The sequence below is a fragment of the Bradyrhizobium sp. C-145 genome, from assembly GCF_023375135.1.
Lineage (GTDB): Bacteria > Pseudomonadota > Alphaproteobacteria > Rhizobiales > Xanthobacteraceae > Bradyrhizobium > Bradyrhizobium zhanjiangense.
This window is the reverse complement of the sequence record NZ_CP088150.1, coordinates 1,741,502-1,798,404: the sequence shown is the minus strand read 5'-3', so window position 1 is coordinate 1,798,404 and position 56,903 is coordinate 1,741,502. Positions and strand designations below refer to the sequence as shown.

The 56,903-nt window shown below is 63.9% G+C and carries 50 protein-coding genes, 1 tRNA gene and 2 pseudogenes (2 of these 53 running past the window's edge); 27 read left to right on the top strand and 26 right to left on the bottom strand.

What is annotated here, in order from left to right; translation table 11 throughout:
• A protein-coding gene (locus LRP30_RS08420; RefSeq protein ID WP_249759996.1) for an aspartate aminotransferase family protein crosses the window boundary here: on the bottom strand, window positions 1–846 show its 5' portion. It extends 483 nt beyond the left edge of the window; only the first 846 of its 1,329 coding nucleotides appear in the window; its start codon is at window positions 844–846; the stop codon falls past the left edge of the window.
• A 148-nt stretch (window positions 847–994) separates the two neighbouring features.
• Between LRP30_RS08420 and LRP30_RS08415 the strand changes: the two genes are divergently transcribed.
• Complete coding sequence (locus tag LRP30_RS08415; RefSeq protein WP_038972074.1) at window positions 995–1,543, top strand: cupin domain-containing protein; 549 nt, start codon at window positions 995–997, stop codon at window positions 1,541–1,543.
• A gap of 211 nt (window positions 1,544–1,754) precedes the next feature.
• Here the strand turns inward: LRP30_RS08415 and LRP30_RS08410 are convergent, their stop codons facing one another.
• The 3 genes from LRP30_RS08410 to LRP30_RS08400 are packed head-to-tail and all read right to left on the bottom strand — an operon-like array spanning window position 1,755 to window position 5,558.
• Window positions 1,755–4,016, bottom strand: coding sequence for a xanthine dehydrogenase family protein molybdopterin-binding subunit (locus LRP30_RS08410; protein ID WP_249759995.1), 2,262 nt, complete (start codon window positions 4,014–4,016; stop codon window positions 1,755–1,757).
• On the bottom strand, window positions 4,009–5,064 hold the full coding sequence (locus LRP30_RS08405) for a xanthine dehydrogenase family protein subunit M (protein WP_249759994.1): 1,056 nt from the start codon (window positions 5,062–5,064) through the stop codon (window positions 4,009–4,011). Before LRP30_RS08405 ends, LRP30_RS08410 begins: the two co-directional genes overlap by 8 nt.
• Window positions 5,061–5,558, bottom strand: coding sequence for a 2Fe-2S iron-sulfur cluster-binding protein (locus LRP30_RS08400; protein ID WP_128935881.1), 498 nt, complete (start codon window positions 5,556–5,558; stop codon window positions 5,061–5,063). Before LRP30_RS08400 ends, LRP30_RS08405 begins: the two co-directional genes overlap by 4 nt.
• Window positions 5,559–5,810: 252 nt before the next feature.
• Between LRP30_RS08400 and LRP30_RS08395 the strand changes: the two genes are divergently transcribed.
• The gene (locus tag LRP30_RS08395) at window positions 5,811–6,452 is read left to right on the top strand and encodes a TetR/AcrR family transcriptional regulator (RefSeq protein ID WP_249759993.1); all 642 of its coding nucleotides are present in this window, start codon (window positions 5,811–5,813) and stop codon (window positions 6,450–6,452) included.
• 55 nt (window positions 6,453–6,507) lie between these two features.
• On the opposite strand, the gene LRP30_RS08390 is transcribed toward LRP30_RS08395, so the two are convergent.
• On the bottom strand, window positions 6,508–7,773 hold the full coding sequence (locus LRP30_RS08390) for an MFS transporter (RefSeq protein WP_249761728.1): 1,266 nt from the start codon (window positions 7,771–7,773) through the stop codon (window positions 6,508–6,510).
• Between the two features lie 150 nt (window positions 7,774–7,923).
• Here LRP30_RS08390 and LRP30_RS08385 point away from each other — a divergent pair, with 150 nt between their 5' ends.
• The 8 genes from LRP30_RS08385 to LRP30_RS08350 all read left to right on the top strand — a co-directional run bounded on the left by LRP30_RS08385 (window position 7,924) and on the right by LRP30_RS08350 (window position 15,337).
• Window positions 7,924–8,370: a hypothetical protein gene (locus LRP30_RS08385; protein ID WP_249759992.1), complete on the top strand. Its 447-nt coding sequence runs from the start codon at window positions 7,924–7,926 to the stop codon at window positions 8,368–8,370.
• A 79-nt stretch (window positions 8,371–8,449) separates the two neighbouring features.
• A complete protein-coding gene (locus LRP30_RS08380) occupies window positions 8,450–8,734 on the top strand; it encodes a hypothetical protein (RefSeq protein WP_128938323.1) in 285 nt (94 codons plus the stop codon).
• 9 nt (window positions 8,735–8,743) lie between these two features.
• Window positions 8,744–10,168, top strand: a complete 1,425-nt coding sequence (locus tag LRP30_RS08375) for a TolC family protein (RefSeq protein WP_249759991.1) — start codon at window positions 8,744–8,746, stop codon at window positions 10,166–10,168.
• 13 nt (window positions 10,169–10,181) lie between these two features.
• The gene (locus LRP30_RS08370) at window positions 10,182–11,519 is read left to right on the top strand and encodes a copper oxidase (protein ID WP_249759990.1); all 1,338 of its coding nucleotides are present in this window, start codon (window positions 10,182–10,184) and stop codon (window positions 11,517–11,519) included.
• Between the two features lie 35 nt (window positions 11,520–11,554).
• Entirely contained in the window at window positions 11,555–12,010 is a 456-nt protein-coding gene (locus LRP30_RS08365; protein ID WP_164934420.1) for a cupredoxin family protein, read from the top strand.
• A gap of 15 nt (window positions 12,011–12,025) precedes the next feature.
• Complete coding sequence (locus LRP30_RS08360; protein ID WP_249759989.1) at window positions 12,026–12,328, top strand: copper-binding protein; 303 nt, start codon at window positions 12,026–12,028, stop codon at window positions 12,326–12,328.
• Window positions 12,329–12,700: 372 nt separating this feature from the next.
• Entirely contained in the window at window positions 12,701–14,842 is a 2,142-nt protein-coding gene (gene flhA, locus LRP30_RS08355; protein ID WP_164934421.1) for a flagellar biosynthesis protein FlhA, read from the top strand.
• Between the two features lie 294 nt (window positions 14,843–15,136).
• Entirely contained in the window at window positions 15,137–15,337 is a 201-nt protein-coding gene (locus LRP30_RS08350) for a hypothetical protein (RefSeq protein ID WP_128935890.1), read from the top strand.
• A gap of 917 nt (window positions 15,338–16,254) precedes the next feature.
• On the opposite strand, the gene LRP30_RS08345 is transcribed toward LRP30_RS08350, so the two are convergent.
• Window positions 16,255–16,779 carry a sigma-70 family RNA polymerase sigma factor gene (locus LRP30_RS08345; protein ID WP_128956657.1) on the bottom strand — a complete coding sequence of 175 codons (525 nt, stop codon included), beginning with the start codon at window positions 16,777–16,779 and terminating at the stop codon, window positions 16,255–16,257.
• Window positions 16,776–16,922, bottom strand: a complete 147-nt coding sequence (locus tag LRP30_RS08340) for a YgaP-like transmembrane domain (protein WP_245266451.1) — start codon at window positions 16,920–16,922, stop codon at window positions 16,776–16,778. Before LRP30_RS08340 ends, LRP30_RS08345 begins: the two co-directional genes overlap by 4 nt.
• A 443-nt stretch (window positions 16,923–17,365) precedes the next feature.
• Between LRP30_RS08340 and LRP30_RS08335 the strand changes: the two genes are divergently transcribed.
• From LRP30_RS08335 to LRP30_RS08310, 6 genes and pseudogenes are all read left to right on the top strand, one after another.
• Complete coding sequence (locus LRP30_RS08335; RefSeq protein WP_249757956.1) at window positions 17,366–18,241, top strand: site-specific integrase; 876 nt, start codon at window positions 17,366–17,368, stop codon at window positions 18,239–18,241.
• Window positions 18,242–18,251: 10 nt separating this feature from the next.
• On the top strand, window positions 18,252–19,451 hold the full coding sequence (locus tag LRP30_RS08330; protein ID WP_249757957.1) for an IS91 family transposase: 1,200 nt from the start codon (window positions 18,252–18,254) through the stop codon (window positions 19,449–19,451).
• A 437-nt stretch (window positions 19,452–19,888) separates the two neighbouring features.
• Window positions 19,889–21,679 carry an adenylate/guanylate cyclase domain-containing protein gene (locus tag LRP30_RS08325; RefSeq protein WP_128956658.1) on the top strand — a complete coding sequence of 597 codons (1,791 nt, stop codon included), beginning with the start codon at window positions 19,889–19,891 and terminating at the stop codon, window positions 21,677–21,679.
• Window positions 21,680–22,252: 573 nt separating this feature from the next.
• A complete protein-coding gene (locus LRP30_RS08320; protein WP_128935893.1) occupies window positions 22,253–22,663 on the top strand; it encodes a phasin family protein in 411 nt (136 codons plus the stop codon).
• Between the two features lie 214 nt (window positions 22,664–22,877).
• Window positions 22,878–23,103: pseudogene (locus LRP30_RS08315) on the top strand (hypothetical protein).
• A gap of 338 nt (window positions 23,104–23,441) precedes the next feature.
• A pseudogene (locus LRP30_RS08310) lies at window positions 23,442–24,610 on the top strand (IS3 family transposase).
• 459 nt (window positions 24,611–25,069) lie between these two features.
• On the opposite strand, the gene LRP30_RS08305 reads toward LRP30_RS08310, so the two are convergent.
• The gene (locus LRP30_RS08305; protein WP_249759988.1) at window positions 25,070–26,212 is read right to left on the bottom strand and encodes an MBL fold metallo-hydrolase; all 1,143 of its coding nucleotides are present in this window, start codon (window positions 26,210–26,212) and stop codon (window positions 25,070–25,072) included.
• A gap of 233 nt (window positions 26,213–26,445) precedes the next feature.
• Between LRP30_RS08305 and LRP30_RS08300 the strand changes: the two genes are divergently transcribed.
• The gene (locus tag LRP30_RS08300; RefSeq protein ID WP_346016207.1) at window positions 26,446–27,123 is read left to right on the top strand and encodes a ParB/Srx family N-terminal domain-containing protein; all 678 of its coding nucleotides are present in this window, start codon (window positions 26,446–26,448) and stop codon (window positions 27,121–27,123) included.
• Between the two features lie 322 nt (window positions 27,124–27,445).
• Window positions 27,446–28,417 carry a cytochrome C-binding protein gene (locus tag LRP30_RS08295; protein WP_249759986.1) on the top strand — a complete coding sequence of 324 codons (972 nt, stop codon included), beginning with the start codon at window positions 27,446–27,448 and terminating at the stop codon, window positions 28,415–28,417.
• Window positions 28,418–28,784: 367 nt separating this feature from the next.
• Here LRP30_RS08295 and LRP30_RS08290 read toward each other — a convergent pair whose 3' ends face one another.
• The 7 genes from LRP30_RS08290 to fliI all read right to left on the bottom strand — a co-directional run bounded on the left by LRP30_RS08290 (window position 28,785) and on the right by fliI (window position 36,102).
• Entirely contained in the window at window positions 28,785–29,276 is a 492-nt protein-coding gene (locus LRP30_RS08290; RefSeq protein ID WP_128935896.1) for a hypothetical protein, read from the bottom strand.
• Window positions 29,277–29,659: 383 nt separating this feature from the next.
• Window positions 29,660–30,886 (bottom strand): NAD(P)/FAD-dependent oxidoreductase, encoded by a 1,227-nt coding sequence (locus tag LRP30_RS08285; RefSeq protein ID WP_249759985.1) that lies wholly within the window; start codon window positions 30,884–30,886, stop codon window positions 29,660–29,662.
• Between the two features lie 116 nt (window positions 30,887–31,002).
• A complete protein-coding gene (locus LRP30_RS08280; protein WP_249759984.1) occupies window positions 31,003–31,962 on the bottom strand; it encodes an AraC family transcriptional regulator in 960 nt (319 codons plus the stop codon).
• Window positions 31,963–32,196: 234 nt separating this feature from the next.
• Window positions 32,197–33,264 (bottom strand): anti-sigma factor, encoded by a 1,068-nt coding sequence (locus LRP30_RS08275; RefSeq protein ID WP_249759983.1) that lies wholly within the window; start codon window positions 33,262–33,264, stop codon window positions 32,197–32,199.
• 80 nt (window positions 33,265–33,344) lie between these two features.
• Entirely contained in the window at window positions 33,345–33,890 is a 546-nt protein-coding gene (locus tag LRP30_RS08270) for a sigma-70 family RNA polymerase sigma factor (protein WP_249759982.1), read from the bottom strand.
• A 345-nt stretch (window positions 33,891–34,235) separates the two neighbouring features.
• Window positions 34,236–34,655, bottom strand: a complete 420-nt coding sequence (gene fliJ / locus LRP30_RS08265) for a flagellar export protein FliJ (protein ID WP_011084990.1) — start codon at window positions 34,653–34,655, stop codon at window positions 34,236–34,238.
• Window positions 34,656–34,776: 121 nt separating this feature from the next.
• Complete coding sequence (gene fliI / locus LRP30_RS08260) at window positions 34,777–36,102, bottom strand: flagellar protein export ATPase FliI (RefSeq protein WP_249759981.1); 1,326 nt, start codon at window positions 36,100–36,102, stop codon at window positions 34,777–34,779.
• A gap of 415 nt (window positions 36,103–36,517) precedes the next feature.
• Here fliI and LRP30_RS08255 point away from each other — a divergent pair, with 415 nt between their 5' ends.
• The 4 genes from LRP30_RS08255 to LRP30_RS08240 all read left to right on the top strand — a co-directional run bounded on the left by LRP30_RS08255 (window position 36,518) and on the right by LRP30_RS08240 (window position 39,413).
• Window positions 36,518–37,219: a response regulator transcription factor gene (locus LRP30_RS08255; RefSeq protein ID WP_016848562.1), complete on the top strand. Its 702-nt coding sequence runs from the start codon at window positions 36,518–36,520 to the stop codon at window positions 37,217–37,219.
• A gap of 161 nt (window positions 37,220–37,380) precedes the next feature.
• The gene (locus tag LRP30_RS08250; RefSeq protein WP_128938336.1) at window positions 37,381–37,785 is read left to right on the top strand and encodes a DUF350 domain-containing protein; all 405 of its coding nucleotides are present in this window, start codon (window positions 37,381–37,383) and stop codon (window positions 37,783–37,785) included.
• A gap of 1 nt (window position 37,786) precedes the next feature.
• Window positions 37,787–38,194 carry a hypothetical protein gene (locus tag LRP30_RS08245; protein ID WP_249759980.1) on the top strand — a complete coding sequence of 136 codons (408 nt, stop codon included), beginning with the start codon at window positions 37,787–37,789 and terminating at the stop codon, window positions 38,192–38,194.
• Window positions 38,195–38,252: 58 nt separating this feature from the next.
• Entirely contained in the window at window positions 38,253–39,413 is a 1,161-nt protein-coding gene (locus LRP30_RS08240) for a glutathionylspermidine synthase family protein (protein ID WP_249759979.1), read from the top strand.
• Between the two features lie 168 nt (window positions 39,414–39,581).
• On the opposite strand, the gene LRP30_RS08235 is transcribed toward LRP30_RS08240, so the two are convergent.
• The 6 genes from LRP30_RS08235 to LRP30_RS08210 all read right to left on the bottom strand — a co-directional run bounded on the left by LRP30_RS08235 (window position 39,582) and on the right by LRP30_RS08210 (window position 46,277).
• On the bottom strand, window positions 39,582–40,454 hold the full coding sequence (locus LRP30_RS08235; protein WP_128938339.1) for a protein-glutamate O-methyltransferase CheR: 873 nt from the start codon (window positions 40,452–40,454) through the stop codon (window positions 39,582–39,584).
• Window positions 40,451–41,644, bottom strand: a complete 1,194-nt coding sequence (locus LRP30_RS08230; protein ID WP_249759978.1) for a chemotaxis response regulator protein-glutamate methylesterase — start codon at window positions 41,642–41,644, stop codon at window positions 40,451–40,453. Before LRP30_RS08230 ends, LRP30_RS08235 begins: the two co-directional genes overlap by 4 nt.
• A gap of 75 nt (window positions 41,645–41,719) precedes the next feature.
• On the bottom strand, window positions 41,720–42,085 hold the full coding sequence (locus LRP30_RS08225; RefSeq protein WP_007600538.1) for a response regulator: 366 nt from the start codon (window positions 42,083–42,085) through the stop codon (window positions 41,720–41,722).
• Window positions 42,086–42,156: 71 nt separating this feature from the next.
• Window positions 42,157–42,627, bottom strand: a complete 471-nt coding sequence (locus LRP30_RS08220) for a chemotaxis protein CheW (protein ID WP_128935906.1) — start codon at window positions 42,625–42,627, stop codon at window positions 42,157–42,159.
• Window positions 42,628–42,648: 21 nt separating this feature from the next.
• A complete protein-coding gene (locus LRP30_RS08215; protein WP_249759079.1) occupies window positions 42,649–45,426 on the bottom strand; it encodes a hybrid sensor histidine kinase/response regulator in 2,778 nt (925 codons plus the stop codon).
• 197 nt (window positions 45,427–45,623) lie between these two features.
• On the bottom strand, window positions 45,624–46,277 hold the full coding sequence (locus LRP30_RS08210) for a histidine phosphotransferase family protein (protein ID WP_164935214.1): 654 nt from the start codon (window positions 46,275–46,277) through the stop codon (window positions 45,624–45,626).
• 205 nt (window positions 46,278–46,482) lie between these two features.
• Between LRP30_RS08210 and cysQ the strand changes: the two genes are divergently transcribed.
• On the top strand, window positions 46,483–47,307 hold the full coding sequence (gene cysQ / locus LRP30_RS08205) for a 3'(2'),5'-bisphosphate nucleotidase CysQ (RefSeq protein WP_249759977.1): 825 nt from the start codon (window positions 46,483–46,485) through the stop codon (window positions 47,305–47,307).
• Here the strand turns inward: cysQ and LRP30_RS08200 are convergent.
• Complete coding sequence (locus LRP30_RS08200) at window positions 47,301–47,795, bottom strand: YHS domain-containing (seleno)protein (protein ID WP_249759976.1); 495 nt, start codon at window positions 47,793–47,795, stop codon at window positions 47,301–47,303. The two genes, cysQ and LRP30_RS08200, sit on opposite strands and share 7 nt — an antisense overlap.
• Before the next feature lie 139 nt (window positions 47,796–47,934).
• Here LRP30_RS08200 and LRP30_RS08195 point away from each other — a divergent pair, with 139 nt between their 5' ends.
• From LRP30_RS08195 to LRP30_RS08185, 3 genes are all read left to right on the top strand, one after another.
• On the top strand, window positions 47,935–48,540 hold the full coding sequence (locus LRP30_RS08195) for a DUF1134 domain-containing protein (RefSeq protein ID WP_128923791.1): 606 nt from the start codon (window positions 47,935–47,937) through the stop codon (window positions 48,538–48,540).
• Window positions 48,541–48,658: 118 nt separating this feature from the next.
• The gene (locus LRP30_RS08190) at window positions 48,659–49,957 is read left to right on the top strand and encodes a hypothetical protein (RefSeq protein ID WP_249759975.1); all 1,299 of its coding nucleotides are present in this window, start codon (window positions 48,659–48,661) and stop codon (window positions 49,955–49,957) included.
• 157 nt (window positions 49,958–50,114) lie between these two features.
• A tRNA-Val gene (locus LRP30_RS08185) sits at window positions 50,115–50,189 on the top strand.
• Window positions 50,190–50,409: 220 nt separating this feature from the next.
• On the opposite strand, the gene LRP30_RS08180 is transcribed toward LRP30_RS08185, so the two are convergent.
• The 4 genes from LRP30_RS08180 to LRP30_RS08165 all read right to left on the bottom strand — a co-directional run bounded on the left by LRP30_RS08180 (window position 50,410) and on the right by LRP30_RS08165 (window position 56,087).
• Window positions 50,410–51,249, bottom strand: coding sequence for a universal stress protein (locus tag LRP30_RS08180; RefSeq protein WP_249759974.1), 840 nt, complete (start codon window positions 51,247–51,249; stop codon window positions 50,410–50,412).
• 124 nt (window positions 51,250–51,373) lie between these two features.
• Window positions 51,374–51,763: a response regulator gene (locus LRP30_RS08175; protein ID WP_249759973.1), complete on the bottom strand. Its 390-nt coding sequence runs from the start codon at window positions 51,761–51,763 to the stop codon at window positions 51,374–51,376.
• A complete protein-coding gene (locus LRP30_RS08170) occupies window positions 51,760–54,801 on the bottom strand; it encodes a GAF domain-containing protein (RefSeq protein ID WP_249761727.1) in 3,042 nt (1,013 codons plus the stop codon). The genes LRP30_RS08175 and LRP30_RS08170 overlap by 4 nt, the downstream gene beginning before the upstream one ends.
• Window positions 54,802–55,187: 386 nt before the next feature.
• Window positions 55,188–56,087 carry a LysR family transcriptional regulator gene (locus LRP30_RS08165; protein WP_128944777.1) on the bottom strand — a complete coding sequence of 300 codons (900 nt, stop codon included), beginning with the start codon at window positions 56,085–56,087 and terminating at the stop codon, window positions 55,188–55,190.
• A gap of 199 nt (window positions 56,088–56,286) precedes the next feature.
• On the opposite strand from LRP30_RS08165, the gene LRP30_RS08160 reads away from it, so the two are divergent.
• Window positions 56,287–56,903, top strand: the 5' portion of a protein-coding gene (locus tag LRP30_RS08160) for an arabinose transporter (RefSeq protein ID WP_249759972.1). Its footprint extends 592 nt past the window's final position; 617 of the gene's 1,209 nt are visible here — the first part of the coding sequence; the start codon lies at window positions 56,287–56,289; its stop codon lies beyond the right edge, outside the window.

The following is a 56,903-nucleotide window of genomic DNA, read 5'->3' as shown; positions in this document are numbered from 1 at the left end:
CGTCGTCATCAGATCCGGCGTGACGCCGAAGAAGTTGGCGGCGAACGGCGTGCCGAGGCGGCCGAAACCGGTGATGACCTCGTCGAAGATGAGGAGGATGCCGTGCTTGTCGCAGATCTCGCGCAGGCGCTGCAGATAGCCCTTCGGCGGCGGCAGCACCGCGGTCGAGCCCGGCACCGGCTCGACGATGACGGCGGCGATGGTCTCGGCACCGTGCAGGGCCACCAGACGCTCGAGATCGTCGGCAAGCTCGACGCCGTGCTCAGGCTGGTCCTTGGCGAAGGCGTTGCGGGTGAGATCGTGGGTGTGGCGGATGTGGTCGACGCCCGGCAGCAGGGTCGCGAAGGCGCGGCGATTGGCGACCATGCCGCCGACCGAGGTGCCGCCGAAGCCGACGCCGTGATAGCCGCGCTCACGGCCGATCAGGCGGGTGCGGCTGGCCTGGCCGTTGGCGCGGTGATAGGCGAGCGCGATCTTCAGCGCGGTGTCGACCGATTCGGAGCCGGAGTTGGTGAAGAAGACGCGATCAAGGCCCTTCGGCGCGATCTCGGCGAGCCGCTCGGCGAAGTCGAACGCCAGCGGATGGCCCATCTGGAACGACGGTGCGAAGTCCAGCGTCATGAGCTGCCGCTCGACCGCAGCAGCAATCTGCTTGCGGCCGTGACCGGCATTGACGCACCACAGGCCCGCGGAGCCGTCGATCACCTTGCGGCCGTCGACGGTGGTGTAGTGCATCCCCTCGGCGGAGGAGAACAGGCGCGGCGCCTTCTTGAACTGCCGGTTGGCCGTGAACGGCATCCAGAACGAGTCGGTCTTGATAGTGTTCGGAATCTGATGAAGGGTCACGGCCGCGCTCCTTTGCTGACCTGCTACCAGAGCCACGGCTCATAAGGCGCAACAAGTCCTTTTCTGATCAGCTGCAAACCATTGATTTCACTAGGGCTGTCGGTCCATATTTGCGCGATCCGCAACACCTGCAACACGAGACCAAGGCATGAGCGTCGACATCGGTGGACGGCTGCGATTCATCCGGGCGCGCCACAAGCTGTCGCAGCGTGAGCTGGCAAAGCGAGCCGGCGTCACCAATTCGACGATCTCGCTGATCGAATCCAACCAGATGAACCCGTCTGTCGGCGCGCTCAAGCGCATTCTCGACGGCATCCCGATGGGGCTCGCCGAGTTCTTCGCGCTGGAGCCGGAGTCCAGGCGCAAGATCTTCTACCGCGCGGAGGAGCTGACCGAGGTCGGCAAGAAGCCGATCTCCTACCAACAAGTCGGCGACAATCTGTTCGGCCGCAGCCTGCAGATCCTGAAGGAGCGTTACGAGCCCGGCAGCGATACCGGGCGCGTCCACCTCGTCCATGACGGCGAGGAAGGCGGCATCGTGATTTCGGGCAAGCTCGAAGTGACAGTCGAGGACGAGCGGCGGATCCTCAATCCGGGCGATGCCTATTATTTCGAGAGCCGCCGCCCGCATCGCTTCCGCTGCGTCGGCGGCAAGCCGTGCGAAGTGATCTCGGCCTGCACGCCGCCGACGTTCTGAAGCGAGCCCGCGTCGGCCCGCCAGCCTTCTTGCACTAACTCAAGGAATTTGGTCCCGCTCGAATTCTCAGCGCGCTTGAGCCACCTCAATGTCCGCTGGCCGAACCTGGGCTAACTGTCATCACGTAGCCGAGCAGCCTCGCGCAAAAGGTGCTGAGGCTATGGCCCCGGACTCCTAGGCACTCCGGGGCCGCTTTGTTCCGGGACGGCAGCTAGAGCTGCGTCAACAACTCCTCGATCCTGATCGGAAAGCGGCGGACACGCACGCCGGTCGCATGCCAGACCGCGTTGGCGACCGCGCCGGCGCTGCCGGTGATGCCGATTTCGCCGACGCCTTTGATCCCGAGCGCATTGACGTGCGGATCGTGCTCCTCGACCGTGATCACGTCGAGCGGCGGCACGTCGGCATTCACGGGGATGTGGTACTCGCCGAGATTGGCGTTCATGATCCGGCCGCTGCGGCGGTCGGTGATGGCCTCCTCGTGCAGCGCGAAGGACAGACCCCAGATCATGCCGCCGAACAGCTGGCTCTGCACCATCCGCGGATTGACGATGCGTCCCGCCGCGAAGGCGCCGACCATGCGGGTGACCCGGACCTGGCCGAGCTCGGGATCGACCTTCACCTCCGCGAACACCGCGCCGTGGGCGTGCATCGCGTATTCCTCCATCGCCGCAGGGTTCGGCGCGCCGGTGCCGCGCGCCTCGACCTCGGAGACGCCAGCGCGTGCCAGGATCTCGACATAGCTCTCGCCGCGGCCCAGGTCGTCGCGCCGAAACAGCTTTCCGTCGCGCGCGACCACGCCGGCATTGCCGGCACCGTACAGCGGCGAGCGCTCGTCATTGGTTGCGAGATCGGCGAGCTTTGCGATCACGGCCGCGCCGGCGCTGTGGATCGCCGCGCCGGCGGTCGCGGTGTGCGCCGAGCCGCCGGCGATGCCGGCGTCGGGCAGGTCGGACGTGCCGGCCTTGAACGTGATGTGGTCCATATCGAGACCAACGGCATCGGCGGCAATCTGCGCCAATGCCGTCCAGGCGCCCTGCCCCATATCATGCGCGCCGATCTCCATCACGCCCGAGCCATCGCGACGGATCACCGCGCGGGCCTCGGCCTGGAACATCAGCGCCGGGAAGGTCGCGGTGCCCATGCCCCAGCCGACCAGCAGGCCGGCATCGTCGCGCATCTGCCGTGGCTGGAGCGAGCGCTTCGCCCAGCCGAAGCGCGCCGCGCCCTGCTCGTAGCAGGCGCGCAACGCTTTCGAGGAGAAGGGCTTGCCGGTGATCGGCTCCACCTCGGCGTAGTTCTTGAGGCGAAAGGCCAGCGGATCCATGCCGCAAGCCCAGGCCATCTCGTCGATCGCACTTTCGAGCGCGATCGATCCTGTCGCCTCGCCGGGCGCGCGCATGAACAACGGCGTGCCGGTGTTGACACGCACGGCGTCATGCGAGGTGCGGATTGCAGGGGCTGCATAGAGCGAGTGCGAGGCGCCGGCCGCGGGCTCGTAGAAATCATCGAACGTGCTCGATACGGTCCTGGCGTGATGATCGAGCGCCGTCAGACGCCCCTCACCGTCGGCGCCGATGCGCAGCCGCTGGCGCGTCGGCGCGCGATGGCCGACCGGGCCGTACATCTGCTCACGGCGCAACACGAGCTTGACCGGCCTGCCGACCAGCTTGGCCGCCATGATACCGAGCGTCGGTGGACCGGCCATCAGCCCCTTGGAGCCGAAGCCGCCGCCGAGGAAAGGGCTGCGGATGTGGATCTTGTCGTGCGCGATGCCGAACAATTCGGCGATACGCGCCAGCGACATTGTCAAACCCTGGGTCGGCATGTCGACCGACAGTTTGTCGCCGTTCCAGCTGGCGACGATCGCATGCGGCTCCATCGCGTTGTGATATTGCGGCGGCGTCTCGTAAACCGCGTCGATCTGCTTCTCGGCTGAGGCCAGGCCCGCCTCGACATCGCCGTGGTGATGCGCCGCGGGATTGCCGACGCCGACGACCGGCGGCACGAAACTTTCGCCGGCATCGAGACCGATCAGCGCGGGCAGCGTCTCGTAACGCGGCGCCAGCAGCGCCGCGCCTTCCGTTGCGGCCTCCAGCGTCTCGGCGATCACGACGGCGATCGGCTGATTGGCGTAGCGGACCTCATTGCTCTGCAGCACTTCCATCCGGAACACGAATGGATTGGTCTTGATCTCCGGGTCGACCGCGAGCTGCGGCTTGTGGTCCGGCGTCATGACGTCGACGATGCCGGGATGGCGCTTGGCAGCGGCGACATCGAGCGAGATCACACGGCCGCGCGAAATGCTGGCGACGGCCATCACCGCAAACAGCATGCCGGGCGGATGATTGTCGGCGGCATAGATCGCCTGCCCCTTGACCTTGAGGATGCCGTCGCGGCGGGTCAGCGACTGGCCGATATTCGAGCCGTGGCGCAGATGGGCGGGCGCACTGGTCAGGTTGAGCTCAGGCATGGATGGCTCCGGAGGTCGAGGCAAAGGGAGAGGCCGGCAGCGCCGGCAGGCGCGCGGGCGTACCGGCTGCGGCCAGCGTCAACGCGCGCACGAGAATGCGGCGCGCGAGCTCGATCTTGAAGGCGTTGTCACCGGACGGCTTTGCATCGGTGAGCGCGCGGCTGGCGGCTTCCCGGAAGGCGTCGGCCGTGGGCGCGACGTTCCTGAGAACATCCTCCGCGGCGCGCGCACGCCAGGGCTTTGCCGCAACGCCGCCAAGCGCGAGCCGCGCCTCCACGATCTTGCCGCTCTCGATCCGCAATGCGGCCGCAGCCGATACCACGGCAAAGGCATAGGACGTACGTTCGCGAACCTTGAGGTAGCGCGCATGCGCGGCAAAGCCGCGCGCCGCAGGCGGCAGGCGCACCGCAGTGATGAGGTCGCCGGTTTCGAGCGCCGACTCGCGCTCCGGGGTATTGCCGGGCAGGCGGTGCAGCTCGTCGAGCGCGATCTCGCGCCGGCCGTTCCTGCCCTCGATCTCGACGACGGCGTCGAGTGCGACCAGCGGCACGCAGAAATCGGACGGATGCGTGGCGATGCAGTTCTCGCTCCAGCCGAGCACGGCATGGCTGCGGTTCTCGCCCTCACGCGCATCGCAACCGCTGCCGGCCTCGCGCTTGTTGCAGCGGCTCGCGGTGTCGTAGAAATAGGCGCAGCGCGTCCGTTGCAACAGATTGCCGCCGACCGTCGCGGCGTTGCGCAGTTGCGCGGATGCACCGGAGAGCAGCGCTTCGGCGACCGCGGGATACGATCTCGCGAACTCGGTGTCATGAGCGAGATCGGCGTTGCTCACGAGCGCGCCGATCCGCAACGCCCCGTCGGCGAGGCGCTCGATCCCGTCGAGCCCATTGAGATGCGTGACGTCGACGAGACGATCCGGACGGCTGACGCCCCCCTTCATCAGATCGAGCAGATTGGTGCCTGCGGCGAGATAGACGGCGCCCTGCTGGGCCGCGGCGGCAACGGCCTCGGCGACCGTGGCGGGCCTGACATAATCGAACGGTTTCATGCGGAGCGCCTCTGATTGGATTCGTCCATGCGTCCTTGCGCGTCGAGCACGGCATCGACGATGCCGGCATAGGCGCCGCAGCGGCACAGATTGCCGCTCATGCATTCGCGGATGCGCTCGGGATCGTTGCCGGCCTGCGCCTCGCTCATCATGCCGATGGCGCTCATGATCTGGCCGGGGGTGCAGAAGCCGCACTGAAAGCCGTCATGGGCGATAAAGGCGGCCTGCACCGGATGAAGCTGGTCGCCGCGCGCAATGCCTTCGATGGTGAGGATGTCGGCGCCGTCATGGCTGATGGCGAGTGCGAGGCAGGAGTTGATGCGCTTGCCGTCGACGAGAATGGTACAGGCGCCACACTGGCCGCGGTCGCATCCTTTCTTGGTTCCGGTCAGATGAAGGCGCTCACGCAGAAGATCGAGCAGCGTGACGCGCGGATCGTCGAGGACGAATTCGCGCCGCGCACCGTTCACGGTGAGGCTGATGGAGTGGTTCATACAAGGCTCCGATCAGATATGGACATGACTAGTCGTGCAGCGCGCCACCGCCGTGGCCGCCGTCAACGTGGCGTCGCCCGAACATGATCGAGCCAACACTTGAGCGAAGATACGGAGGCACCCTCCGCTTAACAAGAGGCACCCAAAATATTTTGGAATTCGTCAAAAGCCCATGCGCGTACAACGCGATGCAGCTCGCCAAGGGTTCAAGAAGTGTTCAATCTAACCAATTCGTGATCTACATTGCCTGATATGGACGACCACACCGACCAGACCCGAAAGCCCCGCGCCGATGCCGTGCGCAATCGCGAGCGCGTGCTCGAAGCGGCGAAGCTGGTGTTCAGCGCGGGCGGCCCCGAAGCGAGCCTGGAAGCGGTCGCCAAACGCGCGGGCGTCGGCATCGGCACGCTCTACCGCCATTTTCCCACGCGCGAGGATCTGTTCGAGGCGGTGTACCGGCGCGAGGTCGAGCAGCTCAGCGAACTCGCCGAACAGCTGAAGAACGCCAAGGACCCCGTCGATGCGCTCAGGCGCTGGCTGCGCTCAGGTGTCGAATTCGTCGCCACCAAGAAGGGGATGATGGCAGCCCTGGCGCTCGCGGTGCAGAGCGGGTCCGAGTTGCACGCCTTCTCGTTCGATCGGCTGACGAAGGCGACCGGCTCGCTGCTCGACCGCGCAGTCGCGGCCGGCGAGATGCGCGCCGACATCAGTGCCGAGGACTTGCTGCGCGCGTTCTTCGGCATGTGCTACATCCACGACCAGCCCGGCTGGCAGGCAACGGCGCTGCGGCTCCTCGACGTGTTCATCGACGGGCTGCGGGTGCAGCCCGTCACGAAAGCCAAGCCGCGTGCCGTTGCCAAACCTGCGAAGCCCGTCGCGAAGCGCAAGCGATAGCCGACGGCGACCAGAAGATCACCGGAGGCTCGCTGCTGAAAGCTGGACGGGAGGCCTAAGTCGCGAAGCCCGGGCCGGTCTTCGTCGCGTACATCCGCGAGCGGATCAGCAGCAATACGACGATGCCGATGTTCAGCGCGTTCCACGCCACGCCGTTGGCGAACGCCGCGGCATACGAGCCGGTGGCATCGAAGATGACGCCCGACACCCAGCCGCCGAAGGACATGCCGAACACGGACGCGAAGATCACGATGCCGACGCGCGTTGCGGCTTCGCTCGCCGGCATCGCCTCGCGCACGATGATGGCATAGCTCGGCACGATGCCGCCCTGGAACAGGCCGAACATCGCCGAGATCAGATAAAGCGAAGTGAGGCTATCGAAGAACAAATAGAACACCAGCGCAAAGCCCTGCGCCAGCGATCCCACCAGCAGCGTGCGGATGCCGCCGATCTTGTCGGCGAGATAGCCCGACCCGATCCGGCTGACGATGCCGCAGCCCATCATCAACGACAGCATCTCGGCGCCACGCGCGACGCCATAACCGAGATCGCCGCAATAGGCGACGATATGCACCTGCGGCATCGCCATGGCGACGCAGCAGGAGATGCTGGCGATCGAGAGCAGCACCGTCAGCATGTTGGTCGACAGCTTGAGATCGACCCGCGGCGGCGGTGCATTGGCATGGTCGCGGATATGGTCGTCGCCCATCTGCGCGCGCAGGACGAGGACCAGAAGTGCCATCGCGCTCGCGCAGACAAGGCCGATGCCGATATGGGTGTAGCGCCAGCCGGCGGTCTGCATGCCCCAGCTCACGATCGGCGGCCACATCGTGCCGGCGACATAATTGCCGCTGGCGACGATGGTCACGGCAAGTCCGCGATAGCGCTCGAACCAATGCGAGGCCTCCGCCATCAGCGGCGCGAAAGTCGCGGAGGTGCCGAGCCCGATCAGGAAATACGCCGCCACGAACTGCCAGAGCTGCGTCGACAGCCCCGCGAGCACGTTGGCGATGCCGAGAAAGGCGATGCTGATCGCCATCGCCGGCACGATGCCGAACCGGTCGGTGATCTTGCCGGCGATCACGCCGCCCAGCCCAAAACCGAACATCATCAGCGTGAAAGCCAGCGACACCGCGCCGCGTGTGGCACCGAATTCGGTCTGCACCACGGGAATCACGACCACGACGGCCCACATGCCGACGGCGCCGATCGAGCCGATCAGGAGCGCAATGACCAGGCGCATCCAGGCCTGACGCGAATCAGGGGTGAATGAAGCCGGGGTTTGTCCTGGATGATTTGGCGCGTGCACGGAACGGACCATGTTCGTTGATTGCCACATGGTCAAGCATCGTGGCGCGATATTGGGCATGCGCGGTGCACTGCGGTAAGAAGGAGCTTGGCGAACGCGGGTTTTGCCACTAGTTTGCAATCAGCGTGTGCAACATTGCCGCGCGGGGAACATGTCGGCGGAATGCTGTTGCGATTGACACGATCGATGCGGATCAGGGTGGGGCGCCTCGTTGCCCTCGCCTATCTGTTCTGCGTGCTCGCGCCCGCAGCAGCGCTCGCCTGGGGCAGCGGTCCGGCACCGTGTCTTGCGGACGAGGCCCCGCTCGCCGATCTCGCGCCGGCGCACCACCAGATGCAGGCAAGCCATCAGCATGGCGCTCCCTCGCATGACCACGCGGGAGCGCATGCGCATCACCAGACCGCTGCGCAGGACGCGCCCGCTCCGCATCATCATGGCGGCAAGGGCACGACCGGACCGTGCTGCGGGATGATGTGCGTGAGTGCGCTGCCGACCGATCTGCCCAGCGTCGCCAAGCCGCTTCAGCCCATCTCCGCCTGCGCGCCCGAGATCGTGGCCAGCCTGCACAGCGCGCCGCCGCCCCTGCACTACCGCCCTCCCATCGCCTGATCTGACGCGACGACGTCAGGCCGAGCGCGCGTCTGCGCGCGCGAACCTGTGGTCTTTACGGACAGATCAGGGATGAATCATGTTGACGCTTTCCGGGGCGAAGTCCGCCGCCGCATCCGCGGCGCGTGGACGACATTTTCTATTTAGTTGGTCGCTGCTGACCGTAATTGCGCTGGCGTTGGCCGGCTGCATGCCCGCAACGACACACATCGCCGCCGCGGATCCTGCCGATCCCGCGGCCAAGGTGGCGCCGACCATCTATCGTTCCACGATCGCGCCCTACAGCAGCCTGCGGCCGGCGACGCCGGCACCATGGCGCGAGCGCAACGAGAATGTCGCGCCGCAGCCGAAGCAAGACCGGTAGGAGCGCGCCATGGCACATCATTTCGCGCGAAGCCTGCTCGTTCTCGCTGCGCTCAGTCTGTCCGGCTGCGCCGCGTTCTCGCCCGACAGCGGCATGACGACAGTCTCGGAGCTGACGAGCCAGAGCATCAGCAAGGACGTCGCCTTCGTGCGAACAAGCGAGGGAGAGGGCGCAGTTGACGGGCGCATGCGCCAGCTGCTGTCGCGGACATTGACCGCAGACACTGCCGTGCAGATCGCGCTGCTCAACAACAAGGGGCTGCAAGCGGCCTACAATGAGCTGGCGCTGGCCGAGACCGATCTGGTCGAACAGAGCCTGCCGCCCAATCCTGTGTTCTCGATCTCGCGGATCTCAGGCAATGGCGCCAGCGAGATCGAGCGCCAGGTGGTGGGTGACATCCTCGCGCTCGCCACCCTGCCGTTCCGCTCCGACATCGCCCGCGACCGTTTTCGCCAGGCCCAATTGCGCGCGGCACTGGCAACATTGCGGCTCGCCGCCGACGTCCGCCGCGCTTATTGGCGCGCCGTTGCCGGCAACGAGATGGTGGTGCTGCTGACGGACGCGAAGGCGACGGCGGAATCGACCGCACAGCTCGCGGTCAAGCTCGGCGAAACCGGCTCGCTCAACAAGCTCGACCAGGCGCGCGAGCAGGTGTTTTACGCCGAGACCACCGCCGACCTCGCCACCGCACGGCAGACGGCAGCGAGCGCACGCGAAAGGCTCGCACGCCTGATGGGGCTGTGGGACGGCGGCCTCGACTTCCGCCTGCCGAACGCGTTGCCGCCGCTGCCGCGCCGAGCGCTGGCCTTACCCTCGATCGAAACCGACGCGGTGGCCCATCGCATTGACCTGCAGATCGCGCGGCTGGAGCTGACGGCGCTGGCGAAATCGCTGAATCTCACCGAGGCGACGCGCTTCGTCACCCTGCTCGATCTCGCCGGCATCTCCCGCCGCACCCAGGATCCGGAAGGTGCGCCGTTCCGCGAGCGCGGCTTCGACGTTCAGTTCCAGATCCCGATCTTCGACGGCGGCGAGGTCCGCGTGCGCCAGGCGGCGGAAACCTACAATCTCGCCTTCAACCGCCTGACCGAGCGCGCCGTCAACGTCCGTTCGGAAGCACGCGACGCTTATCGCAGCTATCGCTCCAGCTACGACATCGCCAGCCACTACCAGCGCGAGATCATCCCCTTGCGAAAGATCATCACAGAGGAGATGCAGCTGCGCTTCTCCAGCATGCAGGTCGACATTTTTGCGCTGCTCACCGAGGCACGGCAGCGCCTGGCGTCGCTGCGCGGCGCCATCGATGCAAAGCAAAGGTTCTTCCTCGCCCAATCCGACCTGCAGACCGTCGTCAACGGCGGCCGCTCGCCTGCGGCCGGCAGCGACAATCCAACCACCATCGCCGCGGCAGCGCCTGCCGATGGCGGCCACTGACATGGAGGCCGACATGTTTTCCCGCCGAGGATTTTTAGGCACAGCCGCGCTTGCCAGCGCCTCAGCCATCAGCGGCCGCGTCCAGGCCGCGTCGATTCCGGAGGCCCCGCACATGGACAAGGTGGTGATGCAGCCGCCGCTGCACCCGATCAGCGGTCCGGACTACCGCCCCGTGGTCACGCTGAACGGCTGGTCGCTGCCGTTCCGCATGAACGGCGACTGGAAGGAATTCCATCTCGTCGCCGAGCCCGTGGTGCGCGAGTTCGCCGAAGGCATGAAGGTGAATCTGTGGGGCTATAACGGCCAGTCGCCGGGCCCGACCATCGAGGCGGTGGAGGGCGACAAGGTCCGCATCTTCGTCACGAACAGACTGCCCGAATACACCACCGTGCACTGGCACGGCATGATCATTCCGAGCGGCATGGACGGCGTCGGCGGGCTGACCCAGCCGCACATCCAGCCGGGAAAGACCTTCGTCTACGAGTTCGAGATGAAGAAGAGCGGGACCTTCATGTACCACCCGCATTCCGACGAGATGGTGCAGATGGCGATGGGCATGATGGGCATGGTCGTCGTGCATCCGCGCAATCAAAACTTCCGGCCCGTCGACCGCGACTTCGTCTTCGTGATGAGCACTTATCGCGTCGATCCCGGCACCTATCTGCCGCTGGTCAATGAGATGACCGATTTCAATATGTGGACCTGGAACGCGCGGGTGTTTCCCGGCATCGATCCGCTGCCGGTCAGGCTCGGCGACAAGGTGCGCGTGCGCATCGGCAATCTCAGCATGACCAACCATCCCATCCACCTGCACGGCCACAGCTTTGCGGTGACCTGCACCGACGGCGGCTGGATTCCGGAGAGCGCGCAATATCCGGAGACGACGACCGACGTGCCGGTCGGCGCGGTGCGGGTGTTCGACGTGCTCGCCGACAATCCCGGCGACTGGGCCTTCCACTGCCACAAGTCGCACCACACCATGAATGCGATGGGACACGAGGTGCGCAATCTGATCGGCGTGTCGCGCAAGGATCTCGCCAAGGCCGTCGGCAAGCTCGCGCCTGACAGCATGGCGATGGGCTCGACCGGCATGGCGATGGGCAACATGGAGATGCCCGCGCCCGACAACACGCTGCCAATGATGACCGGCACCGGCCAGTTCGGGCCGATCGAGATGGGCGGCATGTTCACGGTTATGAAGATCCGCGAGGACCTCGCCCGCGACGATTACCGCGATCCCGGGCCCTACCAATTCCCGAAAGGCACCGTCGCCTACGAGGTCACGGCGCCAACCACAGAGCCGGCACGGCAAAAACCAGGCAGCCCCCCGATGAAGCACATGAAGATGTGAGCGTTTCGATGAACCACCCCCAACTGGAGACTACAATGAAGAAGACCGTCACATTCGTCCTCGCGCTGGCAGCGCTCTCGATCTCGTCCGCCGGTGCGCACGAAAATCACGGCCACACGTCCTTTTCAGCGGGCGAGCCCGGCGATCCCAAAAAGCCGGCGCGCACCATCGAGATCGCGCTGAGCGAGATGTCGTACGAGCCGTCGAACATCAACGTGAAGCGCGGCGAGCAGATCCGCTTCGTGCTGCGCAATGTCGGCAAGGAGGATCACGAGTTTCTGCTCGCCACACCCAAGGAGAATCTCGCGCATGCCGAGGTGATGAAGAAGCATCCGCACATGGAGCATGACGATCCGAACGGAGTGCGACTTGCCCCGAACAAGACGGCCGAGATCGTCTGGAAGTTCAGCAAGGCCGGCACGTTCGAATTTTCGTGCCTGATTCCCGACCACCGCGACTACGGCATGGTCGGCCACGTCACCGTGAAGTAAGCAATGGAGACCCCCATGAACATCATCATCCGTATCACTGCAGCGCTGGCGCTGACGTTAGGCGTTGCCACTGGAGCCCTGGCAGCCGGGGCTGCCTCGATCAGTGGCGAGGTCAAGAAGATCGACGAGGGCGCCGGCAAGATCACGCTCAAGCACGGGCCGGCCAAGAGCCTCGGCATGGAAGAACCCATGACCATGGTCTACCGCGTCAAGGACACAGCGATGCTCAAGCAGGTGAAGGTCGGCGACAAGGTGACCTTCGAGGCCGAGGAGGCGGCATCGGGGTACACGGTGACGAAGATGGAGAAGGCGAAATAGGCGACCGCTCCTCAGCCGTCATTCCGGGGCGCGCCTCTTGGCGCGAGCTATGATGCGCAATTGCGCATCAGAAAATTCCCCACAACACCTGCAGCACGATGGATTCCGGGTTCGCCCTTCGGGCGCCTCGGAATGACAACCCTTGGTGGCCCGAAACACCCGCCCCGCACTCCTGCCGCGCCCTCCGTTAACCCTTTGCTAACCATACACCGGGCAAAAATTGCCGGGTGAAGTCGAGTGTCGTCAGCCGGGTAGAACGGGAGATCCCCCGTGGACGCCAGTGCGGTGCCTCACTTTCGGAGCGGCGGCCCTTCGGCCGCCGCGCAGACGTTTGGGGCGCGCGGACGGCAGTCGCGCGGGGAGGCAGCTACCATGGTCGACGTCACCGCAGGACAGGGCGTAGGCGCAGCAAGGCCCTCGATTCCCTCCCTCAACGAGGTCGTCACGATCCTCAAGCGCGGCGACATCGCGCTGGCGCTCGGCATCCTCACCATCCTGGTGGTGCTGATCCTCCCCCTGCCTGCGATCGTGCTGGATCTGTTCCTGGCGATCTCGATCACACTCTCGATCCTGATCCTGATGACGTCGCTGTTCATTCAGGCGCCGCTGGAATTCTCCGCCTTCCCGACCATCCTCCTGATCTCGACCATGCTGCGCCTGTCGCTCAACATGGCCTCGACCCGGCTGATCCTGTCGCACGGGCACGAGGGCACGGCTGCCGCCGGTCACGTTATCGAAGCCTTCGGCAGCTTCGTGATGGGCGGCAATTTCGTCATCGGTATCATCGTCTTCGCCATCCTGATCATCGTCAACTTCGTCGTCATCACCAAGGGTTCGGGCCGTATCGCTGAAGTTGCCGCCCGCTTCCACCTCGACGCCATGCCCGGCAAGCAGATGGCGATCGACGCCGATCTCTCTGCCGGTCTGATCGACGAGAAGGTCGCCAAGGAGCGGCGCAAGGAACTCGAGGACGAGAGCGGCTTCTTCGGCGCCATGGACGGTGCTTCCAAGTTCGTCCGCGGCGATGCCATCGCCGGCCTGCTGATCGTCTTCATCAACGTCGTCGGCGGCATGATCATCGGCGTGGCGCAGCAGGGCATGTCCTTCGCCGACGCCGGCCGCAGCTACACGCTGCTGACCGTCGGTGACGGCCTCGTCACCCAGGTGCCGGCGCTGATCGTCTCGACCGCGGCCGGCCTGCTCGTCTCCAAGGCCGGCGTCTCCGGCGCCGCCGACAAGGCGCTGATGAAGCAGTTCTCCGGCTATCCGCAGGCCCTCGCCATGTCCTCGGCGGTGATGCTGGTGCTGGCGGCGCTGCCGGGCATTCCGACCATCCCCTTCCTCGCGCTCGGCGCCGGCGCTGGCGCGCTGGCCTGGCACGCCCGCAACCACAAGAAGACCGCCGTCAAGGCCGAGGAAGCCGCCAAGGCCGCGCCTGCTCCGGGCATGCCGGGTGCGCCGGGCGCGGCTGCGGCCGAAGAGCCAATCTCGGCGGCGCTCAAGATCGACGACCTCAAGATCGAGCTCGGCTATGCCCTGCTGCCGCTGGTCAACGGACCCGATGGCACCGACCGCCTCACAGAGCAGATCAAGGCGCTGCGCCGTTCGCTCGCAATCGAGATGGGATTCGTGATGCCGGCGGTGCGCATCCTCGACAACGTCCAGCTCGAGGCCAACACCTACATCATCAAAATCAAGGAGGTCGACGCCGGCTCCGGCAAGATCTGGCCGAACCAGTTCATGGTCATGGACCCCGGCGGCAGCCAGGTGCAGGTGCCCGGCATCCACACCACCGAGCCGACCTTCGGCCTGCCCGCGACCTGGGTCGACGCCAGCCTCAAGGAAGAGGCCTCGCTCAAGGGCTACACCGTGGTTGACGCCGCGACCGTGCTCTCGACCCACCTCACCGAGCTGCTCAAGGCCAACATGTCGGACCTGCTCTCCTATGGCGAGGTGCAGAAGCTGCTCAAGGAGCTGCCGAAGGAGCAGAGCGAGCTGGTCAAGGACATCGTGCCGGGACAGGTCACGGTCTCCGGCATCCAGCGCGTGCTGCAGCTCCTGCTCGCCGAGCGCATCTCGATCCGCGACCTCTCGACCATCCTCGAAGGCATCGCCGACTCGCTCGCCTTCTCGCGCAATCCCGCGACCATGGTCGAGCATGTCCGCGCCCGCCTAGCGCGCCAGATCTGCGCGCAGAACACCTCCTACAACGGCTATCTGCCGCTGATCGCGCTGTCGGCGCGCTGGGAACAGGCCTTTGCCGAATCCATCATCGGCCAAGGCGAGGAGCGCAGCCTCGCGATGCAACCCTCGAAACTGTCGGAGTTCATGACCGCCGTGCGCGAAGCCTTCGAGCGTGCCGCCCGCGAAGGCGAGGCGCCGGTGCTGGTCACCTCTGCCGCAATTCGTCCGTTCGTGCGTTCCCTGGTGGAACGGTTCCGAGCCCAGACCACCGTGCTGTCGCAGGCCGAAATCCACCCTAGGGCGAGGTTGAAAACGGTCGGAAGCATCTGATTTGCCTTAAGAAGCCGTGTGTTTTTCGGCCACAGGCAAATGGTTTTTCAGCTCCTGGCGCCTTGTGGACCAAGCATCGAAAAGGCAATCCGCGGGCACATTACATCTTTGAAATAATTATATAATCGAACGATCCAGGGGCGTTTTTGATCGCGACGTTTCACGTCCTTTCACGCCCTTGTGATGGCCTCTTGGGAACGAATCCTCCCAATACTAGGTTGTTGAGCACCGGAAGCATGAACCGGCCTGAAAGGGCTGGCGACTACTTCGGGTAGATGGCGGCAGGAGGCTTCCATGAACCACTCGATCTACAGCGCTGATCGCGCGACCCATTTGAAGATTGTGGTCGTCGCCCTCGTCGCAGGGATCGCGGTGGCGGGCCTCGGCATTACGGCACGCACGGGTTCGGATGAAGGTCTGACCCAGACCGCCCGCGTCATCAAGGCCGACAAGCCGGTCGTTATCACCAGTTCGAACGCGTCCCTCGTTCGCTAAGGAGATCTGACGAGTTTTGTGAATTCACGCGGCTCTTTACCAGCCCCCCAAAGTCGCCACGTGGATATGTAGACGACCCCAACCCCAAGTCGACTACAGAAAGCGCCCGCCCCCCACGGGCGCTTTCTCACGTCTGGGGTACCCGTCATTGCGAGCGCACGCTCGTCCAGCTCGTCATTGCGAGCGAAGCGAAGCAATCCAGATTCCCTCCACGGAGATACTCTGGATTGCTTCGTCGCAAGAGCTCCTCGCAATGACGGAAGCGTATGTCGTGCTCTCCCCGGGGAGCGATGCACTATTGCCCCCGTCGCCTTGCAGATGGCTGATGCACGTGCCCGGTTGGGCCGCCACATCACCACAAGACTTGGCGCACAGACCCCGGGCGCCAGGACGACACGATTTGGCCGTACGCCGATCACACCGGTCGTATGCGCGAGGCCTTTGCTCACGGTTACCCGCCCTGCAAAACCCTTCGCGCCGATGTGACCCACGTCCACCGCCGCCCGGCCCGCCTTCGTGACGATCGCGATACGCCCCTCTTCCTTGGGCCCGGGTTGCGGCGACACATACGCCGTTTCCGAATTTCGGTAAAGTGAAATATTTTAACTGGGCCCACTCGGGTTGGTCTCGATCAGTAGCCTCTGTGTCAAATTTCTGGAATTGGAATCCATAAGCAGAAGTGAACCCGATTACAGCGAGGCCAACGACCGGCGTGCCATCGAAAACAGGCCTATAGACCAGCAGACCGGGCATCCTCGAAAGGCCATTAATGATACTAGCCCCAGAATGACGGAACCTAGTACTGCAGGCCAACCTGCGTCTGTCCCGACCCACACCGCCGTCGAGAGAGCTCCAATTCCGACAAGACCTCGGATAAGGTGCTCGGTGAGTGAACTGCTGGCGAACATTTTGACTCCTCAGCGCATTATATATTCACGCACGAGCGCTCGACCGCGATGCAGTCGAGCCTTCACAGTTTCTCGGGTTAGCTCCAGCGATTGCGCTATTTCGCTGATCGTCATTTCGTCCACATCCCGCAAAATGAGCACCTGCCGGTAGTGGCTCGGCAGCGACTGGATCGCGGCAGCTATATCGATGCGAAGTTCTGATTCTGGCCTCTCCGAACGCTGCAGGTCATTTTCCAACGAAGAGACGTCATCGGGAAGGCCTATATGCTGCTTTGCCAATCTTAAGCAGGTTCGATGAACTATCTGAAAAAGCCAGAGGGAAAAGGCTCCGGCACGTTGGAGACGACCAATGCGACGATACACGATCCATAACGTTTCCTGAACCGCGTCTTCCACATCGCTTGTCGTGCGGCAGGTTCTTCGCGCGTACCGGCGTATGTCGGGCTGCGACGTTTTGAGCAGCGCCAGGATGGCGTCAGCGTCCCCGCCTATTGCCGCTTCCAACGTGCTCGGCGATGAAAAAGGTGTGCTCATGGTTCGGCGCGGAGCTTCCGACCTCTTACTGCGCATGCCGGGCAGTATCCGAAAACGCCTGTAAGCGCGGTCAGGACCCCGACACCGGCGATCAGGTATCCAACGGGCATACCTTTAAGGCCTAGTAGCCCACAAGCGATCATAATTGCCCCAGCCAAGAGCCGGACCCAACTTTCCGAGCCAGCCACGTTCTTTTTGTACAGCATAGCAACCTCCTGCCTTTGTAGCGTCGTCTCTGAGGCCCTGGAGACTTAGAGGCTTAAAAAATGAGAAACGGTTCGCGGCTCCGAAAAAATAGTCTAAGTTCGGCTGGCGTCAAAAGCCGGCGGTCGGCGGGCTGCGTGAAAAGGTCTGCTCCGGGTCACGAGCGTCGCCATCTGCAACACTCGGCTGTACGTCGACTTCCGCTATGCCCCGTTCGCGACCGAGGTCTGGTGGCGGTGCAAATGTCGCGAAGGGCCAACGGACTAAACCGCTCGCGCGGTAGGACCCCGGGGCTGGCGACACAGCCAAGACGATAGCGCGACGGGGCGTCCTGTCTTGAGATGAGGGGTTCGCAACCTTCATCCAAGACAGGAGCATCCCCATGACCGACGAGGCAATGAGCCCGTTGCGCCGGCGCATGATCGAGGACATGACGATCCGCAAGCTCGCGCCGAAGACCCAACATGACTACGTGCAAAGAATCAAGAACTTCGCCGCGTTTCTCGGGCGCTCGCCGGATACGGCGACCTTCGAGGACGTGCGCCGCTATCAGCTACATCTGACGGCAAGCGGCGTTGGCGTGCCGACCATCAACCAGACCGTCTCGACGCTGCGGTTCTTCTTTCGGGTCACGCTCAAGCGCCACGAGATCGTCGAACACACCCATGTCATTCACGAGCCGCGCAAGCTGCCGGTGGTGCTCAGCGTCGAGGAAGTGGCGCGGCTGCTCGATGCCGCGCCGGGGCTGAAGTACAAGGCGGCCTTGAGCGTGGCCTACGGCGCTGGCCTGCGCGCCACTGAAGTGGTCTCGCTCAAGGTCTCCGATATCGACAGCAAGCGCATGATCATCCGCGTCGAGCAGGGCAAGGGCGGCAAGGACCGTCACGTCATGCTATCGCCGAGCCTGCTGGACCTGCTGCGGGCCTGGTGGAAGGCGGCGCGTCCGCAGGGTTGGCTGTTCCCGGGACGCGATCCGGCGCAGCCGATGACCACGCGCCAGCTCAATCGCGCCTGTCACGCCGCTGCGCAAATGGCGGAGATCAACAAGCGCGTCTCGCTGCACACCTTGCGGCACAGCTTCGCTACCCACCTCCTGGAGCAGAACATCGATGTCCGCGTGATCCAGGTGCTGCTCGGTCATGCCAAGCTCGACACCACGGCGCTGTATACCCGCGTCGCGACCAAGACGATCAGCGAGGTCATGAGCCCGCTGGAGCACATCGCGCTCAAACTCAAGGAGATCCGGCCGCCCGGCTGACGCCAAAGCGGTGTCGCGCCCGGCTTTGGAGGTTGCGGATATCTTCCGCGACCATGGCCCGGCATGGCGCAAGGCCCATGCCGGCCATGTCAGCCTCCACCAGCTCAAGGTGATGTCGGCGATCGAGCGCTGCCGCACGGCAGCCCTCGGCGGCCATGTCGCGCGCTGTGAGGACTGCGCCTATACGACCATCGCCTACAACTCCTGCCGCAACCGGCACTGCCCGAAGTGCCAGGGCGCCGCCGCGAAGGAATGGCTTGCCGACCGCGCGGCCGAGCTGCTGCCGGTGCCGTACTATCATGTGGTGTTCACGCTGCCGGCGGCCATCGCCGACATCGCTTACCAGAACAAGACCGTCCTCTACGACCTCTTGTTCAAGGTCTCGGCCGAGACCATGCTGACGATCGCCGCCGATCCGAAGCATTTGGGGGCCAGGATCGGCATTACCTCCGTGCTGCACACCTGGGGCTCGGCGCTCACCCATCACCCGCATGTGCACATGATCGTGCCGGGCGGCGGCATCTCGCTGGACAATAAGCGCTGGATATCGTGCCGGCCGGGCTTCTTGCTGCCGGTGCGCGTACTCTCCCGCCTGTTCCGGCGCGTGTTCCTGGAGAAGCTCGTCGCTGCCCACCAAGCCGGCCGCCTCAGCTTCTTCGGCGATTACGCCCACCTCGCCGAGGCGCAATCCTTCGCAGCTTACCTCACCCCGCTGCGCAAGGCCGAGTGGGTCGTCTACGCCAAGCGGCCGTTCGGCGGTCCCGAGGCAGTGCTGGCCTATCTGTCGCGCTACACCCACCGTGTTGCCATCGCCAACAGCCGCCTGATTGCCTGCGACCAGCGTGGCGTCACCTTCAAGTGGAAGGACTATCGCATCGAGGGCCGTGATCGCTACAAGCAGATGACGCTCGGGACCTTCGAGTTCATCCGCCGCTTCCTCATCCACGTGCTGCCACGCGGCTTCCACCGCATCCGCCACTACGGCCTGTTCGCCAAAGGCGCTTGCGCCGATAACATCGCCCGCGCCCGTGAGCTGCTCGCCGTTGCAAAACCTCAAGATGAGCCCACCGCTGCCGCCATCGATCCCAGCAAGCCGAGCTGTCCGTGCTGCGGCGGTCGCATGATCGTCATCGAGGTCTTCGCGCGCGGTGCAACGTCACGGTACCAGCCAACAGGTCCTCAGAGCGTCATCAGGATCGACACCTCATGACCGCGTCAAAGTCCTACAAATCTGCTCGTTACACGCGCCGGCTCTCGACCGGCCACGGCAGAGTGCACTCAGATGTAAAGCTGTCGTCTAAAATCGCCCGACAATTTGCTGCGTTCGACGCAATCTGTCGCTCTTCCATCAGCCGCGGCATCGTCAGCCAGCTTGCTGCGTCGGCTCGATCCCAATCGCACGCTCCGCCCGCGGCGCTCAAATCCCCATAGCGCACGCCGCACCACCAACGTATCCCCTCCCGCGGTTTCCTCCCTTGGAGGCTTTCGGACGCCGACCCTCGGAGCCCGCGGCACCGTCAATCATTGGGCCGGCATCCGAAACCCTTCACAATAACCGACATCAGCCTGGGAGGGCATCCCGTCACGGCGCGCTTGGCATTGCCGCCTGGTCCGTCATACAGTGTGCTGTGGGTTGGATTGCGTGCCATGGCAGAAGAACGGCCGTTCCGGGTGGAGCGCAGGCTGTCGGCGATATTGGCCGCCGATGTGGCTGGCTATTCGCGGCTCATGCACCATGACGAAGAGGCTACGCATTCCAAACTGACAGCGCTGCTCGCGGACAGTGTCATGCCCGCGATCTCCGAACACGGCGGTCGCATCGTGAAGAATACGGGCGACGGGTTCTTGGCGGAGTTTCCAAGCGCGGTGGAAGCGGTCCGCGCTGCTGTGCAATTTCAGAACCGCATCAAGGAACTTACAGGCGCTGAGGTGGAGGATAGGCGTATTGCTTTCCGGGTCGGTGTCAACATTGGCGACGTAATCGTCGAGCCGAATGACATCTTTGGAGACGGCGTCAATATTGCAGCGAGGCTCGAGAGCATCGCAGAACCTGGCGGCATCTGCATCTCATCTTCTGCCTACGATCAGGTCCGAGGCAAGGTCGGGGTTGAGTTCGTCGATCTGGGCGAACAGAACCTCAAAAACATCGCTCGCCCGATCCGGACCTATGCCATGGTCCGGGATGAGCTTGGCCCGGCGATGAGGGGCGGCAGCATGCCGGCGGGCGCCCTTTCAGCACCGCGTCTGTCCATGGTGGTGCTACCGTTCGCGAACATCGGAGGCGATCCTGAGCAAGACTATTTCGTTGATGGCGTGACCGAGAGCCTGACCACGGATCTATCGCGCATCAGCAGTTCGTTCGTCATCGCCCGCAACACGGCCTTCACCTTCAAGGGCAAAGCCGTAGACGTCAAGAAAATCGGGCGCGAGTTGAACGTCCGCTACGTGCTCGAAGGCTCGGTGCAGCGTGGCGGCAACCGACTTCGAGTAAACGTGCAGCTGATCGACGCCGAAACAGGCAATCACCTTTGGGCCGAACGCTTCGACAAGCCTGTCGCCGACCTGTTCGATATGCAGGACGAAATCGTATCACGGCTCGCCAATACGCTGGATGCCCAGCTAGTCGCGGCCGAGGCGCGGCGCGCGGAACGTTCGCTGCATCCCGATGCGATGAACTTGTATTTCCAGGGCACCGCTTGCTTACATAAGGGGCTGTCCAACGAACACTTGGCGCGAGCGCGCGGCTTTTTCGAACGTGCCTTGGCGCTCGATCCAGGCAGTATCGAAGCACTGGTTGGCACGGCAATAGTTGACTTTAATCGGGGCGCTAACTTTTCTATTGACGATCGGGCCATGCCCCTCGCGGCGGCCGAGGTGACCTTGATCAAGGTTTTGTCTCTAGCTCCGCAATATGCGCCGGCCCACCTGTATCTGGGCGCGGTGTATATTTTTACGGGCCGCGCGGCCCAAGGTATTGCTGAATGCGAGCAGGCGCTGGCACTGGACAGAAATTTAGCTAACGCTCATGGTTGGATCGGTCTTGCCAAGCATATTCTTGATCGCCCCGGGGAGACCGAGGGCCACGTCCACGAAGCGCTGCGCCTCTCTCCCCGCGATGTCTTCGCCCACCGATGGATGATGTGGGCAGGCCTCGCGAGCGTTCATCTGAACGCCAACGCCGAGGCGGTCGCGTGGCTACGCCGGAGCATCGAGGCTAACCGCAATTTCCCACTCGCGCATTTCCATTTCGCTGCGGCGCTGGCACTGCTTGGGTCGCTGGACGAGGCACGGGCGGCTGCGCAGGCGGGGCTTGCACTCAATTCAGGGTTCACCATCCACCGGTTCCAACGCCAGACACCGAGCAACAATCCGACGTACCTCGTCAAACGCGAGCGCATCCTAGAGGGTATGCGCATGGCCGGGGTGCCAGAGGGGTGATGTCGGAGTTGGGTCACGAGCGGAGATTTGGGCCCGTGCCGATGACGTCGGGATCACCTCTGACAGCCGACATCGAGCAAGTTTCGTGGGCGGTCGAGAAGAGCCAGAAGCTGACATCGACCACCGCGTCTGCAGCGGTCAAAAGGATCGCTGATGCGAAGTCCGGACCGCCCTCAACGGCACGTTGCGTGATGTCCGTTGTTGCTCGAACGTAGCGCATCCCAACGCAGCTAGCGCCGGCCTCCTTTGCAACGCGGAACTTCCCAAACCCTTGGGATATTCCTGTTATGCAAGCACTCCTCACATATACCTTCGTTTGTATTGACAATCTCAAAAAAAGTTTGGGCGAGAGTCGCAAACCGAACCGACAGTCCCGTTTTCTCTTAGCACAAAGTCGTATGGGTCGGGGCTAACTCAAGGCTCATCCAAAATCTGATCGAACACAGAGCGTGAGCTCTCGTGACGCAAGCGAGCGTTGCGAGGAATGCTTTCGCTTGAGAAAGGGAATGTTGCGTGAGTGAAAGCGAAATGAAATTGACGCCGAACGGAACGAATGTTTTCGGGATGCCATGGTTGGATTTCTCGAAGGCCGCCTTGCCGGGCGTGGGGCGCGAGCTTGCCGAGCAAGGCCTCGCCCGCGCACGGGAAGGCTGCGAGAAGATCAAGGCCGCCTCGGAAGAGATGGCGGAGGCGCTGCGCGAGACCTATTCGAGCAATGCGAGATGCACGACCGACTACGGGCTCAAGGTGCTCGAAATCTCAAACGCCAATGCCGCTTCTGCGCTCGATTTCTTCGTCCATCTGTTCGGCAGCAAGTCAGCGACCGATGTCTATACCTTGTCGGCGGCGCAAGCGCGCAAGGCGTTCGACACCGCCTCCGACCAGAACAAGGAATTGTGGGCGCTTGCCCAGAAGCTCGCGACGGAAACGGGTGAGCCGATCAGGAAGCACTTCACCAGGGTTCTCCACCAAGGCGCCGGCTAAAAAAGCGCGCTCAATTTCACATCCAGATTCGTTTGAGGAGGGATCCGGCCGGTTGGAGCACGCCGAGCTGAGCGAGCACGCCCCCACTGCCCCATGCTCGATCAACAAGTTGCGCGATGCCCCCCTAGTACCGCGCACCGACAAGAGGCGCATTCCAACCGGCCGGCGCTTTTCTGCAAACTACAACAAAGACAAAGCGCAAGGGAAGGGCAACATGGGAATGGTCATGGTCAAATGTCCGCAAACCGGACACGCGATTCCCACCGGTATCCAGACTGATCGCGAGAACTTTGGGCGCCGCGCGGTGTTTTTCTCGCGCACCCGTTGTCCAATCTGCCGCACCGATCACGCGTGGTTTGCGCGGGAAGCCTGGGTCGACGAGCCGGGCATCCGGATCGCGCCGTCATAGCGGCGGCTCCCGAAAGTACCCCAACTGTTGACCTTGTCTCGGTCCCGGCGGTCTTCAGACGCAAGCTGCATGACCGGCTCATGGATTTCGGCCGGGACAAGGTGCGAGACATTCATGAACCCGCTATCGGCGAGCGACGTGTTCTTTACGGTCGCCATCATGAGCGTCACTTTCCTGGCCGAGGTTGGGCTCTTTATTTTGATTGGAATGCTTTGAAAGGAGCGCGCGATCTGGGCAGCGCGCCGCCGATGCGAGGCCTAGGACTCCGCAAGCTTCAACAGCGGGGGAAATGCAGACATCACCCGAGGTCTGAACCTCCTCCGAATGAGTGGACACCTGTAGTAGGCTCATTGAGCCCGGAGGTGTCGAATGGAACGTCAACGTCGGTCATTTACCGAAGAGTACAAGCGCCAGGCCGTTGAGCTGGTGGTGTCGAGCGGTCGCTCGATCACGTCGGTAGGCAAGGAACTCGGGCTGCGCGACTCGGTGCTGCGGCGCTGGTTGGATAAGGCCGGGCAGCAGCCGGCATCGGCGGCGTGGCGCCCCACCACGCAGGCGACGCCGATGTCGGCGGACTAGGCTTCGGAGATCGCCCGGTTGCGCCAGGAGAACGAACGGCTGCGCATGGAGCGCGACATTTTAAAAAAGTCGATCGCGATCTTTGCCGGAACCCGGACATGAGCTTCCGCTTCATCGAGGACCATCGCGACGCCTATCCGGTACGATTGATGTGCGCCGTGCTCGAGGTCTCGCCGGCCGGCTATTACGCCTGGCGCGATCGCCCGGCGAGTCAGCGGACCAAATCCAATGCCACGCTGCTGGCTGCGATCCGGCAGGCCCATCACGACAGCAGCGGACGCTACGGCAGTCCCCGCGTCCATGCCGTGCTGCGGACGCAGGGCCGTGGCGCCAGCCGCGGCCGGATCGAGCGGATGATGCGCCGGCACGGTATCCGCGCCATCACGGCGCCGCCGCGCCGGGTGCGCACCACCGACAGCCGTCACGACCTGCCGATCGCCCCGAACCTGATCGCGCGCGACTTCACAGCGGAAGCCCCGAACCGCGTTTGGCTCGCCGATATCACCTACATCCCGACCGCGGAGGGCTGGCTGTATCTGGCGGCCGTCATGGATCTCTTCAGTCGAAAGATCGTCGGCTGGGCCATGCGGGATCACATGCAAGTCGAACTCGCATCCGCGGCGTTGACGATGGCCATCCAGCAGCAACGGCCGCAGGCCGGATTGATCCACCACTCCGATCGCGGCGTGCAGTATGCCTCACACGCCTATCGCGACGCTCTCACGGGCGCCGGCATCGTTGCATCGATGAGCCGCAAGGCCGATTGCTACGACAATGCCCCGATGGAGAGCTTCTTCCATACCCTGAAGACCGAGCTCGTTCACCATCGCGACTACCAGACCCGCGCCGAGGCCCAGCGCGATATCTTCGCCTTCATCGAGGGCTTCTACAACCGCACCCGGCTCCATTCCGCGATCGGATATATCGCCCCGATCGAGATGGAGCTAAAAGCCGCTTAAACCCGTCCACTTTTTCGGGGGAAGATCAGTCGCAGAAGGGGCATCTTCGACCAGAATCAGCGGGTCTTATCTGCTAGTTAATGTCCGCTTAGTGCCCGAAAGCAGCCTAGCTAGGTGAAAGCGACAAGCGTAGGTGCGCTGAGTTAGCCAGAGCCGTTGGCTTAAGGATTGATCGCCTAGCGCGGGCGGCCATGCAGCCGGCTTTACCGCGGGCGCTACTCGCCGCGCTAGCAGTGATCTTGCGCCGGGCCGGCGGCGCCTAAGCTTTCAAAGGTACTTTGGGCCTGCCCTCGCGACGCGGGTACGCGGGACCGCGCGCCTTTTGCGTATTTCGGGACCCCGTTTTCGGGCTTTGGTTCCTCGAAAAATGCAAATCGATCGCCCGTTCGCTATGGCGCAGCCCTTCACCCAGCCACCGTTCGCGGCCGCAAGTGCTAGGATTGCGTGTGTCCTTCTTGCTCAGGCAGCGAAGATGAAGCGTGTACCCGTGTAGGAGCGCAGGAGCTTGCTCGGCATCTCGGCCTTTGCCATTTCGTAGAACGGCTCACCAGTGCAGTGCAGTGGAACGACGTAGTCGATGTCGATACCCTTCAGCGCTGTGATCGTGTCGCGCACATAGTCCTCTTTATAGGGCGCGAGGTGGAAGCCGCCGATCACCGCATGAACCTTGCTGATGCCCGACGCCGCTTGCGCTTGTTTGATCGCGTTGACTACCCCGCGATGGCTGCAAGAGGTTAACACGATCAACCCGCGGCCTTTTAGATTGAATGCGGTGGCGATCTCGTGCCGGAACTGGTCCGGGATGACAGCCTTCGTCCGTTCGTCCTCGGGAAGCTTGTCGGCATAGCATCCAATGCCGCCGTCCACGCCGATCTTCATGGCGCTGGGGGACAGCAGCTTCTCAAAGCTCGTCTGGCCGATGTGACCCGTGGTGAAGCCGTGATCGGCGACGAGTGCCGGTCCTGCTGCATAGGTCACCGCAACATCGGCGCCTTCCAGCGCCTTGCGATCCAGGGCCCCGAAATCGCCGCGCACCGGCGGAGCCGTCCATTCGCGGGAGCAGAATGCCTCCTCGCCACCGACGTAAATCGGTAGCTTGGCTTTGAGCTTGCCGTTGTTTTCCTTTAGGAAGCCGGCGAGACCGCCAAAATGATCGTAGTGACCATGGCTCAAGACAAGGGCGTCGAGCGCGGCCGGATCGATGCCGACGAGATTGGCGTTGTTGACCAGCGCGTCCGGTGTGAAGCCGAAGTCGACCAGGACATGTCGTGTTTCGGTGCCGCGCCGCGACTCAACGTGCATCGACAGGCCGAACTCACTGATCAGTGTCTTACCCGGCGGCTTGCCACCGCCGATGCCCCAGCCGAAGTGTTCAATCTCAATATCGGAAACCTTCCGGCTTGGCGCGACAGCGAATTGATAGCTGTCGATCACGACGCGCACTGCCACACGGTCGATCTCCGGAACCTTACCGGCGATAGTTTCTGCGCGTACCGGCTTCCCACTACCGATCAGCGTCGCCACAATGGCGCTGAACAGGGCCGCACCGCCGCCGCATACCACATCGCGTCGATGAATTGCGCTGCATTGGCAAGTCAACATGGTGAAATCCTCCCCTTGCGTGGCCTTTCCTGCCACAAGGCATCACGCGGAAACGCGCTCCAGGGCGGAGGCGCTCGGGTGCCAAGCACGCCAGCGTCTGGCAGCCCGCACATTGAGGATCAAAGGCATCCTATCCCGGGCTGGACCCAGTGGCGAGTGTCATTCGGCACGGGCGAGACGGAGCCAAGTGTCGACGGCAAGAGTGCGCTCGTCTCATCTGATCTACGATCGGAGTGCTCAATCTAGCTCCGGGCCATAAACCACCCTTCAGGCAGCAAATCATTGATGCACTGGCGAGCAAGCCGGCTGTGGAAACATGGCCGATTGAGCGTTTGCGGCCCTATGAGCGCAATTCGCGTCGGCATTCGGCCGAGCAGATCGAGCAAATCGCCGCGTCAATCCGGCAATGGGGCTGGACCATGCCAATCCTCGCGGCCGATGACGGCATGGTTCTCGCCGGCCATGGGCGCCTTGCCGCCGGCAAGCTGCTGGGATTTATCGAGGTCCCGGTCATCGTGGCGCGCGGATGGACCGATCAGCAAAAGCGCGCTTATGTCATCGCTGATAATCGGCTGCCCGATGCGAGCGATTGGGACGACGAGATGCTGCGGCTCGAATTGGCCGACCTCGTCGAGGGCGGTTTCGAGATCTCACTGACCGGCATTACCGAGGACGAGCTATCGCGGCTGTCCGTCGGCGTCGGCGAGCTTGAGCAAATGCCGGAATTGCCGGACGGTGATCGGTCGCCATTCCGCGACATGACGTTCGTTCTGTACGGCGATCAATTCGGGATCGTCGAGCGCGCGATAGCCAAGGCGACCAAGCCGCGCGATCCGGACAATCCCAATCGATCGCCGCAAGGCAATGCGCTCGCCACGATCTGCGCCGAATATCTAGGGCGCGTCTCATAAGTCGAGATTGATTGGTGCGGCTCGATGTCCGCTATGCCCCGATACCGACCAAAGACCGCAGCGCAGCGAAATGACGCCAAGAGCCGACAACTCGTCGGTGGCGGGTGGCATTGATGGAGTCAATTCCAGTCAACAAAATCTGAGACTTGGTACCCGCCGATTGCGGCCCGTCACGACCCAAAGCGGCCCTTTGCCGCAATGGGGCACGCGCCGGACAAGTTGCGTATCGGCTTTCGGGGGCGCAGACTTAGTAGCGTATGGTCGAGTTTGGGGATGGCGACCAGTCCACCAACCGGGGGAGGAACTCAAGAGGAGGCGGACTATGAAAGCGATCCTCGTGAGATTGGGGCTTGGCCTAGCTCTGTCCGCCGCGCCGCTCACAACGTGGGCGCAAGCTGATGATGCGCCGCCCGCTTGGGCGTATCCGGTAAACCCGCCGGATTTCAAAGTGCAGCCCGACGATGGGGCGCCGCGGCATGTTCCCGACAGCACTGCCGCGTTCACGCTCACGCAGGCACGAGATCTATTCTTCGCCCTCGATTGGCATCCTTCGGACCACCCGCCGCTGCCGGATATCGTCGCTCATGGCCGCAAGCCGGACGTAATGGCGTGCGGCGTGTGTCACCGGGCGGATGGGCCGGGCGGGCCGGAAAATAGCGGCATTGCCGGCCTTTCCGCACAGTACATCGTTCAGCAGATGGCCGACTTCAAAAGCGGCGCGCGGACGACCTCCGTCCCGCAACGAATCCCGCCGCAGCTGATGATCAAGACTGCAAGGGGCATTACCGATACGGAAATCGAACAGGCAGCGGCCTATTTCTCCGGGTTGAAGCCGCGGGCAGTGATCAAGGTGGTGGAGACCGCCACCGTACCGAAGACCCGTGTCGCCGGGTGGTTTCTCGCGGCCTTACCGGGCGGCGAGATGGAGCCGATCGCCGGTCGCATCATCGAGGTTCCGGAGGATCTGGAGCGCTTCGAGATGCGCGACGCGCGATCGCACTTCATCGCCTACGTGCCGCCTGGGAGCGTCGAACAGGGCCGACAACTCGCTACCACCGGCGGCAACGGAAAGAGCGCGCCATGCACGATCTGCCATGGGCCCGAACTGAGCGGAGTGGGACCGATCCCCGGCCTCGCTGGACGCTCGCCGAGCTACCTCGTGCGGCAACTCTACGATTTTCAGCACGGCACGCGGGCCGGTCCATGGAGCCCGCTGATGGCGGCCAATGTGAGCAAGCTGACGCTCGACGACATGGTGGCGCTAGCCGCCTACGCGGCGTCCCTTCAGCCCTGAGTCGACGGGCCGATGCCGGATTACCTGCGCGAAGTCGCCAAGGCGAAAGCCGAGCTGGCCGTGATCGACCTAAAGGGTGGCTCACCGCCCACGCGAGCCGACCTGTGAACCGGGTACCAAGTGCGAGATTGTGACCACTAGGGGCCATGCAGTTCGAGAAGAGAGCTGACCGCGCGGCAGTGCCGCACTCTCGCGTCGATCGCTGCGCCTCTGCGCGATGAGCGCGGATTGCAGAGCTTGTCGCCGGTAGGGGGGCGCTGCTCTCGACGAGAGCCGGCAGTGCCCAATGGGTGGCGCGATGAGTCATCAAATGGGGCTTCGGCGAGCGGTGGCACGAGCCCCATATCAGTTTCGCGGACAGCGCTCGTTACTCGTTCACGCACAACTCGCCGCGAGCGTGCGAATCAAATCCGCCGCCTTGGCGACCAATGCCTGTGAGTAAAATGAGCCGGCCGGTGGAGTTGCCGAAACGATCGGTTCCCTTGACGATCTTATCCAGTTGGCTGAAGGCCTGGGACTCGGTATCGTACATGCCGGCAGTGGTGGTCGTGAACGTTCCCCCTTTTGCCGTGACTACCACCGTTCCCGCGTAAGATTGCAGTGTCTTGGGCAACGAAGGCAGTCCTGCTGTCTCGGCCATTCCGTGCGCAGTGAAAAACCACATTGCGCCGCTTAGAGCGGGCTCGTTGCTCATGACTGTTCCGACGGTGCAAAGGTCGATCTGACTTAAGCAACCTTCTTTGGTCATCTGTAGCGCAATTGTCGCCTCAAAGCTTCGGCACTGCGCGGGCTGTTGTGCGAAGGTGGCGCTCGTCGAAAGTGCAAGGATCAGTGCTGAAAGAAAGGTGGTTTTCATCATGCCCTCCCTCTCTACTGGATGTGCACTCTACGCTCGATGGAAGGGGTAAACTAGAGTGTGCAAGCGCACCCGAATACCGAGTTAACGCTGGGAGGTCGAAAGTCCCTTATGGGGGTCAATTGCCGACCTCTCGGCAGCTAGCGGCAAGGTCGGCTTAGGGCCCCGGAGCGGACGAAGGCCGGCAGCCGCCGCGCTGGAGCTGTTCGCCCCAGGCGCTGCCGACTACAAGCTCCAACATGTCCGATGATGCTCTGGTTTGAACGCTTGCGCTCATCTACGCGAGGCTGTTGCAAAGCGGGTCTCTTCCGTGGTCGTGGCGATTTCGACCGTGCGAGTCCGTCGCCTACGTTTCGTTTCGACTGGCTGAAGGGCGCACGAGCAGCTCAACGACGCGGCGCCCCATAAGTCGGCGGCGGCGCCTGCACCGTCGGCGCGGCGGCAGCGAAGAGTTCGTCCTTGCTGCCTGTGAGCGGTGGATAGATTCGCCTGCGGTTGATCGTCTCCTTGGTTACCTTCGCAGCCGCGCCGGTGGCGCGCACCTCGCGATCCCAGCCTTCGGTATAGAGCGCGCCCCAGGCACCGAGATCGAGCACGGTCACGTACCAGTCGATCCGCAGCGGCAACATCGGCACGCCGGCGAGATCGGCGACCACGTTGTGGCCGGCGAAGCGACCCATGGGCCGCGCGAACTGACAGGACATCACGGTCGGATGCAGCCCGTCGATCACGCTCGAGGCAACGTCGCCGGCCGCGAACACGCCGCCGACATCCGCAACCCGCATGAAGGGATCGACCAGAATGCGTCCGAGGCGATCGCGCGCGTCCGGAAGGCTCGCCGTCAAGGGGCTTGCACGCATTCCGGCGCACCAGATCACCGTCTGCGCCGCAATGAACTCGCCCGAGCTCAGGTGCATGCCGGCGGCTTCGACCGAGACAACACGCACACCGAGCCGCATCTCGACGTCGAGCGACGACAATGCCGTCTCGATCACGGGACGCGCATGCGCACCGATGGTGGCGCCGACCGCCGGATTGGGATCGACCAGGATGATGCGGCGGCTGCCGCTGATGCCCGCACGCGTCAGCCTGGCGGGCATCTCGGCCGCGACCTCGATGCCGGTGAAGCCGGCGCCGACCACCACGACCGTCGCACGCCCCGGCGACGGGGCGCTGCGTCCGAGCGAGACGAGATGATCCTCGAGGCGAAGTGCCGCAGCATAGGTGTCGACGTCGAAGGCGTGCTCGGAAAGGCCTGGAATGTCGGGACGCATCACCTCGCTGCCGAGCGCCAGCACGAGGCGGTCATAGTGCAACGTCTCCTCGCCGCCGCTGGTGACCAGCGAGATTTCGCGATGTGCCGGATCGATGGCTTCAACCTCGCCGAGACCATGGCTGACGCCGATCGGATCGAGCAGTTGGGGCAGCGGTAGCGCAACCTCGCCGAGGTCGACCTCGTAATTGCGCACGCGGATGTTGTGATAGGGATTGCGGTCAATGAGGCGGATCTCGATGTCCCGCCCGCTCGCGCCGATCTCGTCGCGCTTGCGCGCAGCACCGATGGCCGCCCACAGGCCTGCAAACCCGGCGCCGAGCACGACGATGCGCGCCATGTCCGCCTACACTACTTTCCAAAGCAATCCCGCGGTCTGCCCGCGCAGGTAGATATAGCTCAACAGCCCGCATCCACCAACTACGGCAGCGCCGCACCGCTGCACAAAATCGCGACTTACGCCTCGCGCAGCTCCGACGGCGTCGCGCCAAAACGCTTGCGGAAGGCGCGATTGAAATAGGACAGATCGGCGAAGCCCGAGGCGTGCGCGATGTCGCTGATCTTGCGCGCCCTGGCGCGGGGATCGCCGAGCAGCTTGCGGGCCTGTAGCAGGCGCTGCTCCAACACGAATTCGGTGAAGGTCGTGCCGGCCTGCTCGAACAGGCGCTGCGCCTGCCGCGGGCTGAGGCCCGAGCGCGTCGCGATCTCGGACAGGCAGAGATCGTTGCGGCCGAGCGCGGCCATCACGTCGGCGCGCATGAGATCGAGACGAGCCGCGGCATGCCCGCGTCCGCGCGCAAGTCCGGCATGCTCGGCGTCGGTCCCGAGCAGGAGGCCGACGAGATCGACCATGTGTTGCGCGGTCAGACGCTGGCCGACGGCATCGAGATGCGGCGCCTGATTGGCGGCGAGCGCATGGTAGCGGAAGATGGTCTCGGCGACCGCGCCGTCGGCGAGCACCTGTGACAGCTTGTCCTCCGCGCGCGGATTGATGTCGAGCAGCGCGCGGCGCGGCATGCGGATGGTGGTAAAGCGCTCCTCGTCGGTGTGGCCGACGGTGCCGGTGATGCTCATGTCGACGAGCACCATCTGCGCCGGCGCGAGCTCGACGGTATGGCCGTTCTGCCCGACGCGGACGAGGCCCGCATGTGCTGCAATCAGCACAAGATCGTCGCTGCCGTCGGCAAGGTGGCTCTGCGTGCGTGAATATTGTGCGGAAGCGCCTTCGGGAATGGCGAGCGCAATGTTGTCGACGACGCTGACCTGGATCCGGCAGTCGATGCTCTCGCCCTGGCTCGGGCCGATATCGAGGCCGCAGGACCCGAAGGCCCGCTCGCGCCAATGCTCGAACGCCGCACCCTGCGGCAGGCCTGCATATTGGTGAACGAAGATGCCTGGCGTTCTCGCTGCATCCATCTGATTTCTAGCCCCTCTCCGGCACCATGATCGGCGGCGCCGACTGCAAATTCCGGGGATTTGACGCCGCCAAGTGCAGGCAGGTTCAAATCGCGGTCGGAATCGGCGGGACTTGTCGGAATGCGACGGCGGGGTGGACCGTGGCGACAATTTTTGCTCGTAGCCCGCATGGAGCAGAGCGGAATGCGGGACGGTGGACCCGGATTGCGCTGCGCTCCATCCGGGCTACGACACCTACTTCTTCGCCGGCGCCGGCGGCTGCGTGGGCGGCACGGTCTCGATCAGCTTGCCGGAAAACACCGGCGCCGAAGTCGGCTGTCCATTGGGCGAACCGCCGGCCTGCTCGACAGTGACGGCGTAGGTCGCGCCGTTGACGACGTCGGAATCATAGGAAGCGAGCAGCGGGCGCGCGGTGAAATCGCTCGCACCGATCACGCCGAGCGAACGCGGCCGCGGCAGCTTGTCGGAGATCAGCCAAAGCTCGAAGCTCTTGCCGGGCTCCGGGGTCGCGCCGACCTTCCGGACCGTGAAATTCCGCGTCGCACCGTCGACCGTGAGGATGAAGGCGGGGCCGCCACCCTGGCCCTGCAGCAGAGCAACATATTGCGCAGAGGCGGTGAGCGGGGCGGCCGGTGTCTTCACTTCCACCGTCTGGATGCGCGGCGCAGGACGCAAGGCGCCCGGCAGTGCATCAGGCAGGAATATCTGAAGCGACAGCGTCACGAGCAGCGCGGCCGCAAGCGCGCCGACGCCGGATGCGATGTTGCGCCAGCGCTTCACGCGCCCTTCGAGACGGATCACGTTGCCATCGTCGACGACCGGCGCCTGCGGCGCGCGGGCGACGTTGAGATCCGGGGCATGGACCTGCGGGATGAACTGCGGCGCGATGTCCGGGATGGCGTCGGGCTCGGGACGCGACGGCTCCGGCTGCTCCGCTTCGGGTTGCTGCGGCTCAGGGGACTGCACGCCCTCCGTCGCGGATTCCGGTGGCGCAGTTTCTGGCGAGGGCAATTCCGGTATGGGCGGAGGTGGCAGCGGCGAAGCCTCAGCAAGCGCAGGTGGCTCCTGCGCAAGGGCCGTGCGCGCGATCTCGGACCTGATGCTCTCCCACACGATCGGACGCGGCTCGACCGAGCCGACCATCTGGTTGAGGACGCCGAGCCGATGGGCCCAGGCCTGCACGATTTCGGCGAACGCCTCGTCCACCGCCATCATGGTCTCGACCTGCGCGCGCTCGTCGGCGTCGAGCGTACCGAGCGCATATTCCGCGGCGAGCGCGATATGGTCCTCAGTGTAGGCCATCACTGTCCTTCACCTCTCCCCAACGGGGAGAGGTGGAATGTCGTCGTTGCCGCGCTTGTTCCTGCCACTCTCATCATCTTCTAAAGTCCGAGGCACTCGCGGATATCCAGCATGCTGCGCCGGAGCCACGTCTTCACCGTGTTGACGGGCGCGGCGAATTTCTCCGCCAATTGCTCGCGGCTCCAGCCGTTGTAATAGGCGAGAAGCACGAGCCGCTGGCGGTCCGGCTCGAGCCGGCCGATACATTCCAGGAGCCGCTTCAACTCCTCGGTCATCTCCCTCCGCGCCAGCGGATCAGGACTGTCGGCCGCCACCTCCATCGCTTGAGGCTCTTCCTCGATTGAGACTTCGGACTTCTTGCGCACGATGTCGATCGCGCGGTTGCGCGCGATCGACGTCATCCACGTGATCGGCGAGGACATGGCCGGATTGAACTGGCCGGCGTTGTTCCAGATCTTGACGTAGGTCTCTTGAATGACCTCCTCTGCGAGATCCTGCCGGCGCAAGATGCGGAGCACGACGCCATAAAGTTTCGCGCGTGTGGCGACGTAGAGCCGCTCGAACGCGGCCTGATCGCCCTTCGCCACCGCCTCAATCAGCCCGACCAGCTCTGCTGGCGTCAGCATTCAGCCCCCCGACACGCGGCCCCGTTGCTCCTCTCCCTCTCCCCGCCTGCGGGGAGAGGGCCGGGGTGAGGGGGAGTCTCCACGAAGGAGGTAACAGACGGACTCGCGGAGAGTCCCCCTCACCCGGATCGCATCTGGCGATGCCGATCCGACCTCTCCCCGCAAGCGGGGCGAGGTGAACCGAGCCAGCGGACCGGCCCTAAACCTAAAATCATCCTCACCATAGCGCGCGACAAAGCCGACCACCAAGGGGCGCAGCGCCACACTGTGGACAGCACATACGAAAACCCGGACCTTGCGGGTCCGGGTTTTGCAGATTTCTCGGCGATCTGGCGGCTGGCGCCGTTAGGCGACGGCGCCGATGCGGGCGCGCATCAGGCCGATGCTGTCGAGGTCGGCTTGCTCGCGGGCGTTCTCTTCGGCGCGTTCGCGGGCCTGGTCGCGCTCGTCCAGCAGCTCGACCTTCTTCAGCTCCTCGAAGGCCTCGGCTAGCGCAGCCTTGGCTTCGTCGAGCTGGCCCTTGAGCTCGTCGGCCGAGCGGGTCAGGTTCTCGCGGCGCTGGATTGCGGCTTTGGCGTAGGTCGGGTAGGCGAAGTGCGAGGGATCGTTGATCCCGGCGCGCTCCTGCTCGGTCTGGATCTCGCGCTCGAGATCGACCGACATCCGCTGGAAGTCGGCGATCATGGTCTCGATCTGGGTGACCCGGCGGCGCTTCTCGTCGACCTGAAACTTCTTCAGGCGGATGAGGGTATCACGTGACTTCATCGACTCGTACTCCCCAGAAGTCCCCTCGCTGCACGTGGGACGGCACCGGTCTGCCCACAGGCCCGATTGCGGCCAAGACCGGCTCTGCTACTCTGTGGGATCGGATGATGAACCGACAAAGTTAGCGTTCCGTTTCCAAATCACCGAGGATTTGCGCCAACTGGCGATAGCCGTCCGCGAGTGATGCATTTTCGTCCTTGCGCTGGCGCAGGAAGGCCTCGAGCGGCTCATGCAGGCGGATCGCCTCGTCGACCTCGGGGCTGGAGCCGGCCCGGTAGGCGCCGAGCCGGATCAATTCCTCCATGTCGGCATAGGTCGCCATCACCTGCCGTGCCCGCTGGATGGTTGGCCAGAATTGCGGATCGGCCGATTTCGGCATGGTGCGGGAGACGGATTTGAGGATGTTGATGGCGGGGTAGCGGCCGCGCTCGGCGATCGAGCGCTGCATCACGATATGACCGTCGAGGATGCCACGGACGGCATCCGCGATCGGCTCGTTATGGTCATCGCCGTCGACCAGCACGGTGAAGATCGCGGTGATGGCGCCCTCCCCCAGGCCCGGTCCGGCGCGCTCCAAAAGCTTCGGCAGTTCGGTGAACACGGTCGGCGTATAGCCCTTGGCGGTCGGCGGCTCGCCGGCGGACAGGCCGATCTCGCGCTGGGCCATGGCAAAGCGCGTCACCGAGTCCATCAGGCACAGCACGTCCTTGTCCTCGTCGCGAAAATACTCGGCGACCGCGAGCGTCAGATACGCGGCCTGGCGGCGCATCAGCGCCGGCTCGTCCGAGGTGGCGACCACCACGACGGACCGGGCAAGGCCCTCCTCGCCGAGGTCGTCCTGCAAGAATTCCTGCACCTCGCGGCCGCGTTCGCCGATCAGCCCGATGACGCTGACCGCCGCATCGACGTTGCGCGCCAGCATCGACAGCAGCACCGACTTGCCGACGCCGGAGCCTGCGAAGATACCCATGCGCTGGCCGCGACAGCAGGTGAGAAAGGTGTTCATCGCGCGCACGCCGAGATCGAGCGGCGCGCCGACGCGCTTGCGCGAATGCGCGGGCGGCGGCGTATTGCGGAACGGCATCGGCGAGGCACCTTGCGGCAACGGCCCCTTGCCGTCGATCGGCTCGCCCAGCGCATTGACGACACGGCCGAGCCAGGCCGCTGACGGTCGCACTTGATTGGCAGCATTGGCGATGACCGCCTTGCAGCCGCGGCGCACGCCATCGAGACCGGCGAACGGCATCACGACTGCATTGTTGCCGGAGAAGCCGATCACCTCGCAGGGGATGGAGCGGTTGGCGCCGGTCTCGATCACCAGCCGCGCGCCGACCGACATGGCGTGAATGGGACCGGCCACCTCGACCATCAGGCCGCGCACGCCGACCACGCGGCCGTAAATATTAATGCCGTCGATGTCGCCGATCTGTTCGGCCAAAGCCTTCATCGGTGGGCCTTCATAAGGTGCGCACCTTCGTCATCCGGGACTTCACGGTGAAACTCTTAAGTTTCGCCATATTTCTGAACGGCGCTTAACTTCGTGTTTACCCGCATCATTAATCATTGCGTCACTGTCTTTGAGACTGAGCGTGACTTCCCTTCAGAAGAAGGCTGAGTCGCGGGAGTCGGTTAGGCCCGTCTCTTAAAGTGGAGCTTGAACGGAATCGGGTGACGAAAGCTGCTTCGTGCGCAAGACCTTAGGGCGATTCGACAAAAATTGCACCGGGGGGACTTGCGTTCCAGAATCAGAGTTTGTTAACCATCTGTTGTCAGGATCCGAATCAGTTGTTCAAAGGCGTTTTGTTGAGTGCCGCGAATGCGGCCGACCTGACGCCCAGGAGCGGCGACTATGGGGAACTGGCATGCGCGTTTTGCTGATTGAAGATGACAGCGCCGTCGCGCAGTCGATCGAGCTGATGTTGAAGTCGGAAAGCTTCAACGTCTACACGACCGATTTGGGGGAAGAAGGCGTCGATCTCGGTAAACTATACGATTACGACATTATTCTTCTCGACCTCAACCTGCCCGACATGTCCGGCTACGACGTGCTCAAGCAGCTCCGGGTCTCCAAGATCAAGACACCTATCCTGATCCTCTCCGGCCTCGCCGGCATCGAGGACAAGGTCAAGGGTCTCGGCGTCGGCGCCGACGACTACATGACCAAGCCCTTCCACAAGGACGAGCTGGTGGCCCGCATCCACGCGATCGTGCGCCGCTCCAAGGGCCATGCCCAGTCGGTCATCCAGACCGGCGACCTCGTCGTCAACCTCGACACCAAGACGGTGGAAGTCGGCGGCCAGCGCGTGCATCTGACCGGCAAGGAATATCAGATGCTGGAGCTCCTCAGCTTGCGCAAAGGCACGACCCTCACCAAGGAAATGTTCCTCAACCATCTCTATGGCGGCATGGACGAGCCGGAGCTGAAGATCATCGACGTCTTCATCTGCAAGCTCCGCAAGAAGCTCGCCAACGCTTCCGAGGGCCGCAACTTCATCGAGACCGTATGGGGCCGCGGCTACGTGCTGCGCGAGCCGCATGAGGCCGACGAGCGCATCCCCGCCTGATCCTGGGTTTACGTCGCGAGCCCCTCGGGGCTCGCTCCTCCCAGCCTGGACCCCGCCGCAAATGGCGGGGTTTTGTTTTTGGGGCCGCCTCATACGAAGCTTAACGTTTGAACCGCTACCCTCCGCCAACCGACGAATGGTCGCTGCACGATGGGGGAACGATGATCCTGCAATCACTCGCCGGCCTGCCCGCTTTCCTGGTCTATTTCTGCACCGGGCTGATCGCGATCGTGGCCTATCTGTTCGTCTACACCCGCATCACGGCGCATAACGAATTTCAGCTGATCCGCGACAATGAGCCGGCCGCGGCGATCGCGCTCGGCCTCAGCCTGCTCGGCTTCGTCGCACCGCTGGTCAGCGCCATCGCGCATTCGGCCAACGTGCTCGACTGCCTGATCTGGGCGACGATCGCACTGATCGTGCAGGTGATCGTGTTCTTCCTCGTGAAGGTCCCGGTGCCGAACCTGTCGGCGCGGATCTCTGCCGGCGAGCTTGCCCCGTCGATCTGGCTCGGCCTGTCCTCGCTCGCCGCGGGCCTGCTGAACGCCGCCTGCATGATCTACTGACATGGCCGACAAATCCTCCAAAAAGGAGTTCGGCAAGCGCCGGCCAGTGACCGAGCCACCGCCTCCGCGGCCACCGATGAAGCGCTCCGGCCATGTTGCGCTGCTGGTGATGGGCACGCTCGCGGTCGGCAGCACCGCCTACACGATGATGCCGCGGCAGACCTGCGAGCCGCCTCCTGCCGGGGCGGCAGTTTCCGGAACGGAGACGCCGGTACAGGTGAGCACCGCGTGCAGCAGCAGAAGCAGCTCCTCCAGTGGCAGCAGCTCGCGCTGGTCGTCGCGATCGAGCTTCTTCAGCGGCGATTCCTCAAGCCATTCTTCGTCGGGAACGTCGTCCGACTCGGGCTCCCACAGCGTGACCCGCGGCGGCTTCGGCTCGTTCGGCCATGGCTTCTCGGGCGGCGGCTAGCGCATGATCCGGAAAAGTGGCCACCGGTTTTCCGGCAAGATCATGCGCAGGAAATAACATGCAACGCATCGTTTGTCTCGAGCGCGACGACTGGCGAGAGACCGCAGCGCAATGCGGCTTCGTCTTCCACACCATCGACGGCGAACGCTATTGGGACGAGCGCGCCTATTACGGCTTCACCCTCGACGAGATCGAGCGCGGCATCGAGACGCCGACCGGTGAGATCGACGCCATGTGCCTGGAGCTCGCCGGCCGCGTCATCGGCGATGAGCGCTACTTGCGCCGTTTGAAGATTCCGGAAGCATTCTGGAGCTTGATCGCCGAGAGCTGGAAGCGCAACGACCGCAGCCTCTATGGCCGGCTCGACCTGAAATTCGACGGCAATGGCCCGGCAAAACTGCTCGAATACAATGCGGACACGCCGACCTCGATCTTCGAGGCTGCGGTGTTTCAATGGACCTGGCTCGAACAGGCGATCGAACGCCGCATGATCCCGGCGCGTGCCGATCAGTTCAACTCGATCCATGAGCGGCTAATCGCAGCGTGGAAGCAGATTGCAGCAGGTCGCCACGTCCATCTCACCGGCATCACCGGCAACGAGGAAGACGCCGGCACGCTTGCTTATCTCGAAGACACCGCCCGCCAGGCGGGGCTTTCGACCAGGCTGCTCGACATCGAACAGGTCGGCTGGCGCGATGATGGTGGCGGGTTCGTCGATCTCGACGATTGTGACATCGCGCTCGCCTTCAAGCTCTATCCCTGGGAGTGGATGTCCCACGACACGTTCGGCGCAAAGCTCAAGGACGCACCGACACGCTGGATCGAGCCACCGTGGAAAGCCGTGCTCTCCAACAAGGGCATCCTGCCGTTGCTGTGGGAGATGTTTCCGAACCATCCCAATCTGCTGCCGGCCTTCTTCGAGGACGACCCGCGCGCAGCCGAGCTCGGCACGTCCTATGTGCGCAAGCCGCTGCTGTCGCGCGAAGGCGCCAACGTCACGCTGGTGTCGGACGGCATGCCGCTCGACGAGCAGGCGGGTCCGTACGGTGCCGAAGGTTTCGTGCGACAGGCTCTAGCACCGCTGCCGAATTTTTCAGGCTTCTATCCGGTGCTCGGAAGCTGGCTGGTGAACCATGAACCCTGCGGCCTGTCGATCCGCGAGGACGAGAGCCCGATCACGGGCAACCGCTCGCGCTTTCTGCCGCATGCGATTTTGTGAGACGTGGTTTTCTTTCTTCTCCCCTTGCGGGAAGGTGGCGCGAAGCGCCGGATGAGGGGTTCTATCCGCGCACCTCAATGCGAGAGATTCGCTTGCGGAGAGAACCCCTCACCCGGCTTCGCTATTGCGAAGCCACCCTCTCCCACAAGGGGAGAGGGAAGAAGCACCTCACCGCGCCGCGGCGATCTTCAGCGACGGCGGCATCAGCCCGCCCATCGGGCGGCCGGAGCGCGCGGGGTTGAGCTGGTAGAGACCGCGGCGCTCAGTGATGGGGCGGAACGCGTCGGTGATGCCGACGACGGATTCGGCGGCGCCAAGCAGCAGCGTGCCGTCGGCTTCCAGTCCTTTCGCCATCCGCTCGAAGATCACCGCCTTGGTGTCCTGGTCGAAATAGATGAGCACGTTGCGGCAGAAGATCACGTCGAACGTGCCGAGATGGGAGAAGTCCTGCAACAGATTGAGCTGGCGGAACTGCACCATCGCGCGAATGTCGGCATTGAGCTGCCAGACTTCACCGACTTGCGTGAAGTACTTCATCAAGTGCTGGATCGGCAAGCCGCGCTGCACCTCGAACTGGCTGTAGACGCCGGCCTTGGATTTCTCCAGCACCTCCTGCGACAGGTCGGTGGCGACAATCTCGATGCGCCAGCCCGCGAACGCCGCGCCCATCTCCTTCACGCACATCGCGATCGAATAGGGCTCCTGGCCCGTCGACGACGCGGCCGACCAGATGCGCAGCGATTTGCGCGCCGCGCGTGCCTGGATCAGGCCGGGCAGGATGGTGTCGCGCAGATGATCGAACGGGATCTTGTCGCGGTAGAAGAAGGTCTCGTTGGTGGTCATCGCTTCGACTACGTCGGTCGCGAGCCGGCCGTCGCCGTTCCTGATCTTCAGCACGAGATCGGGAATGCCAGATAGGCTCGCCTTGCGAGCGAGCGGCAGCAGCCGGCTCTCGACCAGATATTGCTTGTCGGCGGACAGGTCGAGACCGGAGCGCTCTTTCAGGAACTTGCGCAAATAGTCGTAGTCGACCGGCGTCACGAGCGGTCTCCCGCGAACAGGCGATTGACCTTGGCGCCGATCTGGTTGAGCGGCAGGATCGCCGCGCAGATACCGGCATTGGCGGCCGCGCCCGGCATGCCCCACACCACGCTGGAAGCTTCGTCCTGCGCGATGACACTGCCACCGGCAGCGACGATGTCCTTGCCGCCGCGCATGCCGTCGGAGCCCATGCCCGTCAGGATCACGGAGAGGATGCCGCCGTGCCAGATGTCGATGGCGGAGGTGAAGAGCGGATCGACTGCAGGCTTGCAGAAATTGACGGCGGGGCCGTCGTCGAGCGCGATCACGGTATCGGCGCCGCTGCGCACGACGCGCATGTGCTTGCCGCCGGGCGCCAGATAAATCCGTCCCGGCTTCACCGGCTCGCCATCGATCGCCTCGGCTGCCGGCTTGCGGCTCGAGCGCGCCAGATGCTCGGCAAGAATGGTGGTGAAGGTCGGCGGCATGTGCTGAGTGATCAGCACCGGGACGCGGTCGATCACCGGGCCGAGCTCGGTGACGAGTGCCATCAGCGCCTGGGGACCGCCGGTCGAGGAGCCGATCAGCAACACCTTCGGCGTCTGGGTCGAGAACGGGCGCATCGCCAGCGCTCCCAACGACGGCGCGGCCGGGACCGGCGCAGGCGCGGCGGACCGCGCGACGGCTGGTGCACGTACGGCCGGAGCGGGGCTCGCGGGCGCCAGCGGCGGGCTCGCAATCGCGGGCTTCCTGCGCAGACGCGCGCCGAGGTGACGGATCTTCTGCATCAAATCGTGGTGGAAGGTGTCCGCCGCGGAAGCCTCGCGCGTCGACTCCGGCTTCGGAATGTAGTCAGCCGCACCAAGCGACAGCGCCTTGAAGCTGATCTCCGCGTTACGGCGGGTCAGCGTCGAGGCCATGATGATGACGAGATCGCGCTTCTTCGCCAGCAGTTGCGGCAGCGCCGAGAGGCCGTCGAGTTCGGGCATTTCGATGTCGAGCACGGCGACATCGGGATTGATGCGTTCGATCTGGTTGACAGCCTCGAGCCCGGTGCGCAGCGAGGCCGCGACCTCCATGTCGTGCTCGGCGCCGATCCAGCGCGAGATCAGACCGCGGATGACGACGGAGTCGTCGACGATCATCACCCGCAGCGGCCCCGCTTCGCGCGACGAACCCGTGGTCGAACTACCTGCGAACGCAGTACTCATTACTCACCAACTCAGACTGAAACGGTTCAGTTGAAAACAAGCGCCGAAGGATCCGTTCAGCCTCCGGGCGATCGGTCAGATAAGGCCGACTTCCTGGAATTTCGCCGTCACGATGTCCTTGTCGAAGGGCTTCATGATGTACTCGTTGGCGCCGGCGTGCAGCGCGCGCGCGATGTGCGCGACGTCGTTCTCGGTGGTGCAGAACACCACCTTGGGCTGGTCGCCGCCGGGCATGCGCCTGAGATGGCCGAGGAACTCGTAGCCATCCATCACGGGCATGTTCCAGTCGAGCAGCACCGCGTCGGGCAAGCCGCGCTTGCAGGCCTCCAGCGCCTTCTCACCGTCTTCGGCTTCGAGGATCTGGAAGTCGAGGCCCTCCAGGATCCGGCGCGCAACCTTGCGGATGACGCTGGAATCATCAACGACGAGACAAGTTCGCATGTGAACCTCTGCTTCCTCCCCTTTGCCGGGGCACTTCCAGTTGCGGGCCCGATGATGGCGATGCCGCCGTATCAGGCCGCCATCATCTCGGGCGCGAGCTCGAGGACGCGATCGACGTCGAGGACGACCATGAGCTGGCCGTCGAGGCGGTGGACGCCGCCGGCGAGCTTGGCCATGCGCGGATCGAGGTTGACGGGGTTTTCCTCCTTGCCGTCCTCGGGCAGGCGCAGCACCTCGCCGATCTGATCGATCAAGAGGCCATAGGATTCACCGCGCAGGTCGACGCCGACCGCCATCGGCACCTTGCCGTCTTCGGCCTTGGGCAGGCCGAGCCGGGCGCGCATGTCGACCACGGTGACGATGCGGCCACGCAGGTTCAGGACGCCGGCGATCTCGCGCGAGGACAACGGCACGCGGGTGACGCGCTCGGGCATGAACACGTCCTGGACGCGGGAGATCGGCAGGCCGAACAGCTGGCCGCCGATCATCGCGGTGACGTATTCGACCATGGCGCCCTCGGTGGACTGGGTCTTGCGGCTCATCGATCTATCTCCTTGTCGCCCTCACGCCGCCGCCCGGCTCAGCTCGGAGGCGCCGGCGGCGCCCGCGGTCTGCTCCTTCAGCGCCGCGATCAGACCGGGACGGTCGAACTTGGCGACATAGTCGTGGAAGCCGGCCTGGCGGCCGCGCTCGATCGCCGCCGGCGACACCAGCGCGGAGAGGCCGATGATCGGCATCGACCCCAGATTGTTGTCGGAGCGGATCAGTTCGGCGAACTCGAACCCGTTCATGTCGGGCATCTCGATGTCGGTCAGGACCACGTCGAAGCTCTGCGCACGCAGCGCCGCCAGGCCCTCCTGCGCGGTCGGCGCGGTGCGGACGCGGTAGCCGGCCGCTTTCAGCACCGGCGCCAGCATGTTGCGGAAGAAGGCGCTGTCGTCGACCAGCAGCACCGACTGCGAGTGCAGCGACGGCTTCATCTCCTTGCGGGTGAACCAGTCGGCGAACGCCATCGGCAGGAAGTGGCCGACGTCGATCACCTCGGTGGCCTGGCCCTTGATCACGGCCGAGCCCAGAATGCCCGAACCGGAGCCGCCGACCTCGATGTTGAGCCGCTCCTCGACGATGTCGATGATCTCGTCGACGACGAGGCCCATGGAGCGGCCGTCGTCGGCGAACACCAGGATCGGCTGGGCGCCCTGGCTGGCGATGGTGACGCCCTCCATCGCGACCAGCGGCATCAGCTGCTCGCGGTACTGCACCATGTAGCGGCCGTTACTGAACTCGATCTTGTCGGCCGGCAGCTCCTCCAGGCGGGTGACGAGGCCGAGCGGGACCGCCTTGGGCTGGGACGAGCCGGCGCGGAACACCAGCAGCGAGGTGGTCTGCTCGCCGCTGCCGATGTGATGGCCTGCGTTCTCGTCGGCCATGTCATGGGCCGAGGAGCCGGCGGCGCCGAGCGCCTTGGCAATGCCGTTGGGGTCGATGATCATGATGACGGCGCCATCGCCCAAGATGGTGTTGCCGGAGAACATGTCGATGTGACGCAGCTTGGTCGACATCGGCTTGACCACGATCTCTTCGGTGTGGAACACGCCGTCGACGACGATGCCAAAGGTCTGGCTGCCGACCTGGGTCACCACGATGAAACCGTTCTCGGGATCGGACGCGGCGCCATCGTCGATCTTCAAGAGCTTCTTCAGATGGATCAGCGGCAGCAGCTTGTTGCGCAGGCGCAAGACCGCGGTGTCCTTGATGCGCTCGATGCGGTGCTCGCTGTTGGCGCGAGCGCGCACCAGCTCGACCACCGAGAGCTGCGGGATGGCAAAGCGGTCGCCGGCGGCTTCGACGATCAGGGCCGAGACGATCGCCAAGGTCAGCGGGATCTTGATGGTGACCGAGCTTCCCTCGCCGGCCACGCTCTTGATGTCGATGGTGCCGCCGATCTGGTCGATATTGGTGCGGACCACGTCCATGCCGACGCCGCGGCCCGAGACCGAGGTGATGGCGGCCGCGGTGGAGAAGCCCGGCGCGAAGATGAACTTGTGGATCTGCGCCTCGCTCATCTTCTCCAGCTCAGCCTCGGTGACCAACCCTGAGGAGATCGCCTTGGCCTTGATCTTCTCGGTGTTGAGGCCGCGGCCGTTGTCGGCGATGCAGATGATGATGTGGCCGCCCTCGTGATAGGCGGACAGCCGAATGGTGCCCTGCTCGCCCTTGCCGGCCGCTAAGCGCTCGGCGGGGGTCTCCAGGCCATGATCGGCGGAGTTGCGCACCATGTGGGTGAGCGGGTCCTTGATCAGGTCGAGCACCTGGCGGTCGAGCTCGGTGTCGGCGCCGTGCATCTCCAGCTCGATCTGCTTGCCGAGTTCGCTCGAGAGGTCGCGGACGATGCGGGGCAGCTTCTGCCAGGCGTTGCCGATCGGCTGCATGCGCGTCTTCATGACGCCCTCCTGCAGCTCGGCGGTGACGTTGGACAGCCGCTGCAGCGGCACCTTGAACTCGGTGTCCTCGTTGCGGCGGGAGATCTCCAACAGCTGGTTGCGGGTCAGCACCAGCTCGGAGACCATGGTCATCAGATGCTCCAGCGTATCCACGTTGACGCGGATCGACTGGTTGGCGATGCGGTCGCCTTCGCCGGCACTCTCGTCGGCCATCGACTTCTTCGGCGCGGGCTTTTGCTTGGCGGCTTCCTTCGCAGCCGGGGCTTCAGCCGCCGGGGCGGGCTCGGCCTTGGCTTCAGCCTTGGCAACGGGCGCAGCAGGCACCGGCGCTTCGATCGCGGTCTCGCGGAAGGCGCGCTCGAGCTCGTCGAGCGAGACTTCGCCGGGACGCAACGGGCGCTCCAGCGTCTGTTCGATCAGCGTGCCCGTGGTCATCTCCTTGGCGGGCGCAGCGGCGGGGGCTTCCGGCGCCAGCGGCGGCGCGTCGGCAACGGGAGCTGCGCCAGCCGCCATGGCGGCCATGCCCTGCTCGACCATCGCCTCCAGCTTGTCGATGAGGTCGCGGTCGTTGCCCTCCGGCTCAGCTTCGGTCGCCTCCAGGCCAGCCAAAATCTCCTTGATGCGGTCGATCGAGGACAGGATCACCGTCACCGCCTGTCCGGTCACCGGCATGCCGTCGCGGAATTTGCCCATCAAGGTCTCGCCGGCATGCGCCAGCGCTTCCAGCCGCGGCAGGCCGAGGAAGCCGCAGGTGCCCTTGATGGTGTGGACCAGGCGGAAGATGTTATCCAGGATCTTGGCGTTGTTCGGCTCCTGCTCGAACTTCACCAGCTGATTGTCGACGGTGTCCAGGCTCTCGCTGGTCTCCGTCAAAAACTCCCGCAACAGATCATCCATGAAAACAGGCCTTCATACAGGAAGGGCGCGCACGAGGCGTGATGCGCCATTTCGGAATGGGGCCAGCTTCACCGCAAAGCGTTTAATATTGGTTGAGTAAGTGCAAAAGAACGGAACCAACAAAGAGATAAGGCGCTCCGGACAAACCGAAGCGCCTCGTAAAGATTGGATTAAGACTTCGAGAGCGAAGGGCGAGTTTACGAAGCGGTAACGGTGATGGCTTCGCCTTCCGGTGCGAGCCTCACGGTGAGCCCGCAGGCCTGCGCCAACAGCCGCGTATAATAAGGCTGGATTGCATGCGCATCTGCGGCAGGCCCGCGCTCGCCGCTCAGGAGCTCGGAGATGTTCTGCGGCAGGCGCGCATTGTGTCCGGTCGCGGTGATGCGGAAGCTCATCGTCTCGCCCTCGCCGATCGGATCGATCGTCAGCATGCCGCCGCGCGGGATCGTGTGCTGGGCAACCACCAGCATGTTGAGCAGCAGCTTGACGCGATTCTTCGGCAGCAGGAGCCGCGGCAGATTCCAGGTGATCGAGCACTTGCCGTCCTCGATGTGGCCGCGCGCCATGGTCTGGGCATCGCCGAGATCGATCTGGGCGCCCGAGGAGCCGGCGGCGCCGAAAGCAAGGCGGCAGAACTGGAGCCGGGCCGAGGCCGTCTTGGCGCTCTTGCGGATGAGGTCGAGCGCGAACTCGCGGTCCTCGGGCTTGGGATCGTCGTCGAGCACTTCGAGCCCATTGACGATGGCGCCGACGGGGCTGATGAGATCGTGGCAGACCCGCGAGCACAAGAGCGCAGCGAGTTCGAGCATATCGGGAGCAGTAACGGTCGCGGGCGACGAGGCGTCAGACATATAATGGGGTCCTGGAGGGTTCCTGGAATTGCACGGCGCTGGACGCCGCGAATCACGCATGCTTGACGGATGCTGCGGGTTCTAACATTCGCAAGCCCGCGGCAGCTAGCTTGCGATCACTTCGAGGCGGCCATAAGCCCCCAATCGGATCAATCCTGGCGAATCAGTCGAGGAGGACGAAATTGCCGATGAATGAGGCATCCAAGTGAAGCGGATCATCGACGGCGCGGCCGCATCCGGTCTGATGGAGCCGCTCACCGCGCTGGTGGTCAAGGCGGGCGAAGCGATCCTTGCCGTCAACCGCTCGGCGATGCGGGTGGACGGCAAGCAGGACGGCTCGCCGGTGACCGAGGCGGATCTTGCCGCCGACCGCATCATCGCGGAGGGTCTCGCGCAGCTTGCGGCCGACGTGCCGACGCTGTCGGAAGAGCGGAGCCAGCTCGCCTCGCCGCCGTTTCGCGAAAGCTTCTTCCTGATCGATCCGCTCGACGGCACCAAGGAATTCGTTGCCGGCCGCGACGAGTTCACCGTCAACCTCGCCCTGGTGACTGAAGGCGTGCCGCTGCTCGGCATCGTCTCTGCGCCCGCGCTCGGGCTGCTCTGGCGCGGCATTGTCGGTCGCGGCGCCGAGCGCGTGAGGTTTGACGGCGCAACCATCGGCGCGGCCGAGCCGATCCATACCCGCAAGCTTCCGGCGCCGGGCGAGCCCTGGATCGCGGCGGTGAGCCGCTCTCACGGCGATCCCAAGAGCGAGGCGTTCATCGATGGCAGGCCCAATGCGGTCAGGCGGACGGTCGGCTCGGCCGTGAAATTCGGCCGGATCGCGGAAGGCAGCGCCGACATCTATCCCCGCTTCGGACCGACCTCGGAATGGGACGTCGGGGCCGGCTCTGCGGTCGTGACCGCGGCCGGCGGCAGGGTGACCGACGGCCAGGGCGGCGAGCTCCGCTTCGGCCAGCACAGCGGCAATGGTTTCATCATCCCGGAGTTCGTCGCCTGGGGCGACCCGCAGGCGGTCGACCGCTACTGACCGAGCTGGTCCTGGAGCGCCGGCCAGCGCTTGCCGACCTCATAGAGGAAGCGCTCCGGATTGGCGGCGAAGGCGTCGCGATTGGCTTCCCGGCTGAACAGATAGAGCCGCTGCGCCACGAGCGCGAAGAAGCGGGGATTGCCGGCGATGACGACGCCGCGGGCGATATCGGCGGGATCATAGCCGCCGAATTGCGGCCCGTAGATCTCGGGATGGGACAGGAAGGAGGCCCGGTTGCCCTCGTTGCGGAAGCGCCAGACCGCGCCCCAGAGGTTCGCCTCGAACTGCGCCTTCCCTCGCACGGCCGCGCCATCGACGAAATAGGCGACGGGATCGAAGCCCTCGATGGCGACGCCACTGAACCGGTTGACGACGATCCGCTCGGTGGTGGCAGCCCCTGCCGGCCAGCCCTGGCAGATGATCCAAATGCCCGCCAGCAGGCAGACGAGGCAAACGCGGCGGCCGATCAAGGCAATTCCGGGGCGCAAAGGGCTATCTTCCTGCCGTTGTGCCGTCATAGTTGCTGCGGATAACATCCGAGTCGAGGGGACATCCGGTGCAACCTAGAACCGTGCCTGTTGGCATCAGGTTAAGGAAGCGATCGGTTTCGATATCAGGGGTTCTTTTATGACTTTCGCATCACGCCTTGCTGCGCTCGCGCTCGCCGCGATGGTCGGCTGGATCGTGCCGGCCTCCGCCCAGCAGGCGCCGCCGCCCAACCTGCCGCCGCCGCAGCGGACCCCGACGCCCAACACCTATGGGCCGGACGAGCTCGTGACCGCCGGTCATCGCTTCTTCGGCAACGTCTCGCGCGGGCTCGCCTCGATCATCGAGAAGGCGGTCAGCCAATGGGGTCTGCCCAACGGCTATATCCTGGGTGAGGAAGGTTCCGGCGCCTTCGTCGCCGGTCTGCGCTATGGCGAGGGCACGCTCTACACCAAGAACGCCGGCGACCTGCGCGTCTATTGGCAGGGCCCCTCGCTCGGCTTCGACTGGGGCGGCGACGGCGCCCGCACCATGACGCTGGTCTATAACCTGCCCGCGACCAACGCGATCTACCAGCGCTTCGCCGGCCTCGACGGCTCGGCCTATATCATCGGCGGCTTCGGGATGACGGCGCTCACCGCCAACAACATCGTGCTGGTGCCGATTCGCTCCGGCCTCGGCCTGCGGCTGGGCGCCAATATCGGCTATCTCAAATACACGCCGCGTGCGACCTGGAACCCGTTCTAGGTCTCCTCTCCCAGCTGGGTACGGATCAAGGTTAACGACCGAGCGGGGCTGGCTTTTTGCCGGCCCGCCATGGCATTGTCCTTGGTAAATTTTTCCTTAGCTCTGGGAGTTTTGGCCCATGGTCGAACCGATCATGTACCTGGCGATCGGTTTCCTGCTCTCGATGCTGTGCGGGCTTGCCCTCGTGCCGCTGGTGCATAACCGCGCGGTGCGCCTGACCACGCGCCGGCTCGAGGCGGCCACCCCGCTGTCGATGGCCGAGATCCAGGCCGACAAGGACCAGCTTCGCGCCGAATTCGCCATGTCGGCGCGGCGGCTGGAGATGAGCGTCGAGCAGCTCAAGAACAAGACCACGAGCCAGCTCGCCGAGCTCGGCAAGAAGAGCGATGCCATCAACCGCATGAAGATCGAACTGGGCGAGAAGAACGCCACGATCTTCGCACTCGAGGCGCGCGAGAAAGCGGTGAAGGAGCAGCTCCGCGCAACCGAGGAGGAGTTCAACGCCAAGACCGAGGCGCTGCACGCCGCCGAGCTGGCGCTGAGCGACAAGCAGGCCGAGCTCGCCAAGATCAACTCCGAACTGTCCGACCGTTCGATCATGGCGGAGAGCCGCCAGGTCGAGCTCGTCGTCGTCCGCGCGCAGATCGAGGAATTGAAGAACCGCGTCGGCGATGCCGAGAAGGAGTTTGCCGCGACGCAAGCGCGCCTCGCGCAGGAGCGGACCGAATCCGAGACCGCGTCGCGCGAACTCGGCGAGGCGCGCGGCCGCGTCGAGAATTTGAGCCAGCGCGTCACCGAGCTGGATCGCCAGCTCATCGTGCAGGTGAAGGAGGCCGAGATGCTGTCGGGCCGCGTCGCCGACCTCGAAGGACGCCTCGCCACGCAGGGCAAGCTGCTCGCCGAGCGCGACTATGAGAACAACCAGCTCCGCCAGGCCAATGAAAGTGCCGAACGCACCGTCAAGGAGCTCCGCGTCGAGATCGCCGCCTTGAGCGGCGGCAAGTCGTCGGCCGCGTTCGAAGCGCTGCGCGCGGAGAAGACCGCGCTGGAAGAGCAGCTCCGTACCGCGCGCGACGAGCGCGCAAAGCTCCAGCGCGACATCAACGCGATCCAGCAGCAGGCGGAGAGCTCCTGGGCGACCGAGCGCATGGAGAACGCGCTGTTGCGCGAGCGCATCAACGACATCGCCGCCGAGGTCGCCAAGCTCGCGATGCAGCTCGAAGGCCCGAACTCGCCGATCGAGGCGCTGCTCGCGGCCGAGGCCGGCCAGCCGCCGAAGCCGGCGCCGCGCCCGGCCAACGATGCCGCGAGCAACGGCGCGGCCGGTAGCACCCTGCCCGAAGGCGGCGGAACGCTCGCCGAGCGCATCCGTGCGCTCCAGGCCCACGCCTCGCGTGCCCGCCAACAGGGCGCGTAATTGGGCCAAAAGCCGGCTTCCTACCGAATTGCCTAGCTTGCAGCAGGTTTTCCGGCCCCGCGGCGCCTGGAAACTTGACACCTTGGGCCCGCACTTCTAAATCGCGGGCTCCGATGTGCCGGCCGGCCGAAAGTCCGGCCGCCTGCATGATGGTCCCGGGCGCATAGCTCAGCGGGAGAGCGTTCCCTTCACACGGGAGAGGTCCAAGGTTCGATCCCTTGTGCGCCCACCATTTTTCTTCCTGAACCATCCAGTTTCGAGCGATCGCGGCCGCCTGACGGCCCACTCGCGGCTGTCCGGACCCGTCTCATCAAAAAAATGGAAAAACAACCCCATGCACAGTAGCGGACGCGAGCGGAAACAATGAGTTACGCATTTTCCGAATTTCGGTTGACACGTCGGGCAAAACACGGGCAGGATGGCATGATCCGGAGAGAGGCCTGCGTGCGGCTCTAATGAGCCATCAGGACAGGCAGATCCGCATGCTCCATGATATAGCTGGTCGCCCCGCCGAATATCATTTGCCGCAACCTGGTGCGGGTGAAGGCTCCCTTGATCAAGAGATCGCAGCCTTGAGCCCTGGCGGCATCGAGGACCGCCTCTCCGGTCTCGCGATTCTCCAGTTCAACCCTTGTCACCTGGGCTGCAATGTCATTGTACCGCAGTTGCTGGACGATCCGATCGGCAGATGGTCCTGGTACCCCTTGGCCGCCAATGACAGTTAGGACCGATACCCTTTCGGCCACACGGAGCAACGGCATGGCAAATGCGTTTGCCCGAGCTTGCTCGGTACTACCATTCCAGTGGATCATGATATTTGTCGCGATACTTCTTGGTGCATTCGATGGCGTCAGTAGGACGGGCCTGCCGCTCTCAAACAGCGCGGATTCAATCGCGCGACGGTGAGGGCTCGGAGCATCAATGTCAGACCGTGCCATCACGATCAGATCGAAAGCGCGCCCATAACTTCCGACAACGTCTTCGCCCTCCGGCGCGGTCTCCAGCCAGCCGAAGCATGGTCCACGCGATCCCGCAGTGGCTCGAGGAATATCGTGCTTCAACATGAATGCTTCGAAAAAGTTGCGCATGTCGTTCAGTTCGGCTTCGGTCTTAACTTGATACGAATCTAAAAGGACGCCGGTGGCCAATTCCGCGGCTACATATTGAGGCATGCCGAAGCGGAGTGGAAAGCCTTCGATATAGGCGCCGGAACGTTGCGCGAGGCCTACGACGACATCGAGCGTGGATGTCATCATCGAAATATTTCGAAGCGGGACCAAGAGCGTCTTCATTTTGAACCCCCGGTGTTTTCGGTGAACATTGACGCAGCATGCCTAATTTCACTTGGGACGGCGCCTAGGAGATTACACCTTGCGAGCCGTTCCGGTTTGTCATCGACCACGAGACTGATTGCGGTCATGCGGCTTGCTCGAGCCTTGTATCGATCTCCTGGCGCAGCGCCGCGAAGTCGATAGGTTTGGTCAACAAGTCGGCGGCGCCGTTCTCCAGCGCTTTGCGCTTGGTCTCGGCGTCACCGTAGGCTGTGATCATGATGACCGGAACATCGGGGCGGGCGGAGCGCACGATAGATAGCATCTCCAGCCCGCTCATTCCGGGCATGTTGATGTCAGACAGGATCAGGATCAGGGTGGCATCCTCAATCTCGGCTGCGCGCTGCAGGGCCGCCGGCGCCGACGGGGCAAACTCCATGAGAAAACGACCGGCGCGCAGATCACGTCGGAACTGCTGGCGGAATAGCGCCTCGACGTCGGGCTCGTCGTCGACGACCATGATATAAACGCTCAACTTCTGCCTCCGGTCTGCAATGGTGCCGCCAGCGTGCGCGGCAGCGTAATGATGAACTCTGTATAATCGCCAGCCTCGGTCTCGACCTCGATGCTGCCGCCGTGTTGCTTCACAATGATGTCGTGGCAGATTGAAAGGCCAAGCCCGGTACCTTCGCCTGCGGGCTTGGTGGTGAAGAATGGATTGAATATTTTCTCTCTCACGTCGGCCGGGATGCCCGCGCCATTGTCGCGAATCCGGATTTCGACGGCGCCGCCGAGATTTGTGGTCGTCGCGCGCAGCCTTGGCTCGAAGGCGCCACCGGCGGCGTCCTTTTGCTTGCTAGCCGCGTAGAATCCATTTGAAATGAGATTGAGGAACACCCGCGTGATTTCCTGCGGATACAGGTCGAGCGCCCCCGCACTGGGATCGAGATTCCTTTCAAGCTTGATGTTGAAACCTGCCTTTTCAGCGCGCGCGCCGTGATAGGCAAGGTTGAGACTTTCCTCAACGATCGCGTTGATATCGGCCGAACGGCGCTCGCCAGAACCCTCGCGCGAGTGCAGAAGCATATTCTTGACGATGGAATCAGCGCGCTTTCCGTGCTGCACGATCTTTTCCAGGTTGCCTTGTAGCATGCGTATCAGCGCGTCGATGTCCTGCCTTGCTGCCTCGCCGAGGGCGGCTAAGCGCAGCCCGTCGCCGAGCTCGTCAATCAGTTCGGAGGAAAGCGCAGCAAAATTATTGACGAAATTGAGCGGGTTCTTGATTTCATGTGCGATGCCGGCGGTGAGTTGCCCGAGCGAGGCAAGCTTCTCGGTCTGGATCAACCGATCCTGCGCGTTTCGCAATTCCTCGAGCGATTGCGACAACTCCATAGTTCGCTCGCGCAGTTCATTCAGCAGGCGTGCATTCTCGATCGCGATCACGCCCTGGTGCGCGAAATTGGACACGAGCTCGACCTGTTTGTCCGTGAAGGGCTTAACTTCCTGGCGGAAGATCGTGATGGTGCCGATCAGCTCGTCTTCCCTAAGCATGGGCACGATGACGAGGGTCCTTGCGCCAGCAAGGTCGGCAAGCGCGCGAACGTTCGGGTTGCCTTCGACGTAGGGCGGCTGAGTCCTGATGTCGTCGATATGAACCGTCTGATGAGTTTTCTCGACGGTGCCGAGCCCGCTTGCGGGATGTGGGCGAATGCTTTGGTGCAACCGGGTCTCAACATAAGCTGGCGGCGCGTTGTGCAATGCGACCGTACGAAAGCCGCCTTCCTCGTAGAGATTCATAGTGCCGAAGCCGGCGCCGCAGATCCGTGTCGCATTCTCCAGCATCTTGTGGAAGACCGGAGTCAATGCGCCTGATGAAGCGCTTATGATTTCCAGCACCTCCGACGTTGCAGTCTGCCGCTCCAGCGATTCGTTCAATTGCTCGAACAGACGCGCGTTGCCGATGGCGATAACAGCCTGATCTGCAAAAGTCTGGAGCAGGTTGATCTGCTTCTCGCCGAATGGACGAACCTCCGTGCGACGTAGCACGATCGCACCCATGCTCTCGCCTTCGCGCAACAGCGGCACGCTCAGAACGGTCCGAACGTTGGAGCGAAGCGCATATTCCCGTCCTGTCGGGAATTCGTCCCCTTCGGGCCCAAGCAGGTCGTGCACGTGAACGGTGCGGCGGTCGCTAATGGCCCGGCCGCTGGGCGATTGCACACTGATCGATCGTCGGCTCCACACCACGGGAACTTGTCCATGATGCGCCTGGACAACGATGTCGTCGCCGTCCCTCAGAACGACTAGCGCATCATATGCCTCGCAAAGCCCGCATGCGCTTTCCACAATCGCTTCGAGCGCCGGACCGACTTCAGTCGGCGAGGAAGCGATAACCCTCAGGATATTGGCGCTGCCGGTCTGGTACGTCAGCGCCTCGGACAGATCTCGCGTCCTGCTTTGCAATTGTTCGAAGAGCCGTACGTTCTCGATGGCGATCACGGCTTGGTCGGCAAACGTGGCGACCAGCTCGATCTGCTTTTCCGTGAAAGGCTGCACGCGCTTGCGAGCGATCACGATCGCGCCGATCGGCTCGTTCTCGCGCATGAGGGGAACACCGAGCGCCGTGCGCTGACCAGCCATGGTAGTCGACTCGCGCAGGCCGTATTCGGGATCGGCAGCGACGTCGAGGACCTGCACCGGACGGCGCTCGAGTACGGCCCGACCTGTGATCGTGCTCCGTCCGGGGATAATGGGGTGAGCTTGCAGAAACTCGCTGTATTCCTCGGAAAACCCGACCGCTGCTCCGGCGTGATATTCATCACCTTCGCGGCGCATGATGAACGCCATCTCCGCTTCGCACAGCCGTGCCGCCGAATCGACCAGCGTGTTGAGCACGGTTTGCAGGTCGAAGGTGGAGCGGCTGATCACCTTCAGCACATCGGCAGTCGCGGTTTGCTGCTGAAGCGATTCGGCGAGATCGCGCGTCTTCGCCTGGACCTCATCGAATAGCCGGACATTCTCAATCGCGATGACGGCCTGATCAGCGAAGGTCTGCAGAAGCTGCACATGATGTGGAGCGAAGGTGCCAGGGTCGACTCGCGTGACGCTGATCATGCCGATCACCACGCCGCCGGTCGTGAGCGGAACGAACAGCATGCTGCGAAAGCCGCGGGCGCGCGCGATAAATTTGATTTCGGTCGTCAGCGCTTCAGTGTCGGGGGTCGGTACCACCTTACCCGCCTGGGTTCTTGCGAAACTCTCAAAATCGGCAATCGGCCTCGGAAACATGTTCTGCAAAGCCGCATCGGCGGCAGGATTCGTCGGCGTGAATGCTGCCAGGTGGGCCATGCCGTCGATGAAACGGAATACGGTCGTCGAAAAGCCGCCGAGCAAGGCATTGGCCCGCCTTGCGATTGCATCGAATACCGGCTTCACCTCCGACGGCGAACTGGCAATGATCTTGAGAATGTCCGCGGTGGCGCTCTCGCGATCTTGTGCGGCGCGCAATTCGGCCAGCAGCCGCGCGTTCTCTTGCTGCAAATCCGCCACCACGTCCTGAGGAAGCGCGGCCATCATGAAAATCCACGTCGCCAGCCGGTTCGGGGTCGACGTCAAAATCTGATCAAGAAACCGTTGGGAATTATTCCACTGTCAGGTGCTTCCGACCAGACTTATCGCTAGTTGATTTTCAATCGACTACGCGCGTCAATTCGCCCCCGCGATCGACCGAACCGGCGAGTTCCACGAACTGCCGCTGCCGTCGACTTCCTTCGTCCGGCATGGTGGCAGGCCTTGACGAGCCGCTGGACCCAAGTGCTGCGCTAAGTGCGGCGCCCGCAAAGACCCCAGCAACCGGCATGCAATGATGACCGCACCGTCGCCGAGGCAATCACCGAGCTGGAGGGAAGGTCTGGCGCAAAGCGGCATCCTTCGGACGTGAAGTCCCGGGTCATGTCGTTCTACCTGCCGCGATATCGGAGCGCTTCCACGAGCAGCGAGAACGCCGGCGAAGGCTGGCGCCGACTGGGATAGTAGAGATGATATCCCGAGAACGGCGGGCACCAATCCGAGAGCACGCGGACCAGGCGGCCCTGGGACAGGTACGGCTGCACATGTCCCTCGGTGAGGTAGGCAAGGCCCAAGCCTTTCAACGCTCCGTCCAGCAGAAGGCCCGCGCTGTTGAACACGAGCTGGCCCTCCACCCGCACATTGAGCTCTCGCCCGTTCTTTTCGAATTCCCAGGCATAGAGGCTGCCGCCGTGCGTCGGCAGACGCAGATTGAGGCAATTGTGGTGAGTCAGGTCCTGCGGCGTCTTCGGTCGCTTGCGTTCGGCGAAGTATGAAGGAGACCCGACGACTGCCATCCGCAGGTCGGGGCTGACGCGCACGGCGATCATGTCCTTGGCGACGAGCTCGCCGGGGCGGATGCCCGCATCAACCTGCTGCGCCACGATGTTGGTGAGCCCGTAGTCGATGATCACCTCGACATGGATGTCCGGGTACTTGGGCAGGATTTTCCGGAGCGCCGGCAGCAGGATCTCGGCGGCGGCAAACTCCGTCGCCGTCAGCCGGATGGTTCCGGCAGGCTTCTCGCGCAATTCGCTGAGCGCAGCAAGATCGGCATCCATCTCGGTGAACTTCGGGCCGACGCTGAGGAACAGCCGTTCTCCGGCTTGAGTCGGCGTGACGCTCCGCGTCGTCCGGTTCAACAATCGCACGCCGAGCCGCTCCTCCAGATTCCGGATGATCTGACTGAGCGCGGATTGCGTCATGCCGAGCTTTGCCGCCGCGCGCGTGAAGCTGCGCTCCCTCGCGACTGCGAGGAAGGCGAGGAGATCGCTGGCATCCTCTCTGTTCATTCATAAGCCCCGCTAATGACCGCATTCGAAATCTATCACCTAATCGGACGAGCGCGGAAGTCTTAGGTTCGGACTAGCGATCGGACGCTCCAGAACGAAGGCAAGGACCTATGACAGAAGCAATCGAGCTCCCGAACGGCGTCAGCGCCCCGGAAGCCGCCGATCGCCTGCGCCGACGCAGCACGAGCTCTGAGCTCGCATGTCGGTAACAACCATTCGAGAGGCCGCTGCGCCGCGCGGCGTCGCCAACCTGATGCCGATCATGGCGGTGGTGTTCGTTGCCTTCCTGGTCATCGGCGTCGCGATGCCAATTCTTCCCCTTCACGTCCACGATGGGCTGGGCCTGGGTACCTTCGTGGTCGGCCTGGTCGCCGGCAGCCAGTTCGCCGCTTCGCTGATCTCGCGGCCCTGGGCTGGCCACTTCTCGGATCGACGCGGAGCGAAGCGCGGCGTGATCGTCGGCCTGCTCGCTGCCGCGGCCTCCGGACTGCTTTATCTGGCCTCTCTCGGCTTCGCCAAGGTCCCGCTGGCGTCAGTCTCTATACTGCTGCTCGGCCGTGGACTGCTCGGCGCGGCCGAGAGTTTCATCATCACCGCTGCGGTGAGCTGGGGACTTGCGCTCGCCGACGCCGGCAGCACCGGCAAGGTCATCGCGTGGGTCGGCTCGGCGATGTTCGCGGCTTTCGCGATCGGCGCGCCCGCGGGATCTGTGCTCTACGCTGCCTACGGTTTCGCTGCGATCGCGACCGCCACTGTCGTCGCGCCATTACTGACGCTCCTGCTCGTCGTCCGGCTCCCCGCGGTCCCTCCCCTCCA

What these genes read in the sequence shown, in the direction of transcription:
- LRP30_RS08415 (WP_038972074.1), top strand. Translation starts at nt 995, where the DNA reads ATGAGCGTCGACATCGGTGGACGGCTGCGATTCATCCGGGCGCGCCAC.
- LRP30_RS08410 (WP_249759995.1), bottom strand. Translation starts at nt 4,016, where the DNA reads ATGCCTGAGCTCAACCTGACCAGTGCGCCCGCCCATCTGCGCCACGGC.
- LRP30_RS08405 (WP_249759994.1), bottom strand. Translation starts at nt 5,064, where the DNA reads ATGAAACCGTTCGATTATGTCAGGCCCGCCACGGTCGCCGAGGCCGTT.
- LRP30_RS08400 (WP_128935881.1), bottom strand. Translation starts at nt 5,558, where the DNA reads ATGAACCACTCCATCAGCCTCACCGTGAACGGTGCGCGGCGCGAATTC.
- LRP30_RS08395 (WP_249759993.1), top strand. Translation starts at nt 5,811, where the DNA reads ATGGACGACCACACCGACCAGACCCGAAAGCCCCGCGCCGATGCCGTG.
- LRP30_RS08390 (WP_249761728.1), bottom strand. Translation starts at nt 7,773, where the DNA reads ATGGTCCGTTCCGTGCACGCGCCAAATCATCCAGGACAAACCCCGGCT.
- LRP30_RS08385 (WP_249759992.1), top strand. Translation starts at nt 7,924, where the DNA reads ATGCTGTTGCGATTGACACGATCGATGCGGATCAGGGTGGGGCGCCTC.
- LRP30_RS08380 (WP_128938323.1), top strand. Translation starts at nt 8,450, where the DNA reads ATGTTGACGCTTTCCGGGGCGAAGTCCGCCGCCGCATCCGCGGCGCGT.
- LRP30_RS08375 (WP_249759991.1), top strand. Translation starts at nt 8,744, where the DNA reads ATGGCACATCATTTCGCGCGAAGCCTGCTCGTTCTCGCTGCGCTCAGT.
- LRP30_RS08370 (WP_249759990.1), top strand. Translation starts at nt 10,182, where the DNA reads ATGTTTTCCCGCCGAGGATTTTTAGGCACAGCCGCGCTTGCCAGCGCC.
- LRP30_RS08365 (WP_164934420.1), top strand. Translation starts at nt 11,555, where the DNA reads ATGAAGAAGACCGTCACATTCGTCCTCGCGCTGGCAGCGCTCTCGATC.
- LRP30_RS08360 (WP_249759989.1), top strand. Translation starts at nt 12,026, where the DNA reads ATGAACATCATCATCCGTATCACTGCAGCGCTGGCGCTGACGTTAGGC.
- flhA (WP_164934421.1), top strand. Translation starts at nt 12,701, where the DNA reads ATGGTCGACGTCACCGCAGGACAGGGCGTAGGCGCAGCAAGGCCCTCG.
- LRP30_RS08350 (WP_128935890.1), top strand. Translation starts at nt 15,137, where the DNA reads ATGAACCACTCGATCTACAGCGCTGATCGCGCGACCCATTTGAAGATT.
- LRP30_RS08345 (WP_128956657.1), bottom strand. Translation starts at nt 16,779, where the DNA reads ATGAGCACACCTTTTTCATCGCCGAGCACGTTGGAAGCGGCAATAGGC.
- LRP30_RS08340 (WP_245266451.1), bottom strand. Translation starts at nt 16,922, where the DNA reads ATGATCGCTTGTGGGCTACTAGGCCTTAAAGGTATGCCCGTTGGATAC.
- LRP30_RS08335 (WP_249757956.1), top strand. Translation starts at nt 17,366, where the DNA reads ATGACCGACGAGGCAATGAGCCCGTTGCGCCGGCGCATGATCGAGGAC.
- LRP30_RS08325 (WP_128956658.1), top strand. Translation starts at nt 19,889, where the DNA reads ATGGCAGAAGAACGGCCGTTCCGGGTGGAGCGCAGGCTGTCGGCGATA.
- LRP30_RS08305 (WP_249759988.1), bottom strand. Translation starts at nt 26,212, where the DNA reads ATGTTGACTTGCCAATGCAGCGCAATTCATCGACGCGATGTGGTATGC.
- LRP30_RS08295 (WP_249759986.1), top strand. Translation starts at nt 27,446, where the DNA reads ATGAAAGCGATCCTCGTGAGATTGGGGCTTGGCCTAGCTCTGTCCGCC.
- LRP30_RS08290 (WP_128935896.1), bottom strand. Translation starts at nt 29,276, where the DNA reads ATGATGAAAACCACCTTTCTTTCAGCACTGATCCTTGCACTTTCGACG.
- LRP30_RS08285 (WP_249759985.1), bottom strand. Translation starts at nt 30,886, where the DNA reads ATGGCGCGCATCGTCGTGCTCGGCGCCGGGTTTGCAGGCCTGTGGGCG.
- LRP30_RS08280 (WP_249759984.1), bottom strand. Translation starts at nt 31,962, where the DNA reads ATGGATGCAGCGAGAACGCCAGGCATCTTCGTTCACCAATATGCAGGC.
- LRP30_RS08275 (WP_249759983.1), bottom strand. Translation starts at nt 33,264, where the DNA reads ATGGCCTACACTGAGGACCATATCGCGCTCGCCGCGGAATATGCGCTC.
- LRP30_RS08270 (WP_249759982.1), bottom strand. Translation starts at nt 33,890, where the DNA reads ATGCTGACGCCAGCAGAGCTGGTCGGGCTGATTGAGGCGGTGGCGAAG.
- fliJ (WP_011084990.1), bottom strand. Translation starts at nt 34,655, where the DNA reads ATGAAGTCACGTGATACCCTCATCCGCCTGAAGAAGTTTCAGGTCGAC.
- fliI (WP_249759981.1), bottom strand. Translation starts at nt 36,102, where the DNA reads ATGAAGGCTTTGGCCGAACAGATCGGCGACATCGACGGCATTAATATT.
- LRP30_RS08255 (WP_016848562.1), top strand. Translation starts at nt 36,518, where the DNA reads ATGCGCGTTTTGCTGATTGAAGATGACAGCGCCGTCGCGCAGTCGATC.
- LRP30_RS08250 (WP_128938336.1), top strand. Translation starts at nt 37,381, where the DNA reads ATGATCCTGCAATCACTCGCCGGCCTGCCCGCTTTCCTGGTCTATTTC.
- LRP30_RS08245 (WP_249759980.1), top strand. Translation starts at nt 37,787, where the DNA reads ATGGCCGACAAATCCTCCAAAAAGGAGTTCGGCAAGCGCCGGCCAGTG.
- LRP30_RS08240 (WP_249759979.1), top strand. Translation starts at nt 38,253, where the DNA reads ATGCAACGCATCGTTTGTCTCGAGCGCGACGACTGGCGAGAGACCGCA.
- LRP30_RS08230 (WP_249759978.1), bottom strand. Translation starts at nt 41,644, where the DNA reads ATGAGTACTGCGTTCGCAGGTAGTTCGACCACGGGTTCGTCGCGCGAA.
- LRP30_RS08225 (WP_007600538.1), bottom strand. Translation starts at nt 42,085, where the DNA reads ATGCGAACTTGTCTCGTCGTTGATGATTCCAGCGTCATCCGCAAGGTT.
- LRP30_RS08220 (WP_128935906.1), bottom strand. Translation starts at nt 42,627, where the DNA reads ATGAGCCGCAAGACCCAGTCCACCGAGGGCGCCATGGTCGAATACGTC.
- LRP30_RS08215 (WP_249759079.1), bottom strand. Translation starts at nt 45,426, where the DNA reads ATGGATGATCTGTTGCGGGAGTTTTTGACGGAGACCAGCGAGAGCCTG.
- LRP30_RS08210 (WP_164935214.1), bottom strand. Translation starts at nt 46,277, where the DNA reads ATGTCTGACGCCTCGTCGCCCGCGACCGTTACTGCTCCCGATATGCTC.
- LRP30_RS08195 (WP_128923791.1), top strand. Translation starts at nt 47,935, where the DNA reads ATGACTTTCGCATCACGCCTTGCTGCGCTCGCGCTCGCCGCGATGGTC.
- LRP30_RS08190 (WP_249759975.1), top strand. Translation starts at nt 48,659, where the DNA reads ATGGTCGAACCGATCATGTACCTGGCGATCGGTTTCCTGCTCTCGATG.
- LRP30_RS08180 (WP_249759974.1), bottom strand. Translation starts at nt 51,249, where the DNA reads ATGAAGACGCTCTTGGTCCCGCTTCGAAATATTTCGATGATGACATCC.
- LRP30_RS08170 (WP_249761727.1), bottom strand. Translation starts at nt 54,801, where the DNA reads ATGGCCGCGCTTCCTCAGGACGTGGTGGCGGATTTGCAGCAAGAGAAC.
- LRP30_RS08165 (WP_128944777.1), bottom strand. Translation starts at nt 56,087, where the DNA reads ATGAACAGAGAGGATGCCAGCGATCTCCTCGCCTTCCTCGCAGTCGCG.